Raw genomic sequence first — 56,083 nt, 5'->3', positions numbered from 1 at the left:
CAGGCCGGCCGCAAGGTCCAGGTCGTGGGGAAGGCGTCAACGACGCGCCCGCCCTGGCCGCCGCCCACACCGGCATCGCCATGGGCCGAGCCGGTTCGGACCTCGCCCTGGAGACCCCCGACGCGGTGATCGTGCGCGACGAACTGGCAACCGTGCCCGCCGTCATCGCCCTCTCCCGCCGGGCCCGCCGCCTGATCATGCAGAACCTGGCCATCGCCGCCGTGTTCATCTCCGGCCTGGTCGTCTGGGACCTCACCGCCACCCTCCCCCTGCCCCTCGGCGTCCTCGGCCACGAGGGCTCGACCGTCATCGTCGGCCTCAACGGCCTGCGGCTCCTGCGCGAGGCCGCCTGGACCCGGGCCCGCACGGAGGGCCAGCCCTGACTCGCCCCGCCCCATGGCCCGCCGTACCCGCGCAGGTGCGGCGGGCCATTGCCGTCTGATTGCTCCGGCAGCACTGCTGAACCCAGGCGATGCCGCCCAGTCACACATGACTGAGCGTTCATATGGACATGGATTTCATTTCCATCTACGGTGGAGCGTGCCGACCCGGCACGAGCCATAGGGGGTGATGCGCCATGGGCGGCCGGATGACCCGACAACGCAAGGCGGTCACGCGGATACTCGCGGCCTGCCAGGACTTCGTATCGGCCCAGGAGTTGTACGCCCTTCTGGTGGCCGGCGACCACTCGATCGGCCTGACCACCGTCTACCGCGCCCTGCGTGAGCTGGAGGTGGACGGCGGCGTGGACGTCGTACGCGACGAGACCGGCGGGCGGCTCTACCGGCTGCGTCCGGCCGACGGGCACCGCCACTACCTGATGTGCCGCGACTGCGGTCGCAGCCGGCCGGTGGACTCCGAGGTCGTCGAGGAGTGGGCGGGCCGGATCGCCGCCGCGACCGGCTTCACCGCGGTGGAGCACACCGTCGAACTCACCGGCGTCTGCGCCGACTGTCTGCCCCACACCGACGGAGGCCGGCCGTCCGGGGACGGAGATGAAGGAGAGGAACAGCCATGCCACTGGGAGCTCGCCGCTGGCCTCCGGAGCCCAGTCCGCAGCTGCGCGAGCTGAAAGAGGCCGTGCGTGCCCTGCTCGATCTCGACGACGACACCGCCGTCCTGATCCGCCAGCTCGCCTGCACCGAACCGGGCTGCCCGCCGTTGGAAACCGTCATCGTCGTGTTGCCGATGGAGGGCGACGCCCGCCGCTGGACCCTGCACCACCCCGCCGACCAGATCACCGAGGACGACCTGCGCGACGCTCTCCTCGCCACACCCGAACAGCACGACCAGGAGACTGAATTGACCTCCCCGGAACCCGCCGAACCCCGCGATGAGCGGGTCCCCGTCACCGTCCTGACCGGCTTCCTCGGCGCCGGCAAGACCACCCTCCTCAACCGCATCCTCACCGAGAACCACGGCATGAGGATCGCCGTGATCGAGAACGAGTTCGGCGAGGTCGGCATCGACGACGCCCTCGTCCTCGACGCCGAGGAAGAGATCTTCGAGATGAACAACGGCTGCATCTGCTGCACCGTGCGCGGGGATCTGATCCGCATCCTGGGTGCGCTGATGCGGCGCCGCGAGAAGTTCGACCACATCCTCATCGAGACCACCGGCCTCGCCGACCCCGCGCCCGTCGCGCAGACCTTCTTCATGGACGACGAGATCGCCTCCCAGCTGCGGCTGGACGCCATCGTCACGCTCGTCGACGCCGCACACGTGCTCCAGCACCTGGACGAGATCAAGCCGGAGGGCGTGGAGAACGAGGCCGTCGAACAGATCGCCTTCGCCGACCGCGTCGTCCTCAACAAGACCGACCTGGCCGACGAGGAGACCATCGGACAGGTCGTGCGCCGCATCCGGGCCATCAACTGCGGAGTGCGGATCATCCCCGCAGAGCGCGCGCACATCAATCTGCACGAAGTGCTGGACGTGGGCGCGTTCGACCTGGAGCGGGTGCTCGCCGACGACCCCGCCTTCCTCACCGAGACCGAGCACCAGCACGACACCACCGTCACCTCGGTCGGCATCGAGCTGACCGGGGAGCTGGACGAGGACCGGCTCAACGCCTGGCTCGGCCAGTTGCTGCGCACCAAGGGCGTCGACCTGTTCCGCTCCAAGGGCATCCTCGCGATCGCCGGAGCGCCCAAGCAGTACGTCTTCCAGGGCGTCCACATGCTGCTGGACGGCACCTTCGGACGCGACTGGCGCGAGGGCGAACCCCGCACGAACAAGCTGGTGTTCATCGGCCGCAACCTCGACCGCGAGGCCCTCGAACGCGGTTTCGCCGACTGCCTGGTCACGGCGGGAGCGGCCGCGTGAGTACGACGGTGCAGTCCCCGCTCGCCTGGGAGGCCGGCGTCGACGACGCACCCGTCGCCCTCAGCGCGCGGGGCGATCTGGTCGCCGTTGCCGGGGCCGAGGGGACGGTGAAGGTTCTCGACGCGCCGATGGGCGCCGAGATCGGGGCGTTCGAGGTTCCCGGGGGCGCACTCACGGTCGCGCTCTCCCCGGATGCCGGGTACGTGGTGGCGACCGGCCCGATGGGGTACGCACCAGTCGCCGGAGTTCCGCGACTGCTGAACCACTGCCGGTCGTAACCGCCGACTGCCGGAACCGGCGTTCGCCAGTCAGGCCGGCCACTTCGTCCCCTCGGCGGCCGTCGCCCACCAGGACGCCCGGTCCTCGTGAGCGACGGCCGCCGGCGCTTGTCCCGGCGGCATCCGCCACACCCCCTACTTGCGCAGCCCCCCCGAGCACTCGTACGCCCAGTCAAAAGATGGCAACGGTTTTCATCTGATATTGATCTGAAAATCATTTCCATCTAGCGTCGAAGGTGTCGCCACACGGCCGGCGCGTGTCCGGTGCGCGCCCGGTATCGCCCGAAGGAGCTCCCGCATGTCTACCGCCCCCGCCTCCCGTACCGCCCGGCCGACCGCGAGGATCGCACTGGTCACCGCGACGGCCGCCCTGACGGCCGTGACGGCGTCCGCCTGCTCGACCTCCTCCTCGCACACAAGCGACACCGCCGCGACCAGCAGTGGCAGCGGCTCGGGCAAGGCGATCCAGGTGGTGGCGGCGGAGAACTTCTGGGGCAGCATCGCCTCCCAGCTCGGCGGCAGCCACGTGAAGGTGACCAGCATCATCAACAACCCTGACGCCGACCCGCACGACTACGAGCCGACCGCCGCAGACGCCCGCACCGTGGCCGGCGCCCAGTACACGATCGTCAACGGCATCGGCTACGACGCCTGGGCGGACAAGCTGCTGGCCGCCAACCCCGGCAGCGGACGCACCCAACTCAAGGTCGGCGACCTGGTCGGCATCGAGCCGGGCGGCAACCCGCACCGCTGGTACTCCCCGGACAACGTCCACCAGGTCATCGAGAAGATCACCGCGGGCTACAAGAAGATCGACCCGGCCGACGCGGCTTACTTCGACCAGCAGAAGACGACCTTTGAGACGAAGACGCTCGCCGGCTACAACAAGCTCATCGCCGACATCAAAGCGAAGTACGCGGGCACGCCGATCGGTGCTTCCGAGTCCATCGTCACGCCGCTCGCCGAGGGCCTGGGGCTGAAGATGCTCACCCCGGAGACATTCCTGGACGCGATGAGCGAGGGCTCCGACCCCACGGCCAAGGACAAGGCCACCATCGACCAGCAGATCAAGAACAAGAAGATCAAGATCTACGTCTACAACTCCCAGAACTCCACGCCGGACGTGCAGGCGCAGGTCAAGGAGGCCAAGGCCCAGGGCATCCCGGTCGCCACGGTGACCGAGACCCTCACCCCCGCCGGGGCCACCTTCCAGCAGTGGCAGACCACCCAGCTGCAGGGCATCGAGCAGGCCCTGGCCAAGGCCACCGGGAAGTGAACCAGAGCCATGAACCCGATAGCGAAGGCCCGCGAAGCCGTCACACACACCAGCAGTCACACCGTCCCCGGCCGCCGAAGCGGGGGGCACGACACGGCCACAGGAGCGGGAAGCGATCCGGTGGTCGCCCTGCGCGGGGCCGCCGTGCGCGTCGGCGGCCGGACGCTGTGGTCGGGGGTGGACCTTCGCATCGGGGCCGGCGAGTTCACCGCCGTGCTCGGCCCCAACGGCGTCGGCAAGTCCACCATGATCAAGGTCCTGCTGGGCGCCCTGCCCGCGGCGGCCGGCGAGGTTCGGGTGCTCGGCGCCCGGCCCGGGCAGGCCAACGACCGCATCGGCTACCTGCCGCAGCGGCGCAGCTTCGACGCCGATCTGCGCATCCGCGGTGTCGATGTGGTGCGCATGGGCCTGGACGGTGACCGGTGGGGGGTGCCGCTGCCGTTCCCGAGCGCGCGTCGGCGGTCCGCCCGTGCACGGGTGGACGAGGTGATCGAGCTGGTCGGGGCGTCGGCGTACGCGCACCGGCCCATCGGGCAGTGTTCCGGCGGCGAGCAGCAGCGCCTACTGATCGCCCAGGCACTGGTCCGCAGGCCCGAACTGCTCCTGCTCGACGAACCGTTGGACAGCCTCGACCTGCCCAACCAGAGCGCCGTCGCGGCGCTGATCGGGCGCATCTGCCATCACGAGGGTGTCTCGGTGGTCATGGTCGCCCATGACGTGAACCCGATACTCCACCACCTGGACCGGGTGGTGTACCTGGCCGAGGGCGGCGCCGCCGCGGGCACACCGACCGAGGTCATCACCTCCGAGACGCTGACCCGGCTGTACGGCACACCGGTCGAGGTGCTGCAGACCTCGGACGGGCGACTGGTCGTGGTGGGCCAGCCGGAGGCACCGGCCGTGCACACCGACCGGCACGACACTCCGGGGAGCGGTCATGCTGCTGGCTGAGGCAGGGGCACCAACCTGGTCGTGGAACCTCCTGACCGACTTCCAGGACATGTGGTCCTACCCCTTCATGGTCAACGCGTTCCGCGCCGGCGCGGTCGTGGCCGTGGTCTCCGCGGTCGTGGGGTGGTTCGTGGTGCTGCGGCGGCAGACGTTCGCCGCGCACACCGTCTCCGCCGTCGCCTTCCCCGGCGCCGCCGGAGCGCTCCTGCTCGGGTTCAGCGCGGTCTACGGCTACTTCACGCTGTGCGTGGCCGCCGCGCTGGTGATCGCGGCCCTGCGGGGCGGCGGTGAGCACGAGGAGTCGGCGCTGACCGGGACCGTGCAGGCGTTCCTGCTCGCGTCCGGCTTCCTGTTCACCGCCCTGTACAGAGGGCTGCTGGAGGGGCCGCAGACCATTCTCTTCGGCACCTTCCTGGGAATCACCTCCTCCCAGGTGACCGTGCTGACGGTGGTCGGTGCGGTGGTGCTCGCGGTGCTGGCGCTGATCGGGCGGCCGTTGCTGTTCGCGTCCGTGGACCCGCAGGTGGCCGGCGGGCGCGGGTTGCCGGTCCGCGCCCTCTCGGTGGTCTTCCTCGTCCTGCTCGGTGCGGCCACCGCCGAGGCGAGCCAGATCACCGGGACCCTTCTGGTCTTCGCCCTCATGGTGATTCCGGCCGCCACCGCGCAAGTCCTCACCGCCCGCCCGGCGTTGAGTCTGACCCTGGCCGTCCTGCTGGCCTTCGCCGCGACCTGGCTGGGACTCACCGCAGCCTACTACTGGCCCTACCCTCTGGGCTTCTTCGTGACGACCATCGCCTTCGCCGGATACCTGCTCGCGCTGGGCCGGCGCTCGCTGCGCGAGGGACTCGCTCGCACCCGGGCCGGGGCCACGCCCGCCGCCAAGGAGGTGGTCGCATGACCGTCCTGCTCGCCGTCTCCCCGCTGTCCCACCCGTTCTTCCTGCACGCCTTCCTCGCCGGTACCGCCATCGCCGCCGCCTGCGGGCTGGTCGGCTACTTCCTGGTGCTGCGGGCCCAGGTCTTCACCGGCGACGCGCTCAGCCACGTCGCCTTCACCGGCGCGATGGCCGCCCTCGCCTTCGGCGCCGACCTTCGCCTCGGGCTGTTCGCCGCCACCATCGCCATGGCGCTGCTCTTCGGCACCCTCGGCCGCAAGGCGCGACCCGACGACGTGGTCATCGGGAGCGTCTTCTCCTGGATCCTGGGCCTTGGCGCCTTCTTCATCACGCTCTACACGACCTCGCGCAGCACCACCAACGGCACCGCAGGGGTGAGTGTGCTGTTCGGCTCCGTCTTCGGCATCTCCTCCAGCAGCGCGGCAGTCGCCGCCCCTGTGGCAGCCGGGGTCGGCCTGCTGGTGGTCCTCATCGCCCGACCGCTGCTGTTCGCCACGCTCGACGAGGCCGTGGCTGCGGCTCGTGGGGTACCGGTCCGGCTGCTCGGCTACGGCTTCCTCGCCCTGGCCGGGATCAGCGCCGCCGAGGCCACCCAGGCGGTCGGCTCCCTCCTCCTGCTCGGTCTGCTCGCCGCCCCGGCCGGCGCCGCGATCCGGGTCACCGATCGCCCCTACCGGGCGCTCGCCCTCTCCGCAGGGCTGGCGGTGCTGGAGATGTGGGCGGGGCTTTTCGCCTCGTACGCGGTGCCGAAGATGCCGCCGAGCTTCGCCATCATGGCCGCCGCCACGGCCGTCTACGCCGCGACCTTTCTGATACGACGCCCGGTCCCCCGTCCTCGTACGCGCACCGCCGTCCCCACCGGCACATGAGCGAAGGCACCCGATGGCACCCGACCGCCAGCGCACCCCCACCCCCTCGCACGACGTCACGCTGATCGGCCGCCTCACCCAGCAACGCACCATCGTGGTCGAGGCGCTCATCCGGGCCGACGGCTTCGTCGGCGCCCAAGCCCTCCACAACCAGCTCGCCGCCGCCGGCTCACCGGTCGGCCTCTCCACGGTCTACCGCACGCTGGCCGGCCTGGCCGGCGTCGGCCGGGCCGACATGGTGCGCGACACCAGCGGTGAACGCCTCTTCCGCTACCGCCCGGGACCCGAACACCGCCACTACCTCATCTGCACCGAATGCGGCCTGAGCCGCCCCGTCGACTCCGGCCCGGTGGAGGAATGGGCCGACACCATCGCTCAGACCTCCGGGTTCGCGAACGTCCGGCACACGGTGGAGCTGTCCGGAGTGTGCCCGGACTGCGGCCGAGGAAAAGCGGCGGACGAACGCCAGTGAACTCTGGCGCCACTTCCTTTCCGGAGTGGTCTCCGTCAAGGGCAGCAGTCGCACCCCGAAGCACAGCCGCAGGCATCCGCCTTCCGCCCGGGCGCGCCCGGTGCAACGGCCGCCGGCACCGCACAACACCCCTCCCCACGCCACGCGTCGCGCCCCTCCTTCACCGCGACCGCGGCAATGACCAGGGCCGCCAGCGGATCCGCCCACGACCAGCCGAACACGGCATTGACGACCAGGCCCACCAGCAGCACCGCCGACAAATAGGTGCACAGGAGGGTCTGCTTGGAGTCGGCCACGGCAGATGCGGAGCCGAGTTCCCGACCGGCGCGACGCTGGGCCGCCGACAGGACCGGCATGACCACGAGCGAGAGGGCAGCCAGCACAATCCCGGGCAGGGAGCGCGTGGCCTCGCCTGAGCCGGCCAGGGCCCGTGCGGCGTCGACGGTGACGTAGGCGGCGAGCGCGAAGAACGACAGCGCGATGATCCGCAACGCGGTCTTCTCCCGGGCCTCACGCACCGCGTGCTCGCGGGCGGAGAACTGCCAGGCGACGGTGGCGGCCGAGGAGACCTCGATGACGGAGTCGAGGCCGAAGCCGATCAGCGCGGCGGACGAAGCCAGGGTCCCGGCCGTGAGGGCGACGGCCGCCTCGACGGCGTTGTAGGTGATGGCCGCGGCAATCAGCAGCCGTATCCGCCTGGCAAGCGCGCCGCGCCTGGCCGGGTCGGGGCCGAGGGAGAGGGATATCTCTGCGCTCACGGTCAGCAGCACCCCTTGTCCTCGGCATCGACACACGTCCGGTCGCCCTCGACGGCGACCACGGCGGTGCGCAGGTCGTCGAGCGCGTGGCCGAGACGTTCGTCGGCGAGTTCGTAGCGCGTGCGACGGCCGTCGGGGACGGTGACGACCAGGCCGCAGTCACGCAGGCACGCCAGGTGGTTCGACAGCCTGGTGCGGGAGACATCCAGCGCGTCGGCGAGGTCGGCGGGATAGGCGGGTGCTTCCCGCAGGGCGAGCAGGATGCGGCAGCGGATCGGATCGGCGAGCGCCCGGCCGAACCGGACCAGGACCTCGATGTCGGAGGCAACAGTCAGCACACCGTCAACGATACACAGATTCCTGAATTCAGGTGAGCCTGAACTAATGAATCGCCCCCTAGCCGGTTCATAATGGTGTTCATTTTCATGTAGCCTCTACTCGCTACCCCAACCAGGAGGATTCCCATGGCCGTTCCCAAGCGGAAGATGTCCCGCAGCAACACCCGCCACCGCCGCGCACAGTGGAAGGCGACCACGCCGGCGCTCGTACCGGTCATCGTCGACGGAGTGTCATACCTGGTACCGCAGCGGCTGGTAAAGGCGTACGAGCGCGGTCTGCTGCGCCCCGAGGGCTGAGCGTCGATGCCGTCCAATCCCTCCGGCCGACTGCCCGTCACCGTCCTGTCCGGTTTCCTCGGCGCGGGCAAGACCAGCCTCCTCAATCATGTCCTCGGCAACCGCGAGGGCCTGCGCGTCGCGGTCATCGTCAACGACATGAGCGAGGTCAACATCGACGCCGCCCTGGTGCGGGGCGGCGAGGCGGCACTGTCGCGTACCGAGGAACGCCTGGTCGAGATGACCAACGGCTGTATCTGCTGCACCCTGCGCGACGACCTGCTTCAGGAGGTCGACCGGTTGGCCCGCGAGGGCCGCTTCGACTACCTGCTCATCGAGTCGTCCGGCATCTCCGAACCCATGCCGGTCGCCGCGACCTTCGCCTTCGCCCGCGACGACGGCGCCACCCTCGCCGACCTCACCCGCCTGGACACCATGGTCACGGTCGTGGACGCCGCGAACTTCCTGCCCGAGCTGGCAAGCGGTGACGAACTCGTCGAGCGCGGCCTGGACCAGTACGAGGACGACGAACGCACCGTCAGTGACCTGCTGATGGACCAGATCGAGTTCGCCGACGTCATCGTCCTCAACAAGCTCGACCTCGTGGACAAGGAGTCGTACGACCGGCTGCGGGCGACACTCACCCGCCTCAACCCGGCCGCACGCCTCGTCCGGGCCGTCCACGGCCGCGTGAAGGTGAGCGACGTACTGGGCACCCGGCTGTTCGACCTGGAACGCGCCCAACAGGCCCCCGGCTGGGTGAGGGAACTCAACGGCGACCACGTACCCGAGACGGAGGAGTACGGGATCTCCTCGACCGTCTTCCGCTCTGAACTGCCCTTCCATCCAGGCAGGTTGTGGACGTTCGTGACCGAGGAACTCGACAGCGGTGCGTACGGACAGATCCTGCGCTCCAAGGGCTTCTTCACCCTCGCCAGCCGCCCGCATGTGACGGGCCTGTGGTCACAGGCCGGCTCCGTCGCACGCTTCGAGCCGTCCGCTGCACGCGACAGCGAGAGCCCCGAGTGCCAGGAACTGGTCTTCATCGGCACGTACCTGCACGCGGACGCACTGCACGCGGCACTGACCGACTGCCTCATGGCGGACGAGGAGAGCCTGCCGCCCACGGACCCGTTCCCCACCTGGGACACCTATGGCATCGACGACACCTGCGAGCACGAGCATCCCCAACTCGTGGCGGGCCCCTGAGGACCCCGGGCCGGGCGGCGAACACAGCCACGGCGCCGCCCGGCCCGGTATGGACACCAAGAGCTCCGGATAAATGCGTTGGGCTGACCGGCCCCCGCTGATAGCGTCTGGGCGGCCGTGAGAGAACGCGAGGAGGTGAGACCCATGAAGGCTGTATCCATGTGGGTGCTCCCCCATGTCGTCACGGTGGGCGATTGACGTAGGTGTCGCCGGGAGCGCCTCGGACAAGGCACTCCTGAGAGGCAACCCTATGAACTTTGTGCATTCCACTCCGGGCACGGACAACCATCCGGTTGTGGTCACGCGGGTCTCGGACACGCAGTGGCACGCTGTGGAGGACGACCTGACGGTCGGCCGCGGCGTCGCTTCGCGTCGGCCCGACGGGCGGCTCTTCGTCAGCATCGACGCGTGGCACGGCGCGGTCTTCGATCGCATCGCCGACGCGATGCTGGCGGACCTCTCGACACCGCTGTACACCGTCGTCGACGAGGCCGACCACGACTCGAGGTCCGCCTGGGAGCGGACCGGCTTCACCACCGCACGCCGCGAGTGGGGCTGTCTCGTGCCCACCGACCCGCAGATCACCGGGCTCGGCTCGGTACGGCCCCCGTCCGGCGTGACGATCGTGCCCGCCGGTGAGGCGGAGGAGGGCCCGTTGCGCGCCCTGGACCGCATCGTCCGCGACGAGATCGAGGCCACCGTCGGATGGCAGACGATGCCGGCCGACGTGCTGCCCCGCCCGGCGGGGACCACCGTGCTCGACCCGTCGAAGTACGCGGTGGCAAGGCACGTGGACGAGTACGTGGGACTGGTCCGGGTGGGACCGCTGACCCGGCAGCCTCGGATCGGGCTGATCGCCGTCCGGGCCGATCGGCACCGCCGTGGCATCGCCCGGGCGCTGCTGGCCCACGCGCTCGGTTCCTTGCACCGCTCCGGGACCGCTTCGGCATGGGCCGAGGTGAACGAGTCCAACGCGGCGGCCGCCGCCCTGTTCGAGAGCATCGGTGCCCGGCGGGCGGCCAGCACCCTGGAGCTCGTCCGCCACTGACGCTCCGACGCATCGCACCGAGCGGCCGCTTCCTACTGAATTCGCCGTCACAGAACGGGAGAAGTGAGAGACCATGACAAAGGCAGCAGGGGGCGTAGAAGCCGAAGGCACCGTCATCGAGTGCCTGCGCAACGCCACCTTCAAGGTGGAACTCCAGAGTGGGCACACAGTGCTCGCCCACATCAGCGGGAAGATCCGGAAGAACCGCATCAAGATCCTCCCGTACGACCGAGTGCTCGTGGAACTCAGCCCCTACGACCTCACCCGCGGCCGGATCCGCTACCGGTACAGGGCGTAACGGAAGGTGCGGCGCCATCGCTCTATCGGGAGCCGTAGGGCAGGAGCGCCATCTCACGTGCGTTCTTGATGGCCTGTGCTACCTGCCGCTGCTGCTGACGCGTCACGTGGGTCACCCGACGGCTGCGGATCTTTCCGCGGTCGGAGATGAACTTCCGCAGCAAGTCGGTGTCCTTGTAGTCGATGTAGGTGATTCCGGCGGCGTCCAGCGGGTTGGTGCGCTGGCGCTTGGCAGTCTGACGCCGGATGCTTGTGCGTCGGGTCATGGTGAGGCCGGTCCTCTCTTTCAGGTCACGGGGTCGAGCAAGTCGTCGAAGGTGTACGGGAGTTGCTTCCAGCGGTCCCTGCCCGCCGCGTACTCGTCGTCGGTGAGCAGGCATGAGTCGAGCAGGGCCGACAGGCCGTCGCGGTCCAGGCCGGGCGAGGTGAAGGTGAGGTACTGGCAGCGGTCGCCGTGTTCCGGGTGCCAGTCCACCAAGGCGGCGAGGCGGCGCTCGGCGGGCACCATCTCCCAGGCGGCGTCGGGCAGAGCTGCCAGCCAGGGCCCGGCCGACTCCACGCACAGCGCGCCGCCGGCGGCGTCCCAGGACAGCAGTGTGTCGGGGCGGTCCGCCAGCCAGAACCGCCCCCGGCTGCGCGCGGCGGCGCAGGTGAGGTCCTCAAGCGCCGCGTACAGGCGCTGCGGATGGAAGGGCCGTTCGCGCCGCCAGACGAAGGTGCTCACGCCGTGCTCGTCGCACTCCTGCGGCAGCAGCGCGCACGCAGGATGCACACGGGCGGCGGCCGCTGCCACGTCGAAGCCCGCCAACAGCGCTGCCCCCAGGGCACCGTCGCTCTCCACCCGTACGCTTCGTGCGCCTGGTGTGAGCTGGGCGAGCAGCGCGTGGTCGGTGTCGTCGGCGACCTCGTCGCAAGAATCGTCGTCGCCGAGGGCGATCACCGTGGGGTACTCCAGCTGCCGGGCGAAGGTGTCGGCGACCGTGCGCTGGTCGGTCGGCGCGGCGGCGAGGCCGACGTCGGCCAGGTCGTCGCCGTTGGACAGGTACGGCAGGACGAGTGCGGGGTCGACCGCGGTGGCGACACCGGTCAGGGCCAGCGGTGCGCCCGCGGCGGCGATGACTGCGGCCATGGCCTGGGGCTCGACGGAGTCCCACAGTTCCACGACGGCCAGCCGGTACGTTCCCTCCGCTGCGAGCCGCAGCAGTTCGGGGACGAGATCCTCGCGAAGTGCGCAGCACGCGCAGTCATTCACCAGGGGTGCGTTGCCACTGCCCAGCAAACCGTCGGCGTCGCGCACCGTCCGGCGCACCGCGCTGTCCACGGCGGACGTCAGATCGTGGTGCAGCGCGACCGAGCCGGGGACCGTACGCAGGATCTCCTCGACGGCGGCCCGGCGGGCGTCCGCGTGCAACCCGCCGACGATCGCCACCGGCAGCCGCGCCTCGCCCCCGTTCACCGCTCGCTCCGTCCGCGTCCGTACCGCCGCTCGAAGCGTTCGACCCGCCCCGCGGTGTCCAGGACCCGTTGGGTGCCGGTGTAGAAGGGGTGGCTCGCCGAGGAGATCTCGACGTCGATGACCGGGTAGGTGTTGCCGTCCTCCCATTCGATGGTCTTGTCGCTCGTGGCCGTGGACCGGGTGAGGAAGGCGTAGTCGGCGGCGCGGTCACGGAAGACGACCGGGCGGTACTCGGGGTGGATTCCGGGTTTCACGGCTCTCAGCGCTCCTCACGGAAGTCGACGTGGCGGCCGGCGACCGGGTCGTACTTGCGCAAGGTGAGCCGGTCGGGGTTGTTACGACGGTTCTTGCGGGTCACGTAGGTGTAGCCGGTACCGGCGGTGGACCTCAGCTTGATGATCGGGCGCAGTTCGTTACGGGCCATGGACAGCATCATACAGAGATTGGTTTTCATTTTCATCTGGCGCTAGTGTGCTGCTGCATCCACCCCAAGGAGGAACAGCCATGTCCGCCCACTGCCAACTCACCGGCCGACAGCCCGGCTTCGGGCACCACATCTCCCACTCGCACCGGCGCAGCAAGCGCCGTTTCGATCCCAACGTCCAGAGCAAGCGCTACTGGTTGCCGAGCGAAGGCCGGCACGTCCGGCTCACGCTCTCGGCCAAGGGCATCAAGACGGTCGACACGATCGGCATCGAGGCCGCGGTGGCCCGCATCCGCGCCCGTGGAGGGAAGGTCTGATGGCGAAGGAGAGCAAGATCGCAAAGAACGAGCAGCGGCGGCTCGTCGTGGCCCGATACGCCGCGCGCCGCGCCGCGTTGAAGGCGATCATCGCGTTCCCCGGAAGCTCTGAGGAGGACCGTGCCGCCGCCCAGCGGGAACTACGCCGGCAGCCGCGCGACGCCAGTGCCACCCGCCTGCGCAATCGCGACTGCGTGGACGGCCGCCCCCGCGGCTACCTGCGCGCCTTCGGCCTGTCCCGTATCCGCGTACGCGAGATGGCCCACGCGGGCGAGCTCCCTGGCGTGACCAACAGCAGTTGGTGACCCGGCACACCAGGGGCTCACAACGGGCGCGCCAGCGACGCAGCCCGTATCTGTGACCGGTTTCGAACGCGCCTTCCGCCACTCTGAACGGCGGGCGGCGGCACCAGCTCGTGGCGTGCTGCAACGAGCAGGTGGGTACGGCGTGCCCCGCACGCGGACGGCTTCCGCGTGCGGGACCCGGGGTCGTGCGGAGGATCAGCTGGTCGTCAGGGCGGTGTCGTCCACGACGAAGCTGGTCTGCAGCGAGGAGTCCTCCACGCCGTTGAACTTCAGGGTGACGGTCTGGCCCGCCAGCGAGGACAGGTCGAAGGTCTTCTGCGCGTACCCGGAGTTGTGGTTGAGGTTCGAGTAGGTCGCCAGGGTGGTCGAACCGGCGGTCACCGTCAGCTTGTCGTACTGGGTGCTGGTGGTGGTCTCCGAGGTGTCGATGTGCAGGTAGAAGGTGAGCGTGGCCTTGCAGCCGGCCGGGATCGTCACCGACTGGGACAGCGTGTCGGTGTGCGAGGAGCCGTAGCCGTCGAGCCAGGCGTAGTACGAGCCGCTGTGGGCCGCCTCACCGGTGTCGTTGACGATCACACCGCTGGTGGCGGTCCAGCCGGTGTTGCCCGACTCGAAGCCCGGGTTGGCCAGCAGCTGGGAGGAGGTGCAGCCGCCTCCGCCGGAGCCGACGGTCCAGGTGAAGGAGGTCGAGCCGGAGGCTCCGGTGGAGTCCTTCGCGGTGACGGTGACCTGGTAGGTGCCCGCGGTGGACGCCGTGCCGGAGATCAGGCCGGTGGAGCTGTTGATGGACAGACCGGTCGGCAGGCCGCTCGCGCTGTAGGTGAGGGAGGCGCCGCCGCTGTCGGTGGCCTTGATCTGCAGGCTGACCGAGCTTCCGGTGGTGGTGGACTGGCTGCCGGGGTTGGTGACGGTCACCGTGTTGCCACCGGTGGAGCCGGCGGTGAAGGCGGCGGTGCCGTTCGGGGTGCCCCAGCCGGTCGGGCCGTCGTAGCCGGTGCCCGCGGTGCAGAAGTACGACGGGGAGCAGCTGCCGTTGTTGCCGCTGGTGACGTCGTACAGGTTGCCGGTGTGCTGGTAGGGGTACTTCGCCGGGTAGTCGCTGGAGCCCGGAGTGCCCGCGAGAGCGTAGACGGAGGCGATGATCGGCGAGCTGGCGCTGGTGCCGCCGTAGACCGCCCAGCCGGTGCCGCCGTAGGTGTCGTAGACCGCGACGCCGGTGGCCGGGTCGGCGACGGCGGAGACGTCGGCCTCCATGCGCTTGGTGCAGCCGGTGTCGGTCTGCCAGCTCGGCTTCGGGTCGTACGCCGAACAGCCGGAGCCGGTGCCCTCGGTGGAGTTGGTGTGCCACACCGACTCGCTCCAGCCGCGGGAGTTGGAGGCGGTGGTGAGCGCGGTGCCGCCGACGGCCGTCACGTACTGGGAGGTGGCCGGGTACTCGGCGCCGTAGGCGGAGTCACCCGAGGACACGGTGATCGCGACACCCGGGTGCTTGAAGTACGACGTGTCGTCGCTGGTCTGCGAGGAGGACTCGGAGCCGCCCCAGCTGTTGGAGATGAACTTGGCGCCGAGTGCCACGGCCTCGTTCTCGGCGGCGCCGAGGTCGGCCATGCTCGCGGAGTTGGCCTCGACCAGGATGATGCTGCAGTTCGGGCAGACCGCGCTGACCATGTCGATGTCGAGCATCTCTTCACCGGCCCAGCCGCTGTCGTTGGTCGGCAGCGAGGTGGTGGAGCCGGTCTGGCTGACCTGCTTGAAGCAGCCGTTGGCCTTGGTGCAGGACGACAGGCCGTACGTGGAGCGGTACGTGGCCAGGTCCGACTCGGCGTTGGGGTCGTTGTAGGCGTCCACGATGCCGACCGTCATGCCCGAACCGGCCGCCGTGGGCAGGTTGTAGGCGCTGTGCAGGTTGGCCGGGGAAAGGCCGGAAGGCGCGGCAGCGGCAACCGCCGAGGCGAGCCGCTGCTTGATGTCGGTACGGCGCTGGGCGAAACAGGACGCATGACCCGGCTCGGCGGTGGCGCACAGGTGCTGGGTCGGCACCTTCTGGCCGGCCTTGCCGGTCGAGTGGTAGGTCTGCCGCTCGGGGGCGGTCAGTGCCTTGTTGTTCTGCGTGACCTTGGAGGTCTGAGGGTGGGTCGCGGCAGGCTGGGCGCCGGCCGTCGGTGCGGCGGTGAATCCGGCGACGGTCAGTGCGAGGGCGGGGAAGGCGACGGCGACGAGTCTTCGCAGACTCCGTCTCCGCCCGCTCGGGTGTGACTCACGCATGGGGTACTGCCTCCGGTTGACGTGGGGTTTCGCACTGGATGGGCAGGCCCGTGATTGCGCGTAGCGGCGGAGGAACCGCGCAGTCAGGAGCATGACACTCACAGCCCCCTGCCACGCCGGGTGAGCGTGACATGACAGGGTGCGGGGGGAACGTAGACCGGAACAGGTCCTACCGGGCAGTACCAGGTCGAATTCTTTGCTTCTCCATAGAATGCGGTTGGCCCCCTCATGGGGCCGGCGCGTGCTGGCCAGGCATTGGACCCAGAGCTGGCCCTGGTGGGTGTCGACGGCATCTTCCGTGAACGGGGCTCATTCTGTTGATCAGCCTGAACTCCCTTCCGGGACCGCACAGCAACCGCAAGCGCTCCTTTCACCGTTGTCCAGCGTCTGCGGCACCCTCCACGAGCCCGATGACGTCAGCCGGCCGCGCACCGCCGCGCCGCCTCTGGCCACCGGCGTTGGGAACGCGCCGCAAGGGCTCTCCAGCCCCGAGACTGAACGGATCTACGACCCGACCACGCCCCTTCGCGTCCTGCCGCACACCCGCAGAGGAGCCGTGCTCCTCCCATGGCGACGGGAGTTTCGCGGCACGCAACCCCGGGGGCGGCGCGGAAAATGCGGCCGGTGAAGAGGTTCATGATCCAGGCATGGTGAGCAGAACGCTCGATCTTCTGGCGATGCTCGGGCTGAGTCCACGCCACAGCCGTTCCCGTACTCTTCCTCAGAGCCGCCGCGCAGGACCGGCTCCGGAGGGGGCACGGACAACCGCGAGGGAGACGGCATGGGAACCGCTGACCGGCAGAGCGCCGGAGACTGGAACCAGGTCGGCGACCTGCCCCGACCCAGAGGTGGTCGCACGAGCGAGTACGGCCACGACTACGGGTACGGAAATGTCCCTGAGTCGACACCTCACCCCGGCTACGGACCCGATGCGGGCGCGGGCCACCTCCCCCTCTCTCAGGCGATAGGCCATGGGCACGCACCAGCGACCGCCGCCGAACATGGCTCCGGTCACAGCCCCGAAGCGGGAGCCGGCGGTCACGGACACGGCCACAGCCACGGGCCCGCGGCGCCGGTCTCCCGGCACCTGCGCAAGGTCATCGCGGCCATCCTGATCCCCTTCACCGCCGCCGTGGTCGTGGGGCTCGTGGTGCTGTGGCCGGGCGGAGCCCCGCCGCACAAGCGCACCGGTGTCGGCTTCGACCAGCAAACCCAGCAGGCGACGGTCACCCGGGTCGTCGAGGTGAGCTGCAAGTCGGTGAACGCCTCCGGCGAGACCCTCACCGGCGACACCTCCACCGCCGAGGGCAACTCGGCACAGCAGGAGACGAGCGGCACCTGCCACAAGGCCACGATCCGGGTCGACACCGGCAAGGACAAGGGACGCACCTTCACCGAGATCGTGCAGCCCGACCAGGCACGGCAGCTCCACCAAGGCGAGCAGGTCGTCACCGCCTACGAACCCTCCGCGCCCAAGGATCTGCAGTACTCGGTCACCGACGTCAACCGTCGCTTCCCGATGGGCCTGCTCGCAGGCATCTTCGCCCTCGCCGTCGTGGTCGTGGGCCGGCTGCGCGGCGTGATGGCGCTGGTCGCGCTGGCCATCAGCTTCCTGGTGCTGAACTTCTTCATCCTGCCCGCGATCCTGCAGGGCTCGAACCCGCTCCTGGTGGCGGTGGTCGGCTCGAGTGCGATCATGCTGATCGCCCTGTACATGTGCCACGGCCTATCGGCCCGCACCTCGGTGGCCGTGCTCGGCACACTGGTCTCACTGGCACTGATCGGCATCCTCGGCTCCCAGTTCATCGACTGGGCCGCGCTCACCGGCAACACCGACGACCAAACCGGCCTGATCCACGGCCTCTTCCCGAAGCTCGACATGAGCGGCCTGCTGCTCGCCGGCGTCATCATCGGCTCCCTCGGCGTGCTCGACGACGTCACCGTGACCCAGACCTCGGCCGTCTGGGAACTGCACGACGCCAACCCCACGATGGGCTGGCGCGGACTGTACCGGGCAGGCATCCGCATCGGCCGCGACCACATCGCCTCCGTGGTCAACACCCTCGTCCTCGCCTACGCCGGCGCCGCACTCCCCCTCCTGCTCCTCTTCTCCATCGCCCAGAGCGGCGTGAGCACGGTCGCCAACAGCGAACTGGTCGCCGAAGAGATCGTGCGCACGCTGGTGGGCTCGATCGGCCTGGTCGCCTCGGTCCCGGTCACGACGCTATTGGCGGCCCTGGTGGTCGCAGCCGATCGCCCCGGGCCGGAGAGGGAAACGACAACCGCGGAAGCGGCAGCGGGCCGGGGCGGACGTCGACGGAAGCGTTGAGATCGATCTCTTCAAAGTGCGGGCGGACCGCGCAGGCCCTCACCTGGTCAGCAGTGCAACCTCGCGGTCTGTGGGAGAAATCTGGGAGGGGTTGAGTCGGCCGCGTGGCCTTCGTCATCGACCACCACAGCGCACCACCGGCCGTCGCTACGACCGCGCTCCCCCGGTCTCCACCCTCGAATCCACGACAGATCCAGGCATCACGACGCACTCCACACGTTGAACCGCCAGGACCCGGAAAACGGTCGAGCAGAATCTACCGGATTCATGAATATGCAGGTCGGCGATCCAGCGCCATAGCTGGACCCACGGTGACCGCACCACAGTTCATCAGGGCCGGCAGGACGGCCGGACGCTCAGCAGCTCGGTCCGCAGCACGGGCATGCCGTCGACAGGCGCCGGGTCCTGCGAAGTTGGCTCGATACCGCCAGCAGCGATCTTGTCGAGCGTCTTCAGGCCGGCGGCACCGACAGTGCCGAACACCGTGTAGTCCGGTCGCAGCGCGGAGTTGCCGTAGACGACGAAGAACTGCGAACCGTTCGTGTTCGGCCCGGCGTTGGCCATCGCCAGCAAACCGCGCCCGTAAAGGCGACGGACGCCGGTCGGATCGCTCGGTGCCGGCGGCAGGTCCACCGGCAGCTCGTCCTTGTACTCGTACCCCGGCCCACCCTCGCCAGTGCCTGTCGGGTCGCCACACTGCAGGACCTTCAGCGTCGGATACGCCGTCAGCCGATGGCACACCGTACGGTCGTAGAACCGGTGCCGCGCCAGGTGCACGAAGCTCTGGACCGTGCACGGCGCCTTCGCCCGGTCCAGACGCAGCGGGAGCGGGCCCTGGCTGGTCGGGACAGCCATATCGACCGTGCCGTGACTGGGGGTGTGCCGCGGGTCGGGCGGCAGGGGAACCGGCCGCGCCGCCGGCTCGTTCGGTGTCTGGGTGTACTGGCAAGGACCGTGCGTGGTTCGCGGGGGGGCATCGGAAGCGGAGGCGGTGGTGCTGCCCCCGGACACGACCAACGCTGCTGCCGCCAATGCGGTCATGAGAGCTCGGTCCATCCTGCACACCCTCCAAAAGATCGTCAGATTTCGGAGCGGTCGCAGTCTAAGGCGCGGCCCGGCGGGCGAGTACCCGTCCGCAAGCCACATCCGCCTCCCAGCCTTCGGCCCGCGGCCGCAGGCCACTACGTTCGGGTGCGGCACAGGTGGTGAAGGCGACAGCCCCGCGGGGCGGCACGTTCAGAAGCCAGCCCCCGCGTCGGACGCGTACTCCTGCACCGCCTGCACGAAGACGTCGTTCTCCTCCCGCACCCCTACGGTCACCCGTACTCCCTCGTTTCCGAAGCACCGGACCAGCACACCGCGGTCCGCGCAGAAACCGGCGAAGTCCGCCGAACGGTCGCCCAACGGAAGCCACAGGAAGTTCGTCTGGGAGGCAGGGACGGACAGGCCCGCCGCCAGCAGCCGGTCTCGTAGGTGCTCCCGCTCTGCCGCCACGGCCCGGCAGCGCTCGCTCACTTCAGCGGTGTGGGCCAGCGCGGCCTCCGCCGCAACCTGGGCCAAGCGACTGACCGCGAAGGGCACCGCCACCTTGTTGACCGCCGAGACGACGGCCGGTGAGCCGACGCAGTAGCCGACCCTGATGCCGGCGAGCCCGTAGGCCTTGGAGAAGGTGCGCAGGACCGCCACGTTCTCGCGTTCACGAGCGAGCAACAGGCCATCGGGTACGTCAGGGTCCGTCACGAACTCCCGGTACGCCTCGTCCAGCACCACGAGCACGTCGTCCGGGATTCGCTCCATGAAGTCCCGCAGTTCGCGGGCGTCGACCGCGGTGCCGGTCGGATTGTTGGGGTTGCAGACGAAGACCACGCGGGTCGCCGGGGAGACGGCATCCGCCATGGCGGCCAGGTCGTGCCGATGCCCGGAGTCCAGCGCCACGGTACGGGCGTGGACTCCGGCGACCCGTGCGAAGACGGGATACGCCTCGAACGACCGCCAGGCGCACAGTACTTCGTCGCCCGGAGCGCAGTAGGCCTGGATCAGCTGCTGGCACAGGCTCACCGAGCCGCAGCCGATCGCGACCCATGACTCGGGGACCTCCAGTTCGGCGGCCAGCCGCGCCACCAAGTCCTCGGAGAACCACTGCGGGTACCGGTGTCCCTCGGCGGCGGCCCGGGCGACCGCCTCGACGACCGCGGGCAGCGGAGGGAGGGAACTCTCGTTCGAGTTGAGCAGGACAGCGCCGGGCGGCCGGCCCGGGATGATGTAGTCGGGGATGCCGGCCAGATCGGCCCGGGTGGGCACACCCATGGGACAACCTTCCTTTCGGTACGGGTCGGGACGTGCGCAGGGAGAACGACGGCCGCGTCAGCGCGCGGTTGCGCCGGGCCCGGCGAGCCGGAAGACACCCCCCTGCAGGCCCTGGATCCGCCGGTGGTCGGCGAGCAGGTCCTCGTAGCGGTCCCCGACCAGGAAGACCCGCAGCGGGCTGGAGAGCAGATCGGTCGTCGGGCGCATCCGGTCGCCGGGGCCCAGCCGGGGCACGGCCAGCCGGACCGTGCGGAGGGCGGCGATCCGGGCCAGGACGTCCTCGTCGATCGCCTCGACGATCCCCTCCCGGGTGGTCTGCCCGTGCACGACGAGGGCTTCGCGGTGCTTGCGGTACATCGTGCGCCCCGCGTACCGGCGCCGGAACTCCAGCAGGGCCACCGCGTCCGCCGCCTGACGGACCATGACCTCGGGCGGGACCGTGGGCCGCACCAGGTGTCCGCGGCGGGCGGCGATCAGCAGCACCGCGACCGCCAGGGCCGAGGTGTCCGAGACGTCGGGCCGTTCGGCGGCGCGGCGCACCCGCGCCCTCGCCTCGCCGACCCGCTCGCCCAGCACGCCGAGCGCAGAAGCGCCGGCGCACTCCTCCTCGACGTGCCGCAGCGCATCGGGGCCGAGCCGCTCCACCCACGCCGAGGGCGCCCGCGCCCGGCCGGCCGTGCCGACGCGGCGGAGCACCTGGTCCTGGACCACGTCACCCGTCGCGCCGCCGCCACACGGCACGACACGGTCGTCGGACAGCTCCAGCCGCCGCTGGAGCGCGAGTTCGAACAGCGCCGCCCCGACCACCGCGCGTCCGGCTTCGCTCCGGGACGGCCAGGGCCAGCGCCCGCCTTCTCCCACACCGCACAGGGCCAGCAGGAGAGGGGCCCGCGTCACCCGGCTGCCCCCTGCTCCAGGGCCGCGGCGAGGGCACCGACGCCTGTGAACACATGGCCGCGCATGCCGACCTCACGGGCCGCGAGAACGTTGTCGGAGCGGTCGTCCACGAAGAGGATTTCTTCGGCGGGCAGCCCCAGTTCGCGGCTGCACCATTCGTAGGCCGCCGGTTCCGGTTTGGCGCTGCCGATGCGGCAGGACAGTCCGACCACGCTGAAGTACCCGAGCCACTCATGGGTGGCCTCGTAGTGGACGGCGAGCTCCTCCGGGATGTTGGACAGAAGCCCGAGCCGCAGCCCCCGGCCGGCCAGCTCGGCCAGGAAGTCCACGCTCTCCTGGTCGATCTCGCTCCAGCTTGCCAGGTCGGCGGCGATCAGGTCGTCGACCTGTCGGCCGGTGAACGGCGTGCCGAGCCGTTCGCCCACATTCTTCCAGTAGGCGGGGCCATGGACATCGCCGCGGTCGTACGGCGGGCGCAGGGACCAATAGGCGTCCCAGAACTGCTCTCCGCTCATACCGGCTGTTCGTTCGATCACGGCTTGGGACTCCGGGGACTGCACGCGTGCCAGGACTCCGAACATGTCGAAGAGGACGGCCTTCACGCCTGCACCTCCGAGGGGCTGGTGGCGCCGGCGGAGTTGGGGCCCGACGTGGGCAGTCCGTTCGGATCGGGGGCGTTCCCGCGCAGCCAGAAACTGAGCAGCAGGCAGACGCCGGCCAAAGCGAACAGGACGACCGGGAGCGCCTTGACGGCCAGGCTGTCGATGACCACGCCGAGCAGCGGCGGGAAGGCGACGCCGCCGATCATCGACGCGGCCATCACATAGGCACCGGCCGCGGCGACGCTCGGCACTGCCCGGTTCAGCCAGGGCAGACAGGTGGGGAAGATCGGGGCGATGGCGAGGCCTACTCCGAAGTAGGCGTAGGGCGCCGCGGAGGGAACGGTCGCGAGCAGCAGGAATCCCGCCATGCCCGCGCAGCACACGGTGAGGATCGCGGGCGCCGAGAAGCGCAGGCAGAGCGGGACCACGACGAATCGGCCGATGGTCATGGCCGCCCAGTACGCCGACGTGGCGGTGGCGGCGGTCGCGGCCGCGTAGCCCACGGTCTCCAGATGGGTTGGCTCCCATCCGCCGACCCCGGTCTCGATCGCCACGTGGAGCACGTAGATGCCGATGAACGCGGCGATGATCGGTGCGACTCTCGCACCCCCGCCGGACGTGGCCTCGGTGACGGGCTCGGGCTCCCGCGAGGCCACGCCGCCGAGGGTGAACAGGATAAGCACGCAGACGGCGGCGACGCCGACGAAGATGCCCGGGTAGTGCTCGGCGCCGAGCCACCCCACCAGGGCGGGCCCCGCGATCGCACCCACGCCGAAATGGCCGTTGAGCAGGTTGAGCATCGCGGTGCTGCGGCGGCCGAAGGCGGCGGCGAACAACTGGTTGAGGCCGTAGTCGACGCCGCCGAAGCCGAGGCCGATGACGAAGGTGCCGACGAGGGCCAGGGGCCAGTCGGGCGCGGTGGCGAAGACCACGGCTCCCAGCGCCATGAGCAGGTACGAGGCGCCGAGCAGCACCCGGTGGCCCAGTCGCGCACACAGCACGTGGTAGACGAGCACGCCGACCACCGCGGCGGCGAAGTGTGCACTCAGGCTGAGTCCGGCGACGGCGGGGCTGACACCGTAGTCCTTGCGCAACGCGGGGATCGCCGGACCGTACAGCGCCTGGAGGGCTCCGATGACTACGAACGCCACGCAGGACGCGGCGATCGCCAGTGTCGTGAGCCGCGGTTGCGGGACCCCGGACGGATCGGGTCTGCGTGCTGTGGACATCGGACTCCTCCAGGATGGTTGAACGAACATCGATCGTGGGCAGAAATAACCCTGCCACGTGCGTCGCCAGCCGATCCTCTCACGATTCACGGCTGTTCGAACAGTCCATATGTTCATAAATACGGGGCAGGTGTGCGGAGCCGATACCCTCGCTGGCATGAACGTGATGGAGAGACACAACTTCGTGATCGAGCTGCTCATGCGCGAGAACCGCGCGACCGTCGCGGACCTCGCCCGAGCGACGGGGGCCTCGGAGATGACCATTCGCCGGGACCTGGAGCTCCTGGAGTCGCGCGGCGCCCTGCGTAGAGTGCGCGGCGGCGCGGTGAGCAACGCGCCGGGCGGGGTCGAGCCGCCGTACGCGATCCGCGCCATGTCGGGAGCGGAGACGAAAGAGCGGCTCGCGCGCACGGTGCTGTCGCTGCTGACGGACGGCGAGACGATCGCCCTGGACACCGGCACGACCCTGGTGGCCGTCGCGAAGGCCATGGAGAACCGGCATTTCACGGTCACCCCGCTGTCGCTGCACGCGGCCTTCGCCCTGTCCACCTATCCAGGCATCCAGCTACTGCTGCCTGGTGGCCAGGTCCGTTCGGGAGAGCTCTCGTTCTACGGCCACACGCCCGCCGAAACCTTCAAGGACCTATGCTTCGACACCTTCGTGCTGGGCTGCTGCGGGGTGGACCCGGCACACGGAGCCACCGCCTACAACCTCGACGACGTGCGGGTGAAACGGGCGGCCCTCGATTCGGCCCAGCGGGTCATCCTGGTAGCCACGGCCGAGAAGCTCGGCCGCATCGCACTCGGGCGCATCTGCTCACTGGAGGAGATCACCCTCGTCGTCACAGACGCAGCACCGGACAACCCGGTGGTGGAGACAATGCGGGAGCGGGGCATTCAGGTGGTCCATCCGCAGCCCTGAACTGCCCGGGGTCGTACGTCATGGCCTGCCGCAATGTTTGTCTGCTCTCCCGGACGGGTGCGGGCGGAAACCTCGCCGGCCGAGCGTCACGGAGTTCCGCGGGGCACTGCGCGCGACGACCCCCAGTACCGGGTTCCGCAACCAGCCACTGCCCATACGGGGACCCCGCCCCTGCGCTCCCTGGTAGGCCCACAGACGACGGCCCGGCAAGCGGCACGCGGACGACGGCTACGGCTACGGCTACGAGCGCCCTGCGTCCATGAAGCATCCGCCACCGCATCACCCGCAAGGGCTTCGAGCGCTCAGCGCCTGGACGTCACCGCCGGCAGTCGAAGGGAGCGCGGCCTGGCCGGGCCTGCGAGACGGCGCACCCGCAGGGCCGCAGGGGTGTGACATCCCGCCCCGGGTGACCAGCGTGCGTTCTTGTCACACCTCCACGTCGACGACGACCCAGTCGCTGATCTCCCGCCATTGGCGGATCGCTTCCTGGTGGAACCCGGATTGAGGAAACACTGGCTGATCTCCACAAGGCCGGCCTTCGCGCCGAAAAGGATCGCGACCTCGGTCTCGGGGTCCAGCCGGACGTCGTAATGCGTCGCGTACCACTGGGCGACGGCGGCGGCCTTGAGCTCGGGCAGTCCGGAGAAGGCCGGGTACCGGTGCGTCGCGGGGTCGAGTACCTCCCTGCGCAAGGCCTCGACGACGTGCGGCGGTGTCGGAAGGTCGGGATTTCCCTGGCACAGGTTGACGACGTCCTCGCCGGCCCGGACGAGCTGGTCGATCCTGCTCACGGTCATCGCGAACGAACTTCTGGGCAGGTCCAGGAGCCGCCGCGCCAACTCAGTCCTCATGACCCGCCGCCTTCACCTCGAGCGCCTTGTCCGCAACACCCTCGCGGGCCGGGACCCGCTCGTCGTCCCGCCTGGAGGCCCATCCGCTCAGGCAGAAGGCGACCAGCGTGATTCCGGCGCAGGCCCAGCCCACGGCGGAGAATCCGTACGCGGTGAACAGGGGGCCGAGCAGGGCGATTTGGGCGACTGTTCCCGCAAGTGGGCAGGGCAGATCGCACGGATCGGACACGACATCCGCTCCCCCGGCCGCAAGAATCGGCCACCATCCGCTCCGGCCGCACATCATCCGCCTGATGGCCCGTCAACTTCAGGCACTCCGCCGCCCGCTGCGTGGGAGTGGGATAAGCGGTACGTAACCGTCCATGCAGCACCGGTCAGATGCCCGTCGAACCGCTGCCGCGCGACATCCGGCAGAGGGGCCCGGGCACGATCCACGTGCGCGAATGCCACCAGTACCGCACCTCCTCCGGCCACCGCATCCCGCGCCGCCGCAGCGGACCGCCGCCTCGTCCGCCTTCATGTCCACCAGCCAGGCCAAACCGGGCTGCCGGCCGCCTCCCCTGCGCAGCCGGGACGTGGCAGCGGGCGGGGCGCGCCGCTGGTAGTCCGGATACCCCACCGCTGCGCGCTGCCCGGTACGCCTGACGCGCTGAACCCCTGCGGCATCGCCAACGCCGATGGCATCTGCCGCGACTGCAGACAGCCACGGGAGGAGCACTGGGCAGCATCCGACAAGCCGTGTGACGGCGGCAGCCTGCGGGGAGCACCTCGCCCAGGGCGTCCTCGCACTCTTCCTTGCGGGACCATCCCCGCGGGCGCGGGGAGCACGAGCCGACCGAGACGTTCGGCCTGCCAGCCGAGGGACCATCCCCGGGAGCGCGGGGACAACCTACTGCCCCGGCCGCGAGCGCGGCCGAGGCGGAGAGCTAGGGTCCAGGCACTCATCAGCAGGACTTGGCGGTGGCAGCTGCTCCGAGCAAGTCGGGTAGTTCACGCATTGCGTGGAAAAGGGTGGTGCCTGGGCCAGCTAGTTGTTCGGCGGAGTTCACCCCGCCGGTATAGCCGAAGGTGCGCATACCGGCGGCGCGGGCGGCACGAAGCCCGAAGGGGCTGTCTTCAATGACCACGCAGCGCTCGGGGGCGGCGCCCATCTGGGCTGCTGCCCAGAGGTGGAGGTCGGGTGCGGGTTTGGGGCACGCCACGTCGTCCGCGCTGAAGAGTCGCCCGGTGAACAGGTGCAGGAGACCGGCGCGGCGCAGGGACCGGGTCATTTTGTGGTGGCTGCCGTTGGAGGCGACGCAGTAGGGGATAGTGAGCTGCTCGATGACGTCTTTGACGCCGTCGACAGCGGTGAGTTCCGCCTCCACCAGGGCCCAGTAGGCCTCCTCGAACGGGACCTGCCAGTCGTCCGGGAGTCGATGGCCGAGCTGCTGCTCGATCTGTTCGCGCATGTACTGCCTGGAGTGTCCGACGAAGCGCTGTGCGATGTCCTGTGGGGTCAGGGCCCAGCCGAGTTGTGTGATCAGTGCGGAGTCGACGCGTACCGCGAGGCGTTCGCTGTCGACCAGGACGCCGTCGCAGTCGAAGATGACGAGTTCTATTGAGGGACTCATGAAATGCCGCTCCATGGAGGGGAGTTGGCCAATATCGTTGCCTTCGGCGACACCGGAGGGCTCGCGGTGCGGAGTACGGAGGAACAATGGGCACCTGGTCGGTTGAGGTAGCGGTCTCCTCACTGGTGGTTTCGGATGAGTCGGTTCAGGCGGCCCGCGGGGCCTTGAAGGACATCCGGGGGGACCTGGCGGGCCTTCCGGCCGTGTCCGGCGGTGTGGATCGGGTGGCGGACGCGTCCGTGCCCGGCCGCCAGGGCGGTGACTTGCTCCGGTTCGCGCTGGAGATGGCCCCCGGGGCGCTGGACGCGGTCCTCATGGTCATCCGGGCGCGGCGGGAGGCGCGCTCCAGTGGCGCCTCGGTCCCCCTGGAGACGTCCGTGCGTGTCACCGGTCCCGACGGTGTGGTGCGCGAGACGGTACTGAGGGGCGACGCCGATGACGTGGTGCGCGCCCTGCGCGAACTGCAGGATGTGCAGGGCGACGACGATGCAGCGGCAGGAGAGGAGTGACGCGAGGGACTGCGGTTCACGCGCCTGCCTGCTGCTCCAGGGCGGCGATCTCCTCGGCGGTGCGCAGGGTGTTGGGGTGCTCGGGCCCGATGGCGTCTTGCTGGTCGCGCAGCAGGTGGCGCAGGTTGTCGAGGGCGCCTGCCGCGTCTCCTTGTGCGGCTTGCCATTTTGCCTGGTTGAAGCGGGTGCGCAGGGTGTCTTGGTGATGGGGACCGAGGACGGACTCCTGCAGCGGGAGCAGTTCGTCGGCGAGCTGGCGGGCACGGGTGAAGTCGCCGGCCGCCCCAGTGAAGTCGATGATGTTGTTGACGGTGCGCATCGTGTCGGGGTGGGAGGCGCCGAGGCTGCGGGTGCGGCGTTCGCGTGTTTCCTCGAGGATGCGGATGGCTTCGTCGTAGCGACCCATGACACCGGTCCACCGGCCGAGGTTGTTCAGCGTGCGCAGGGTATCGGGGTGGTCGGGGCCCAGGACGCGGATGCGGGCGGGCATGAGGTCAGTGAGGATACGGATGGCTTCGGCCGGGTCCCCGTTGACACCGCTCCACAGGCCGATGCCGTGCTGGGTGCGCAGGGTGTCCGGGTGGTCCTCGCCGAGTGCTTCGATCTGCTGGGGTACCAGGTCGCGTAGGAGGGCGAGGGTCTGTCCGGGCCGTCCGGCTTCCCCGTTCCAGTAGGCGATGCTGTAGCGGGTGCGCAGGGTCTCGCGGTGCAGAGGACCGAGCTGGCGGGTCTGCAGGGGCAGGAGCGCGCTGAACTCCTCTACCGCTTGGGCAGCGTAGCCGGATTCCCCGGTCCACCGGGCCAGGCTGTTGCGGCACGCGAGCGTCTCGGAGTGCTCTTCGCCCAGGTACTGGCGGCATTCCTGCAGAACTTCGCGGATCTGGTCCATCGCCGTCCGGGGGGACCCGGCAAGCCCGGTCCAACTTCCGAGCGCGTGCCGGGCCTCCAGCGTGAGTTCGCTGTGCGGGCCCTGGGCCGTGCGGATGCGCGGCACCAGATCTTGGAGGAGGTCGCGGGCTTCCGAGGCGTGGCCGGAGACGCCCCGGGTGAGTGCCGCGTCCAGCTCCACACGCAAGGACAAGGTGTCGTCGGTGCCCAGGATGTGCGTGACGTCGGGCAGGAGCTGGCTGTAGAGCTCGGTGGCGGATGCGAACAGGCCGCAGCGGCTGGTCCAGGAGGCGAGTTCGCGCCGGGCTCGCAGGCTGCGCAGGTCCGCGGGGCCCAAGGTGTGGGTGATGGTGCGGGTCCAGCGCTCCCAGCGGAGTCTGTTCTCGCCGGCGAGTGCTGCAGGACGGCCGATCAGCACGTCGAGGGCGCCGTCGGGGTCTCCTGCCTCCCACCGGTGGGTGGCTTCGCTGCGCTCCGCGTAGGCGCGCACCGGATCGTCGCCGCTGTTCCTGCCATCGGCCATGGGAGCGAGCTTAGCCAGGGCATCGGCGATTGCCGAGTGGGTGCGGACGGCGCTCGGAAGCGTCAGAGTCTGCGAGCGTTGCAGGTGGTCGATGAAGGTGGGGTGGATGGCGGTGAGCTGCTCGCGGTCGGTGCCGGGTTCGACGCGCTCCACCAGGTGGTGCAGGGCGACCAGAGCCGTGCGCACGCCAGCGACGGTCGAAGGGCCTTCCAGGCTTTCGGATGCGGCGCGCAGCACTGCCAGGGGCACCAGGACACTCTCGCCGCCGTAGGCCAGCACGGCCAGGATCGCGGCCAGGTTTCTGTCAGTGTTCTCGCGCTGCTCGCGGCCGTACTCGCCGAGGGCCCGGGTCAGGAGCCGGTCGTAGAGGTCCTCGCGTGTGGTGGGCAGGCCCGTGTCCCGGTCGGTGTCGCGCTCGGAGCGGCCGCTGAGCTCGTTGCACAGCAAAGTGACGATCAGCCAGTTGCCCTCCGCGATCTGCACGATGCCGGGGACGTGCTCGGCCGGGACGTTCCTGCGCTCCACATACCGGCGGACCTGTTGCACCGTGGACGGTGGCACCGCCACGCACTCGAAGCCGACCGGAACGATGGCCGGGTAGCCGTACTCGGGCCGGTGACGGACCGACACCACGGTGCTCACGTGGCCGTAGCGGTCCGCGTCGCCGAGTTCGGAGATACATTCCGTCACGGCTGTCTCGGCCTCGGCAGGAAGCTGGTCCAGCGCGTCGATGACCAGGAGGACCTCGACATCGCCCGGCAGATGCCGCAGCGGCCCGGTCAGCCAGCGCTCGGTCGCCGGAAGCGCTTCCACCTCCTCCTGCGGCATGGTCCGCAGGAAGGCTTCCTCCGCTTCGAGGAAGGCGTCCCGGGCCGACATGTACAGCTGATCGTTGATCTGCCTGGCGAACTCCTCCGGCGTGGTGTCCGCTGCGATGGGAAAGAACGCCACCGCCTGGCCGGGTAGCGACGGATCCCGGTTCGGGCCGGCCCGGCCCGGGTCGATGCGGTCGATCGCCGTCATCTGCAGCGTGGCGCTCTTCCCGGAGCCGCTTGGCCCCAGCACTGCAACCCTCCGGTGCTCTCGCACGGACTGCGCCACCGGGTCGTGGCCTTCGGGGCGCTGATAGCGACGGTGTATCTCGTGCAGTCCGCCTTGCCGGCGGGTGACCCGGGCGACCAGATCCTCCACCAGGCCCTTGCGGCTCGCGCGGTTCGCGCTGATCCACAGACCTGCGTCGTCGCTCTCGTCGTGGATGAAATGGTGCGGGAACTGGTCCTGCCACCGCGGGATGTGGCGCTGGAAGTCCGAGGCCCTCAGGTACCGGCCGGCGTCGTCGATGCCGGCCTCCAGGTGCTCGCCGACCACCCGGCTGAAGCGCGCCTGCCAGCCCGACTCGTAGCTCGTGGCGGTGGACACCGAGATCCGCTTCATCGGCATCGACCACCGTCGCTCGCCGGCCAGCCGCCCCGATTCGCACGTGTCGATGATCAGGATCACCCCGTCCGAGCCGGGGAACTCGCCGTGGAGGGTACGCAGACGCGCCCCCAGCGGGTATCCGCGGGACGGCAGCGCATCCAAGCTGACAGGGTGATCGGCCGGGATGAAGTGGTACAGGTCGTCGTCGAAGTCGGAGGAACCGTGACCGATCAGGTACAGCACCAGTGTGGACCCCGTGCTTGACGCGTTCTCAAAGGCTTCCTGGATCCGCTCCTCCAGGACCTTCTTCGGCGGATCCCGCAGCACCCGCAGCCCCGCAACCGCGGGTTCGCACGCCCCCAGGACCGGGTCGTACAGGGCAGCCGCGATAACCTCCGCGGCCTCGTGCATGTACGCCTGATCGTCTTTGTAGGCGAGCCAGCGCGCGCTGACCACCAGCCCCAAACGCCCCGACTGACCCACGGCGCCCCCTAGGCAGCGACGACCCGAACCGCAGCGACAGCAAACGACAGTAACGGACAGGGCAGATGGGTGTACTTCGTTCGATCGGACGGGTCGTGAACCCCGCCCCACCACGGATGCCGTGTGACAGCGTGACACTGCGGATGCCGACGCATCATCCGTGCAGGGGGCAGCCTTGAGGGCCGCTCTCTGGCCGGGTCGCTGCTCGTTGCGCCATCTTCAGGGGGCAGGGGCCGGCGGAATCTTGATCCCTCGTGCTGCTGCGTCTGGCCGCCTCGCCGTGACCAACACCTTCGCGCTCGCAGGGTTCGTCCCGGTCGGTTTCCAAAGGAACCAAGGCCGGGCGGAGCCCGGCCTCAACTGCCGTGCGTTCCGAGGTGCTGCCGCTACCGGGACTCCTCCTGGTGGGCCAGCTCGACGTCGAAGCCGGTGACTCCGTTGCCGTCCAGGCGCACCGACGCGGCGACCGGGGCGTAGCCGCCGGCGATGACGGTGTACTCGCCGCCGTCGAGGTCGGTGAATCCGTAGGCGCCGTCGGAGCCGGTGATCGTGGTGCCGACCACGTTCCCGGCCGAGTCCAGCAGGGTGACCTTGGCGTCGTGGAGCGGCCGCCCGGTCGCGGTGCTGACGACGCCGTGAAGCCGGGCGCCGGGTTCGAGGCGGATCTCGCAGACGTCCGCGCCGCCCGGGGTGACGTCGACCGGGAGGGCGGCCGGGCGGTGGCCGGGCGCGTTCACCACGAGCGTGTAGCCGCCGGGTACCAGATCGGCGAGCACGAAGGCGCCGTCGGCGGCCGAGGTGCCGGAGGCCACGACCTCGCCGCGCACGTCGGTGGCGACCAGCAGGGCTCCCGGCAGCGGGCGCCCCTCGACGGCCTCCCGGACCGTCCCGGTGAGCGCGACGGTGCCGCTGAGCGCGAGGTCGCACTCGACCGGCTCGTCGCCGACCAGCACCGTGACCGCCTGCGGCTGCCGGGCACCGGCGGCGCCGATCAGCACGTACGTGCCGGGGCCGGTGACGGACATCGCGTAGTCCCCGTCCGCGCCGCTGACGGCGCGGCCGAGCTGCCGTCCGTTCACGTCGATCAGGGTGATCACGGCCTGTGACACCGGCGCGCCCGCGCCGTCCAGCACCCGTCCGTGGACGCGGTGGGACGGGGCGCCGGGGACTGGTGCGAACCGATCGGCCGGCTCGGTGACGGGCTGCGTCCTTCCGGCCGGGGCGTCGGCGGCGGTCCCGGCGGTGGTGCGTTCCGTGGCGGCCGGCTCGGTGGCCGGGGTCGCGGCGGGCGCGGCGGCCGTGGTCTCGGCCGGCTCCGGGGCGGGGCCGGCGCTCTCCTCGGCGGCCCGTGCCTCCAGTCCGGAGACCTTGCGCAGCGGCACCTCCTTGGTCCACACCGCGACCAGGAAGGCCAGGACCATCACGGCCGCCGCGATGAGGAAGACGAGCTGCATCGAGTCGGTGAAGCCGACCTTGAACGGCTGAGCGAGACGCGGGTCGAGCTGCTGGATGAAGGAGGAGTCGTCGAGCACGCCCGAGCCGCTCCCGCCGCCCGCGCCGGGGTGCTTGAACATCTCCAGCACCGGCGCGTTCGCGGGGTTGTGCCGTACGGCCGGGTCATGGAGCGCGGCCTGGAACGCGGGCGTCTGCGCGGCGGACCGGAAGGCCGAGCTGATCTTGTCGCCGACCGTGCTGAACAGCACGGAGAGGAAGACCGCGGTGCCGGCGGTGCCGCCCATCTGGCGGAAGAAGGTGGCCGACGCGGTCGCCACGCCCATGTCCTTGGGCTCCACGGCGTTCTGCACGGCCAGCGTCAGGATCTGCATGCATCCGCTGAGGCCGATGCCGAACAGGGCCATGTAGGCCATGGTCTCCGGCAGTGCCGTGTTCCACTCCACCCGGTAGTGGAACAGCAGCATGGCGGCGATGATCAGCAGGGTGCCGATGACCGGGAAGACCTTGTACTTGCCGGTCTTCTGGATGATGCGTCCGACCACGATGGTGCCGGCGATCATGCCGACCATCAGCGGCAGCATCAGCAGGCCCGACCTGGTGGGGCTGACACCCTTCACGATCTGCAGGTACAGCGGGATCATCATCATCCCGCCGAACATGCCCATGCCGATCAGCACGGACATCAGGCTCATCTTGCTGAACACCGCGCCGCGGAACAGCCGCATCGGGATCAGGGCCTCCTCGCCCATGGCCCGTTCGACGAGGACCCACACCAGCAGGCCGACCGCGCCGACCGCGTAGCAGACGTACGCCTTCGTGGAGGTCCAGCCCCAGCTCTGGCCCTGCTCGGCCACGAGCAGCAGCGGCACCACGCCGACGGCGATGGTGAGCGCGCCCCACCAGTCGATGCGGTGCTCGCGCCGGGTGTGCGGGAGGTTCAGGACCTTGGCGACGACGAACAGTGCGATGATGCCGACCGGCACGTTGACCAGGAACACCCAGCGCCAGCCGGCGATGCTCAGAATGCTGCTGCGGCCCGCGAGGAAACCGCCGATCAGCGGGCCGAGCACGCTGGAGGAGCCGAACATGGCGAGCATGTAGCCCTGGTACCGGGCGCGCTCGCGGGGCGGCACGATGTCACCGATGATCGCGAGCGCCAGTGACATCAGACCGCCCGCGCCGATGCCCTGGAAGGCCCGGAAGGCGGACAGCTCCGTCATCGAGGTGGCGAACGAGCAGGCCGCCGAGCCGGCGATGAAGATCGTGATGGCCGCCAGGAAGAAGGGCTTGCGGCCGTAGAGGTCGGACAGCTTTCCGTACAGCGGCGTGCTGATGGTGGAGGTGATCAGGTACGCGGTGGTGACCCACGCCTGCGCGCTGAGCCCGTGCAGATCGTCGGCGATCGTGCGGATCGAGGTGCTGACGATGGTCTGGTCGAGCGCCGCGAGGAACATCCCCAGCATCAGGCCGCTGAGGATGGTCATGATCTGACGGTGCGTCAGCCTACCGGCCGGCACCGACGCGGATATCGCTTCGGTTCCCCCACGGGCCGGGGATGCGGACGTGGTCATGCGTGCGGATCTCCTTGCCTCGCCTCGCCGGCCGGGCCCGGCCCGGCTTCGAGACTCTGTGTAGGTGCGGTCGACCGGATCGTCGTCGAGGCGCGGCAGCGGACGGGTGAGACGGTCGACACGCACGTTCCGTTGCTTGCGGCTACCAACTGAGTGTAGATCCTGGCTGTGGCGGGCTGTGCCACACCCATGTCAGGTGGAGTGTCGCGCGCAGACGGCCCTTCCCCCGGCGTGATAGCGGGTGGCCGGCGAGCACCTCCTGCGCCGGACGGTGCCCCCGGTCACCCGCCCCCGCTCGCCCGGCGCGCACGAGTCCCTCACTGCGGCATCCGGACGAGCCGCCCGACGTCAGTAGCGCTGGGCCTTGGCGAGGACGGCTGTCAGCTTCGTCTCCGGTGGCTGGTGGCTGGAGGCGATGGGTTGGTCCTTCTTCCCGGGTTCCAGGTGCTCCGCCCCGACGTACCGCGTCTCGACCACCTTGCCGGCCGCGTCCTTGAAGTCGACCTGCACCGCGTACGAGGCCGCGCTGCCGGTCTTGTTGGTGATGGTGACCAGGACGGCGAGCACTCCGCCGGTCTGCGACCTGGGAATGCCCGTCATGGCGACCTCGGAGAGCGCGTTGCCCCGGCCTTTGACGTTCTTCAGCTCCTTTTCCGCCGCCGCACTCCTGCGCTGGGTCTCGGCGTCCACCGAGGCCTCGAACTCGGAGGCGCGAGCCGAGGCGGAGGACGCCGCGGCGGAGGCGGACGCCCGGGCCGAGCCGATCGCCGAGGAGGCCGAGGACGCCAGAGCCGACGGTGGCGCACCGGAGAACGACGAGACGTTCGGTGTACGGGGAGTGCCGGCCGGAGTCGCGGAGCCCGCGCTCTGGCCATTGCCGTTGCCGCAGCCGACGAGACCGCCGACGAGGAACAGGCCGCCGAGCGCGCTTCCCACGATGATCCGGCGCCGGGCCCTCGCGGAGCCTTCGGGGCGAGTCACGGACATGGTGCCGTCCAAGGGGTCGATGGTCTGGGTCTTCCATCGTGAGACCCCGATTTACCCCTCGCGAGTCGACTCCGAAGCCCCGCCGGAGGGGCCCCGCGTGTGATGCCACCCATAGGAGCCAGATCACATCCTAGCGAGGGCCGTAGACGCTCCACTCGGCCGACCTGCACAGAAGTCACCATTTAACAGTTCATTTCGGACATTACTACGGAGTTGGGTAGTACGTCACATCATTGCGTCGCGCTCAGCCGGCCCGTAAACATTGCTGTCGTCGCCGGGAGACACCGGCCGGACCGAGCGGGACACCGCCGGATCCGCCCGCTCCCGACGCAGCCCGGGGCATTCGCCCCACGCCACCGCGACCGACAGCGGCCGGCACCGACTACGTCCTTTCGTGGAGAGTTCCTTCCGTATGACCATGATCAACCGCACCCGCATCGCTCGCCTGCGCACCCTCGCCCTCACCGGCATCACCACGACCGGCGCGGCGGCCGTCGCCCTCACTCTGATGCCCGCGAACGCCCAGGCCGCCGAAGCGACGCAGGTGTCGGCCTCCTCCGTGGTCAAGACGTCCTCGCACGACAGCAGCGCCGGCTCCCAGTCCAAGGCCGGTACCGCCAACAACCTCGACGGCTGGATCAAGCAGTCTCTGCAGATCATGAAGGCCAAGGGCATCCCCGGCAGCTACGAGGGCCTCAAGCGCAACATCATGCGCGAGTCCGGTGGCAACCCCACCGCCCAGAACAACTGGGACGTCAACGCCAAGCAGGGCACCCCCTCCAAGGGCCTGCTCCAGGTCATCGACCCGACCTTCAACACCTACCACGTCGCCGGTACCGCCAAGAGCGTCACCGACCCGGTGGCCAACATCACCGCGGCCGCCAACTACGCGGCCCACCGCTACGGCTCCATCGACAACGTCAACTCCGCGTACTGAGCCGACGCACCCCAGCACCGGAAGGCCGGTGCCGACAGCGACAACCGCTGCCGGCACCGGCCTTCTCGCGTCGCAGCGGTCAGCCGTCGTCCGGTGTGCCGAGGCCGGTCAGGGCGCCCACCGGGTCCAGGTCGGGCGTGCCGCGGGGCCACCAGTCGTCCCGGCCCGGCTCCGACTCGTACGCGTACCACAGGCCGTCGCGGCCCAGCCGGAGCTGTACGTGGCCGCGGGGATGGGTGAGGCGGTTGCGCCAGGGCCGGAACGCCGGAAGGTCGGCGGCGAGCAGCAGCGGGCGGGCCCGGTCGAAGCGGCCAGCTGGGGGGTCCCACGGCTCCTCCAGCACCGCCAGCCCGGCGGCCCCGCCCTGTCGCCAGGCCGCGACGGCCCGCGAGAGGTCGGCCGGGGGGCGGCCGACGGCCGTGGCAAGCGTGGCGTAGAGGGTGCGGGTGGTGGCCGTGAGGCCGGAGCCGGGGCGGGCGGCGGCCAGGCGCACCGCGTCCTGCCACAGGGTCAGCTCGCCCACCGGATCGCGTCCGGTGCCGAGCAGCGCGTGGGCGCGGGCGGCGGCGTCGGTCGCGAGCTGGTCCAGGGCGAAGGGGTCGGGGCCGCCGGGCGCCGCCGGATAGACCGGGGGCTGCTCGGGGTGCGGGGGCGTCGGCAATGGTGGGGGCAGCGGCGGGAGTTCACGCGGGGCCAGGACGTCAGCGGCGCGTACGCCCGGCAGGGACTGCGGCTGTCGCTCCTGGGCGGCGCGGGCCGCACGGGCGGCACTGCGCCGGGACAGCGCGTCGAGCAGGCTTCTCTCGCCCCGGCCGCGCAGCAGGAGCAGCACGAAGGGATCGGCGTCGAGTAGCCGCGCCGTCTGGTAGCAGAGCGCGGCCGCGTGCTTGCAGGGGTGCCCGGAGTCGGGGCAGCTGCAGCGCGGCACGAGATCGCCGGGGCCGGGCAGCAGGGGCACGCCACAGTCGGCGAGGGACTGGGGCAGTTCCTTGTCGAGCAGCGCGGCGATGTGCCCCGGCCGGTCGGCGGCCGTGTCCAGGAAGCGCGCCCAGTCCGTGTCCTCCAGCGTGCGGACCCGCACCTGCACCCGGTACGGGCGGGGCCGGCTGCCACGGACGTACGCCAGCACGAGCCCCGGTGTCACGGTGATCGCGTCGACATGCCCCTGCTCGGCGTAACCACGGCCCCGGGCCAGCCGCTTGGGGTCCAGCGCGCCCTGCTCCAGTGCGGCCACCCAGGCATTGCCCCACCAGGTCCCGGCGAACGGCGCGCCCTCGGCGGTGGCCTCACGGGGCTCGAACTCCGGAAAGGTGCGTCGCAGTTCGGAGTCGCGGTGGGGGGTGGCCATGGTGGCGGGCAGGTAGGGGGACGCCTGCGCGGTGGCCGGGTGGTGCGGTTCGGTGGGAGTGGCGGCGGTGGCGGGAGGTGTGCGCGGGGACGCCGGCTCGTCCCACGTCGGCCCCGATCCTGCGGGAGTGGGGTTCGGCTCGGCGGGGGCGGTGCCGGGGTGTGGCTCGGCCGGGGTCGTGCTGTCGTCACTGCCGCTGGTGTCGGTGCCCGGGGGCTCGTCCTCCGGGGTGTCGGACCACGTCGGCATCCGGAAGGCGTTGGCCAGGTAGTGCCGGATCTCCTGGGCGGCCTTGATGCGGGCGGCCGAGGAGTCCGGTCCGGGGCCGGTCGCGGGGCGCGGCACCGTGGCGGCGGAGCCACCGGTCGCGGGTGTCCCGCGCCGGGTACGGGGGTCCTGCGACCGCTTGCCGCGCGCCTCGGCCTCGGCACGCAGCGCCTCCCGGCGGGCGGCCCGGAGCGCCTCCCTGGCCACGTCGGCGGGGCGCACCCCGGGCCGTCCCGCCCGGGCGCCCCCGGACACGTCTCCCTCTCCCGCATGGTCAACGCCCGAGACGTCACGGTCATCCGCAGGGACGGTGCCGGGCCGGTCCCGGTCACTCGCACGGGCGGTGCCGGGCACATCTCGCGCCTCAGCACGGGCGGCGCCGGGCGCGTCTCCCTCTCCCACACGGGCAGCCCCAGGCACGTCCCGGTCCCCCGCAGGGACGCCCTCGGACACACCCCCCTCTCCCGCACGGCCGGCGCCGGGCACGTCCCGGTCCCCCGCACGGCCGGCACCGGGCACAGCTCGCGCCCCAGCAGGGGCGCCCCCGGACACGTCTCCTCCCGCACGGCCAGTGCCGGACACGTCCCGGTCCCCCGCACGGCCGGCACCGGGCACAGCTCGCGCCCCAGCACGGGCAGTGCCGGACACGTCTCCCCCTCCCACACGGGCAGCCCCAGGCACGTCCGGGCCCCCCCGCAGGGACGCCCCCGGGCGCACCCCCGTCTCCCGCACGGCCGGCGCCGGACACGTCTCGCGTCCCAGCAAGGGCGCCCCCGGACACGTCTCCCCCTCCCACACGGGCAGCCCCAGGCACGTCCGGGCCCCCCGCACGGCCGGCACCGGCACTCGCACCCGCGGACCGCGCCGGGGCACCGAGCACTCCTTCGTCGGCGGGCCGCGCGGCGGTACCGGGCGCGCCTTCGTCGGCAGGCTGAGCCCGGGCCTGCGTCTGCCTGCGGTCTGCGGCGGCGGAGTCGCCGGGTCCGTCCGGCGTGCCGGCCGTGTCCGACCGGGCGGGCACGGGGGGCATGGCCGCCCGGAGGGCGGCGCGCGCGAGGTCCGCAGGCCTCGGTTGCGCGGTGCCCGTCCCGTCGACCACGCGCCCGGACACCGCCTGCTCCTCCGCGGTCTCCCGCCCTGCTTCCGCCCGCTCGGACTCCGCTCGCTGCCGCGCCTCCCGCAGGGCGCGGCGCGCGGCGTCTCCGGGGCGCTGTTCGCCGGTCGTCACGACGGCCTCCGCAGCGAGACGAGGTCGGACAGTTCACGGTCGGTCAGTTCGGTGAGGGCCGCCTCGCCGGAGCCCAGGATGGCGTCGGCCAGGGCGCGCTTGGCGATGAGCATCTCGGCGATGCGGTCCTCGACCGTGCCCTCGGTGACCAGGCGATGGACCTGGACCGGCTGGGTCTGGCCGATGCGGTACGCGCGGTCGGTGGCCTGTTCCTCGACCGCCGGGTTCCACCAGCGGTCGAAGTGGATGACATGGCCCGCGCGGGTGAGGTTCAGGCCGGTGCCGGCGGCCTTCAGGGAGAGCACCAGGACCGGGGTCTCGCCGCTCTGGAAGCGGTCGACCATGCGCTCGCGCTCCGGGACCGGGGTGCCGCCGTGCAGCAGGTCGACCGGGATCGCGCGGGCGGACAGGTGCGCGGTGATCAGGCGGGCCATGCCGACGTACTGGGTGAAGACGAGCGCCGAGCCGTCCTCGGCGAGCAGGGTGTCCAACAGCTCGTCCAGCAGGGCGAGTTTGCCGGAGCGGGCCAGGAGCCGGTCGGCGTGCGGGTCCTCCTTCAGGTACAGCGCCGGGTGGTCGCAGATCTGTTTCAGGGCGCCCAGCAGCTTCAGCACCAGGCCCCGCCGGGCGATGCCCTCGGCGGTCTCGATGGCCAGCATCGACTCGCGCACCACCGCCTCGTACAGCGCGGCCTGTTCGCGGGTGAGCGGCACCGGGTGGTCCGTCTCGGTCTTGGGCGGCAGCTCGGGGACGATGCCCGGGTCGGACTTCTTGCGGCGCAGCAGGAACGGCCGTACCAGACGGGCCAGGCGCTCGATCGCCTCCTGGTCCTCGCCGTTCTCCACCGCGCGGGCGTGCCGGGCGCGGAAGGACTTCAAGGGGCCGAGGAGTCCGGGGGTGGTCCAGTCGAGCAGGGCCCACAGTTCGGAGAGGTTGTTCTCCACGGGGGTGCCGGTCAGCGCGACGCGCGCGGGGGCCGGGATGGTGCGCAGCGCCTTGGCGGTGGCCGAGAAGGGGTTCTTCACATGCTGGGCCTCGTCGGCGACGACCATGCCCCAGGGCTGCTCGGCCAGGCGGGCCGCGGCGGAGCGCATGGTGCCGTACGTGGTGAGGACGAAGCCGCCGTCGAGGCCGTCCAGACTCCGGTCGGGGCCGTGGAAGCGGCGGACCGGGAGACCGGGCGCGAACCGGGCGATCTCCCGCTGCCAGTTGCCCAGGAGGGACGCGGGGCACACGACCAGGGTCGGCTCGGTGCGGGCGCGTTTCAGGTGCAGGGCGATCAGGGTGACGGTCTTGCCGAGGCCCATGTCGTCGGCGAGACAGCCGCCGAGGCCGAGGGAGGTCATCAGGTCCAGCCAGGCGAGACCGCGCAGTTGGTAGTCGCGGAGGGTGGCCGCCAGCCCCGCGGGCGGTTCGGCGGGGCGCAGGCCAGCGGTGAGCCGGTCGCGCAGGGCGGCCAGCGCGCCGACCGGGACGGCCTCGACGGTCTCCCCGTCGACCTCGGCGGTGCCGGTGAGCGCGACGGACAGGGCGTCCACCGGGTCGAGCAGGCCCAGTTCGCGCTTGCGGGCCTTGCGGACGAGGGCCGGGTCGACCAGCACCCAGCGGTCCCGGAGCCGGACGACCGGGCGGTGGGCCTCGGCCAGGGCGTCCATCTCGGCCTCGCTGAGCGGATCCCCGCCGAGGGCCAACTGCCAGCGGAACCGGAGCAGTTCCTCGCTCTCGAAGAAGCCGGTGCCGTCGGTCGCCGAACCGGGCGCCGGGCGGACCACCGCGGCGGCCGTCAGGTCGCGGGCGAGGTCCCGCGGCCAGTGCACGGCGACCCCGGCGGCGGCCAGCCGCGGGGCAGCGACGCCGAGCAGCTCGCCCAGCTCCTCCTCGGACAGGGCGAGCACATCGGGCACGTCCTGTTCGGCGAGCCGGTCCAGGGGCGGCCACACGCGGGCCGCGCGCCGCACCGCGAGGGCGGCGTCCACCCGCGAGCGGGGCCCGAACGCCGTGTCCGCCTCCCCCGCCCACAGGGCCGCCGCGTCGGCCACCAGGGTGGGGTCGGCAAGGCTGTGCACCTGCACGATGGCGGCCCCGGCGGCGCGCGCGCCGTCGTGCTCGCCGGCGTCGAAGACGTCGTACGCCGACAGGTCCAGGCGGAGCGAGATCCGCACGCCCGCGTCCATGCCGGCGGCGACCTCGGCCGCCCATTCATGGGCCTGGGGCAGCGCCACGGGCTCCCGGGCGGCGAAGGGCCGGCCGGAGGTGTAGGGGGCGGCCGGGGTGCGGGGCAGGGTGTCGGCGACCGCGTCCAGGAAGGAGCGGATCAGGGCCTCCGGCTCGGGCAGCCGGAGCGGGCCCGGGTCCGGGAGCGGCACGGCGTGGCCCTCCGGGGGCAGGGCCGCGGCGACCGCGCGCAGGTGGGCGATGTCGGCGGGCTCCAGCGGGCCGGCCCGCCAGGCGTCGTGGCCGGACGGGGTCAGGCCCGGCAGCAGGCGGCCGCGGGCCACCAGCCGCAGCGCGTGCAGCGCGGCGGCGCCCCAGCAGGCCGTGGCCGGATGGGCGGCCGGGTCGCGGCGGGCCCGCACCAGCAGCGGCAGGGCCTCGGCGAGCGGGAGGCTCAGCGCGGGCACCTGCCGGCGGCGCACGCCCGCACCGTGGCGTCGTACGACCGTGATCTCGGTGGTGTCGCCCTCGACGGACCCGCCGTCGGGGTCCCAGAAGGCGATGCGGCCCTCGCGCGGGAGGGGCGCCGGAAGGTACACGGACGCGAGGCGCACCGGGAGCCGGTCCCCGGCCTGCCCGGATCCTCCCGCGCGGTCGGCCACCGCTGCCGTGCCGCCGCTCATACGTCCTGCCACCTCCCGCCCGTGCATCGGATCAGACGTCTTCGACTCTACGGGCGGGGTCTGACAACCGGCCCCGGGATCGCCCAGGGCCTGCGACTACGGGACCGTGCGGGAGACGACGTAGACCATCGGGTTCTTCGGGTCGGACATGTTCACGACCACGTCCTGGGTCGGCGCCGGGTTCTTCTGCCGGTGGGTCAGTCCCCACCAGGGCCCGGTGCCGGTGAAGCGCCAGCCGCTGACCTTCTGGTCGCGGGCGCCGATGGCGATGTCGCTCTTCTTCAGTTCGTCCCGGCGTGCGCCCATGGTCTGCAGGAAGCTGTCCAGGCCGGCGGCGTTGGTGCGGAACTGCACGTAGAGGCGGCTGGTCTTCCAGTTGTTCGTCTCGTAGGAGGCGATGTAGTCGGCCGGGTGCGGGACCGTCACCTGGTAGAGGCGGCGCTGCACCTTCGACGGCCAGCCCGAGGTCAGGCCGGTCGCCGAGTACTTCGCCTCCTTGTCCTTGCCGCTGTTGCGGCTCTGGTTCGCGGAGATCACCAGATAGCCGGCCGGGACGCCGATCAGCAGGCCGATGATCAGGAGGGTGAGCGCGCGGCGCCTGGCCTTGTGCCCGGGGTTCTCGGCGAGGCGGCGCGGCTCGTCCGGCGGGGCGGCCTGGCGGGGCAGGGAGGCGGTCATGCGGAGTCCCGATCCCGGCGGGCCTGGGTGTACCGCTCGTAGCGTTCGTACCGCTCGACCCGGCGGCGCTTGGCCCGGCGGAACCGGCGGGCGACCAGCCGGGCCAGGTCGGCGGCGCCCACCATGCCGGCCTCGGGGCCGAGCTGGGCGCGGGTGATGCGGGCCTCGGGGCGGTAGCCGCGTCCGGTGAGGTGGCGCTTGAAGGCGTCCCGGGCCGGGCCGATGAGCAGGTCGTCGGCGGCCGAGACCCCGCCGCCGATGACGAAGCAGGAGGGGTCGAGGGCGGCGGCGAGGTTGGCGATGCCGACGCCGAGCCACTGGCCGATGTCCTGCAGCAGTTCGACGCACATCGCGTCGCCCTCGCGGGCCAGCTCGGTGATCATCGGGCCGGTGATGTCGCCGATCTGGCCCTTGACGTGCTCGATGATGCCGTAGGCCACCGGGGAGTCGGCGGCGGCCAGCTCCTTGGCCTCGCGGACCAGCGCGTTGCCGGAGCTGTACTGCTCCCAGCAGCCGCGGTTGCCGCACGGGCAGCGGTGGCCGCCGGGCACGACCTGCATATGGCCGAACTCGCCGGCGACGCCGTACTTGCCGCGCTTGACCTGGCCGTCCTCCAGGATGGCGCCGCCGATGCCGGTGCCGAGGGTGATCATGACGAGGTGGTCCTCGCCGCGTCCCGCGCCGAAGCGCCACTCCGCCCAGGCGGCGGTGTTGGCGTCGTTGTCCACGAGGACCGGCACGGAGAGGCGGCCGCTCAGGCGGTCGCGCAGCGGTTCGTTGCGCCAGGACAGATGGGGGGCGAACAGGACGCGGTTGCGGTCGGCGTCGACCCAGCCCGCCGCGCCGATGCCGACCGCGTGCACGTCGTGCCGGTCGGACAGGTCCAGGACCAGCTCGACGATGGTGTCCTCGACGACCTTGGGGCTCTTGGACTTGTCCGGGGTCTCCGCGCGGAGCTTCTCCAGGATGTTGCCGTCGGCGTCCACGACGCCCGCCATGACCTTGGTGCCGCCGATGTCGATGCCCACCGTCGGCACACGGGGTGCTGTCAGATGGGAGCGGCGTTCCCTGGTACCGACCGTACGGAGCACGGGGGCCCTGCGGGAGCCGATGGGGGCGGTGAGGTCGCGGTAGGTGCTCATCGTCTGTCGATTCTGCCTCACCGTGGGTGTGGGTCGCGTACGGGACAGGAGAGGGGGGTGCGCGAGCGTCGCCGACCGCGGGTGCGTTGTGGCTCGTCGCACAGTTCCCCGCGCCCCTCAACCACGCTGCAGTTCATGGCGCAGAGCGTCCAGGTCGGATCCTCCCGCCATCTGCTGGGTCAGCTCGTCCAGAGTGATCTCGTCCCGTGTGTAATTGCCCACCATTGTGCCGCGGCGCAGCAGGACGAATCTGTCCCCGACCAGGTACGCGTGATGCGGGTTGTGGGTGATCAAGACAACGCCCAGCCCTTCGTCGCGTGCCGCGGCCACATATTTGAGGACCACACCGGACTGCTTCACCCCCAGTGCCGCCGTCGGCTCGTCCAGGACCAGGACCTTCGCGCCGAAGTGGACCGCGCGGGCGATCGCCACGCACTGGCGCTCGCCGCCGGAGAGGGTGCCGATGGGCTGGTCGACGTCCCTGAGGTCGATGCCCATGCGGAGCAGCGCCTCGCGGGTGGTACGGCGCATGAGGTCGGTGTCCAGGCGCTTGAAGGGGCCCTTGCCCTTGCGGGGCTCGGAACCGAGGAAGAAATTGCGCCAGACCGGCATGAGGGGGACGACCGCCAGGTCCTGGTAAACCGTGGCGATACCGCGGTCCAGGGCCTCGCGCGGGGAGGAGAGGGTCGTCTCCTCCCCCTCGATGCTCAGGGTGCCGCCGTCGTGCCGGTGCAGACCCGCGACGATCTTGATCAGGGTGGACTTGCCGGCTCCGTTGTCGCCGAGGACGCAGGTGATCTCGCCGGGGTGGACCTCCAGCGAGACGCCTTCGAGGGCGCGGACGGTGCCGTAGTGCTTGCTGACGTCGGCCAGCTCGACCAGAGTCACTTGTTGACCTCCGCGCGCTTCTTGACCCAGGCGTTGAGCAGGGTCGCGAGGAGCAGCATCGCTCCGAGGAAGAACTTGAACCAGTCGGGGTTCCACTCGGCAAAGACGATGCCCTTGCTGGTCATGCCGAAGAGCAGGGCGCCCACGGCGGAGCCGATCGCGCTGCCGTAGCCGCCGGTGATCAGGCAGCCGCCGATCACGGCCGCGATGATGTAGATCAGCTCGTTGCCGACGCCCTCGCCGGACTGGACGGCGTCGAAGGAGAAGAGCAGGTGCTGGCCGGAGATCCAGGCGCCGAACGCCACGCCCATGTAGAGCCCGATCTTGGTCCTGGCGACCGGGACGCCGACCGCGCGGGCCGCGTCCTGGTTGCCGCCGACGGCGAAGATCCAGTTGCCGGCGCGGGTGCGCAGCAGGATCCAGGAGGCCGTCGCCACCAGCCCGAGCCACCACAGGATCGTGACCTTGAAGCCGACCCCGCCGATCGTGAGCGTCGAGGCGAAGGCCGCGTGGGCGGAGGGGAAGCCCTCCATGTCCCCGATGGTCTTCGTCGACACCGTGCCGTCGATCAGCTTGGTGAAGCCGAGGTTCATGCCGGTCAGCATCAGGAAGGTGCCCAGCGTGACGATGAAGCTGGGCAGCTTGGTGCGGGTGAGCATGAAGCCGTTGAAGGCGCCGATGGCCAGCGTCACGAGGAGGGACACTCCTACGCCGACCCAGCTGTTCGCCGTCATCTGGTAGCTGAACATCGAGGAGACCAGCGCCGAGGACGTCACCAGGACGCCGGCCGACAGGTCGAACTCGCCGCCGATCATCAGCAGGGACACGGGTACGGCCATGATGCCGATGGTCGAGGAGGCGTACAGGATCGTGCTGAGGCTGGAGGCGCGCAGGAAACCGTCGGCGGCGCAGGCGAAGAAGACGAAGACGGCCAGGGCGCCGACCACCGAGCCCAGTTCCGGCCGGGAGAGCAGCTTCTTCGGCGGCGAGCTCTGCAGAATCCTTTCATCAATGGCTGCGCTCATCGCGTGCCCCGCTCGGTGTACGCGGCCAGCGCGGCGGCCTGGTCCTTGGTGATGATCTGCGGCCCTGTCAGCACCGGCCGGCCACCGCCGAGGACGTCGCCGTTGTACTTGTAGGCCCACAGCAGGTCGATCGCCTCGTAACCCTGGAGGTACGGCTGCTGGTCCACGGCGAAGCCCAGGGTGCCGTTCTTCAGTTCGGCGGCGACCTGGGCGTTGAGGTCGAAGGTGTCGATCTCGGCCTTGCTGCCCGCGTCACCCTTGGCCTTCACGGCGGTGTCGGCGTACGGGGCGCCCAGGGTGACGACCGAGTCGATGGAGTCGTCGGCCTGGAGCTTGGCCTCGATGGCGGACTGCACGTCCGGCATGTCGGTGCCGTTGACGTACAGCTTCTGCAGCGTGCCGTGGAAGGTCCTGGCGACGCCGTCGCAGCGCTGCTCGTGGCCCACGTTGCCCTGCTCGTGCAGCACGCACAGGGCCTTCTTCCTCCCGCGCTTGTTCAGCTCGTCGCCGACGGCCTCGCCGGCGATCGTCTCGTCCTGGCCGATGTGGGTGAGGGCGCCGAAGGCCTTGGACTCCGCGGAGCCGGAGTTCACCGTGATCACCGGGATGCCGGCCTTCTCGGCGCGGGCCACGGCTGCCTTCATGGCGTCCGGCTTGGCGAGGGTGACGATGATGCCGTCGACCTTCTTGTCGACCGCCGCGTCCACCAGCTGCGCCTGCTGCTGGGCCTGGTCGTCGTGCGAGTACAGGAAGTTGATGTTGTCCTTGACGGCGGCCTGCTTGGCGCCGCTCTGCACGATGTCCCAGAAGGTGTCGCCGTCTCCCGAGTGGGTGATCATCGCGAAGGTCCAGCGGGGCGTGTTCACCGCCGCCCTCCCCTGGGCCGCGGCGGCCTTGCGGGCGTCCTCGGCCCGCTTGCCTCCCGTGCTGCTGCATGCCGCGAGGGACAGCGAAAGTGCCCCTGTCAGCGCGATGACCGCCCACGTCCTGAACCGTGCCACGAGGCAGTGCCCCTTCTTGCTGTGTTCGTACGTACGGAAGGGGCCGGTGATCAGCTCAGCGGCCCCAAACGCTCCAGTATCGAACACGGGGGACACTCATGACACAGCCGGGGAGCACGCACCCGTCCGAATGTCCGGACATTGCAACGAACGCGGTCGCCGGTCAGGGCCGGACGAGCAGTTGGAACTCGAAGGAGTAACGCGTCGGCCGGTAGGTGTGGTCGCCGAACTCGACCGCGCGGCCGGTGTCGTCGAAGGTGGTGCGCTGCATGGTGAGCAGCGGGGCGCCCTCGTCCTCGGCGAGCCGCTCGGCCTCGGCCGCCGTGGCACCGCGGGCGCCGATGGACTGGCGGGCGCTGTGCAGGGTGATCCCGGCCGAGCGCATCAGCCGGTACAGGCCGGTGGCCTCCAGCTGGGCGGTGTCCAGGTCGAGCAGGCCCGGCGGGATGTGGTTGATCAGGTACGCCATCGGCTCGCCGTGCGCGAGGCGCAGCCGCTCGATGCGGTGCACCTCGCCGCCCTCGGGGACGCCGAGCGCGGCGGCGACCTCCGCGGAGGCCGGCACGACCGTGTTGACCAGCACCTTGGTCGCGGGGCGCTGACCGGCCGCCTCCAGGTCGTCGTACAGACTGCTCAGCTCCAGCGGGCGCTTGACCTGGCTGTGCACCACCTGCGTGCCGACGCCGCGGCGGCGCACGAGGAGCCCCTTGTCGACGAGGGACTGGATGGCCTGGCGGACGGTCGGCCGGGACAGACCGAGCCGCGCGGCCAGCTCGATCTCGTTGCCCAGCAAGCTGCCCGGAGTGAGGCTGCCGTGCTCGATGGCGGCCTCCAGCTGCTGGGAGAGCTGGAAGTACAACGGCACCGGGGAGCTACGGTCCACATGGAGGTCGAGCGACACGGTGGGGTCCACATCTGGTTTCGGCACGGCCCGAGCGTAGCCCCGTGGCCGGTTGACGGGAAGTTGTGTAGTCCGGTTGTCCGGACATACGCATTGACAGCGCACGGGCTCCGCCCTCACTTTGTTTCCATGCGCATCGGGGTCATCGGTACGGGCCGCATCGGCAGCCTTCACGCGAGAACGCTCAGCCGCCACCGGGAGGTCGGGTCGCTGATCCTGACGGACGCGGATCCGGCGCGTGCGCAGGGACTGGCGCACCGGCTGGGTGAGACGGCGGCGCCGGGTGTGGACGAGATCTTCAAGTGGGGCGTGGACGCGGTGGTGATCACCACGGCGACGTCGGCACACGCCGAACTGATCGGTCGGGCAGCCCGCTCGGGCCTGCCGGTCTTCTGCGAGAAGCCGATCGCGCTCGACCTGCCGGGCACGCTGCAGGCGCTCGCCGAGGTGGAGACGGCGGGCACGATTCTGCAGATGGGGTTCCAGCGGCGCTTCGACGCGGGATACGCCGGCGCCCGCGAGGCCGTGCACTCGGGACGCCTCGGCCGGCTGCACACCGTGCGCGCGATGACCTGCGACCAGTCCCCTCCCCCGGCCGACTGGCTGCCGCTGTCCGGCGGGCTGTTCCGGGACACGCTGATCCATGACTTCGACGTCCTGCGGTGGGTGACGGGCCGTGAGGTGGCCGACGTCTACGCCACCGGGTCCGACGCCGGGCCCGCGATGTTCCGCGAGGCCGGGGACGTCGACACGGGCGCGGCGCTGCTCACGCTGGACGACGGCACGCTGGCCACGGCCACGGCGACCCGGCTGAACGGCGCCGGGTACGACGTGCGCATGGAGCTGGCCGGGGAAGCGGACACGGTCGTGGTGGGCCTGGACGACCGTACGCCGCTCGCGTCCACCGAGCCGACCGGGCCGCCGCCCGCGGACAAGCCGTGGCCGGGCTTCCTGGAGCGGTTCGGCCCCGCGTACGAGGCCGAGCTGAACGCCTTCCTGGAGGTGGTGCACGGCGAGCGCCCCAACCCGTGCGACGGCCACGAGGCCCTGCAGGCTCTGCGGGTGGCCGAGGCCTGCGAGCTCTCCCGCCGGGAGCGGCGCCCGGTGTCCCTGGCCGAGATCCCGGACCGGGCACGGGCCGCCTAGCCGAGGCCCGGCACGGGTGCCGTCCGACGGTCGTTCGGAACCGTCGGGCGGGGGGGGCGAGCCCCGCACCGGCCGCCGGACGGGTGCCCGGCGGCCGAAGAGCTACCAGCGCACCGGCAGGGTGCGGACGCCTCTCATCAGGAGGCCCGGAAGCCACTCGCCGGGTGCGCCGTCGAGAGTGAGGGCGGGGGCGCGGCGCAGGAGGGTGCCGATGGCAGTGCGGCCCTCCAGGCGGGCCAGGGGTGCGCCCAGGCAGTAGTGGACGCCATGACCGAAGGCGAGATGGCCGCGGGGGTCGCGGCGGATGTCGAAGCGGTCCGCCTCGGCATAGCGGGCGCCGTCACGCTGGGCCGCGGTGAGGCCGATCATCACATGCTCGCCCCGCTCGATCCGGATGCCGCCGATGTCCAGGGGCTCGGCGGCATACCGGAAGGTGGCGGTCTCCACCGGGCCCTCGTAGCGGAGCATCTCCTCGATCGCGCCGTCCAGCAGGCCCATGTCGGTGCGCAGGGCGGCGAGTTGCTCGGGATGGGTGAGCAGCGCCAGGACGCCGTTGCCGATGAGGTTGACCGTGGTCTCGTGGCCGGCGATCAGCAGCACGTAGGCCATGCCGCGCAGTTCTTCCGCCGAGAGCCGGTCGCCGTCCTCGGCGGTGGTGCGGATCAGGTCGCTGAGCAGGTCGTCGGCCGGACCGGCGCACCGCTTGTCCTCGATCAGCTCCGTCAGGTACTCGGCGAGGCGGACCACCGCGTCGTACTCGCGCTGCGCGCTGGTCGGGGCGACCACCTCCGTCGACAGTTTGCGGAACTCGTCGCGGTCCAGCTCCGGGACGCCGAGGAGTTCGCAGATGACGGTGATGGGCAGCGGGTAGGCGAGGCAGCCGATGAGGTCGGCGCGGCCGGCCGGGAGCATCTCGTCCAGCAGGTCGTCGGTGATCTGCTGGACGCGCGGGCGCAGCCGCTCGACCCGGCGCATGGTGAAGGCCCGGGCGACGAGGCCGCGCAGGCGGGTGTGCTGCGGCGGGTCGGTGGCCAGCAGGTGCCGGCCGATCAGGTCCTCGTCGAGGAAGGTCACGCCGATCCTGCTGCCGTCCTTGGCCAGACGCGGGTCGGCGAGCGCGGCGCGGGCCTCCTCGTACCCGACGACGAGCCAGCTCTCGTAGCTCTTGTCGGAGCCCGGCGGCCGGACGCGGTGGACCGGGCCGCGCTCGCGCAGGCGCGCGTACACCGCGTGCGGGTTCCGGCGCAGTTCGTCGCCGTACTCCCCCAGGTCGATCAGCTCCATGTCCTTCCCGTCCTCCCCTTGCGGCCCCCGAGGCCAGGACAGCAGCACTCCATTTTCCGGACAACGCCCCGGACGCCCGGTTAGTGCCCGTCGTCCTCGAGGAGTCCGGCGTCGTAGGCGAGCAGGGCGATCTGGACGCGGTTGTCGAGGCCGAGTTTGGCGAGGATGCGGGAGACGTGGGTCTTGACGGTGGCCACGCTCATGAACAGCCCGGTGGCGATCGCCGCGTTGGGGAGGCCGCGGCCCACGGCGACGGCGACCTCGCGTTCGCGGTCGTTGAGGACGGCGAGCCGTTCACGCGCGCGTGCCTGGCGCGCGTCGGCGGCGCCGCCGGCCGCGTGCCGCATCACCTGCCGGGTGACGGCGGGCGACAGCACGGGGTCGCCGGCCGCGACCCGGCGCACGGCGTCGACGATCTCGGTGGGCGGGGTGTCCTTCAGCACGAAGCCGGCGGCGCCCGTGCGCAGGGCGTGCAGCACCTGCTCGTCGGCGTGGAAGGTGGTGAGCACCACGACCTGCGGGGCGTCGGCCCGCGCACGCAGCCGCTCGGTCGCGGTGAGCCCGTCCACCGATGGCATCCGGATGTCCATGAGGACGACGTCCGGCCGGGTGCGCGAGACGGGTTCCTCGGCCTGGGCGCCGTCCGCGGCCTCCCGACGATCTCGATGTCCCCACGCCCGGTTCGAAACGACGTGTGGGAGCGACGTGGTGACGCCAGGTCACAAGTTAACTCCGCGAAAACTCATCGGACGGGACGGGAAACTCTTGGAGTTGTCATTGACATGCCACCATCTACGCGCGTCATCATGACGGCATGAGATTCCCCCCACGAATCACCCGCATCGGCGCCGCAGCCGCCGTCCTGTCCGCCCTCCTCATCGGCGGCACCGTCACCGCCACCCCGGCGGCCGCCGCAGTCGGCAGCATCTGCTACAGCGACCTGCCCTCCCAGGCGCACGACACACTCGACCTGATCGCGTCGGACGGCCCGTTCCCGTACTCGCAGGACGGCACCGTCTTCTCCAACCGCGAAGGCGTCCTGCCCAGCGAGCCGTCGGGCTACTATCACGAGTACACCGTGATCACGCCGGGCTCCTCCACGCGCGGCGCACGTCGGATCGTCACGGGTGAGGAGTCCCAGGAGGACTACTACACCTCCGACCACTACGCCACGTTCGATCTCATCGACTTCGGTTGCTGAGGTCTGGCCGTCCGTCACCACCTCACCATCGGCACCGGCCGGGAAGCACGGTTCGTGTGATCCCTGGCCAGGAGCGCATGTCGGCGCTCGCCGAACGTCCAGCCGGGCGGATCGCCGTGTCCGCAAGGCGGTTGACCGTCGACGATGTGCGTTGAACACCGAGCGCCTCGCCCCGCGTACCCACTTCCCCTTACGCCCTGGGCTGCGGGACGAGGCAGTTCGGCTGCCGGTGAGCGAAGACCGTGCAGTCGCCCCGTCGCGCCTCCTCGGCCCGCCTGGCGCTCATCGCCGTGAGGACGAGACCCCGCTGCCGTGGGGTCAGGTCAGCTCGACAGTTCCATGAGACGGCTCATCAGGTGGTGTTCCTCCTCGGCGGCCTCATGCACCAGCTTCGACGCGCTGTGGAGGGATTCCCGCGACGACGCGACTCCCGCCTCGTGCACAAGCCTGGCCACGCCGGTCCACTTCTCCGACACCTCGCGGTACGCGTCCGAGATCTCCCGGAAGCCGGCGACACCGGTGAGTTCGGCGGTCTCCGCCAGGAACTCCGCCCACATCATGCGGAACAGGCCCCCGCCCGTTCCCGCGTCTTCCATGATCGTGGAGATCTCGGGAAGGCTGTCCGCGGGCGATTCCAGGTCGTCGAGCCACTGCGGCATGAGGTCGGCGACTTTGTGCATCCCCTTGAACCCGAAGTTGGAAATCGGCGGATTCAAAAAGTCTTCCGCCGCCATTTTGATGCCTTTGCGGGCGGCTTCCCCCAGGTCAGGAAGGCCGCCCTTCCGACGATCGAGGGTGAAGGCTCGGTTACGTGAACTCATCGGGCCGCGCGCGTTTCGCGCCGTCGCGAGGGATTCGCCGGAGGCCCATTTCAGGCCGAGCGGCTGAGTTTCGACCAGGGCGAAACGGTCGTCGTCGTGCCCGACGCAGGCGACATAGTGTGCCGCGAAACGGAAGTCGTCGGTGGAGTAGTCGAGGAAGTACCGGTCGAGCTTGAGGCCGACAACGGTTCCGGAATCAAGCTCTTCCAGCAACTGTTCCCTCGCCCGTTTCACCGAAGAGGTCTCGTGAACGGACAGCCGCAAGTTCAGCGCATTCGCGAGATTGACGGAGAGCGTGTCGGGCTTGATGCGGCCACCGACGAACGGCGTCGGCATCTGCTTCGTCCGCCAGTAGATGAACGACAGGCCACCGGCGAGGCCGAAGACGAGTGACTCCGACAAGTTGATCTCTTGCTGCCGCAACAGATTCACGAGGGTGGTCGACTCACAGTGTTTGCCGACGAACGGTTCTGCCTCTAAAAGCGACACTTGTTCACCTGTCCCTTCCTTCGCGTGGATCGTAGCGCAGCCTCCTTGAGTGCGGTTGCGGGTGGCCGGTACCAGAAGGGAGTTCACTCGTTCACATCGCGCGCGACACCAGGAAGTTGCCGAGGAACAGATGGTCCATCTCCGTCTTGAGGAAGCAGGCCAGAGCATCCGCGGGTGAGCAGACGATGGGTTCGCCGGCGACGTTGAACGATGTGTTGATCAGACAGGGAATCCCGGTGAGCTCGGTGAACTGACGCAGCAGTTCGGCGAGCAGCGGATTGCTCTGCTCGGTGACCGTCTGGATCCGCGAGGTGCCGTCGACGTGGCAGGCACCCTGGATCATCTCCTGGTACTCGGGTCGCACCGGAACCACGAAGGTCATGTACGGCGAGGACTTCTTCTTGCCGAGTTCGAAGACGTCGGGCGCCAGATGCTCGAGGACCACAGGGGCGAAGGGCCGGAACTGCTCGCGGTGCTTGATGCGTTCGTTGATGATGTCCTTGATGTCGGGGAACCTCGGATTGGCCAGGATGCTGCGGTTGCCCAGGGCGCGCGGTCCGTACTCAAGACGCCCCTGGAACCACCCGATGACGCATCGCTCCTGCATCAGGGTCGCGGCCTCCCGCGGCACGTCCTCGGCGTCCAGTTCCCGCCAGGTGACTTGGCCGGCGTACTGCTGGAGGGCCGCCTGGATCTCCTGGCCGCCGTAGCTGGGGCCCAGGTACGGCGACGTGCTGACCCGGGGCGGTGTGCCGGCCTGCCGGCTGGCGAACAGAGCCGCCCCGATGGCCACGCCGACGTCGCTGGCGCCGAAGCTGACGTCCATCTCGGTGAAGCGTGAACGCTCGAGCAGCTTGCTGTTGTTGACGCAGTTCAGGGCGAGTCCGCCCTCGAAAATCACGCGTGGTAGGTCGCTCCGGGCTTCGAGCGTCCGGATCTGGCCGGCGGTCACCGTCTCGAGCATGTGCTGTGCCGCACTGGCCACGCGCACCCGGTAGTCGAAGTCCTCCCGGCATTCCGCGTCTCCGCCGAAAATACGATCGAAGAGTTCGTAGTAGGCGGGGACGGCGTTCGCCGGATAGGGAATCCTGTAGGTGCCGTCGGGGCACACCTCGACCACGTCGGTGAGGAACGGGTTCGGCTCGGGAGGCGCGCCATAGCCGGCCAGCCCCATCACCTTGTACTCGTCGTTGTTCGGGACGAATCCGAGGTATCGCGTCACCACGGAGAAGAGCATCGCCAGCGAGTGTCGCGAGTCGATGGTGACGTCGTCGAATATCTTCGCCTCGCCTTCGCGCACCTCGCCCATGATCGACGACAGCCATTCAGCGCGACCGTCGCTGACCAGGAACGCCGCGTCCCCGCCGCCCGACAGGTGGTAGCCGGTCATCAGGTGCGCGATGTGGTGCGGGACCCGGACCAGCTTCTCCGGGTTCAGGCTGTGGCCCGTGTGCTCGAGGAAGTCGGCCTGAGTCGCGTCCTCGCTGAACATCGCCGCATGGGTCTCCGCCAGGCGCTGCAAGCGCGCGAACTTCTGTTCCACGGTCGCCGCGCCGTCCTCGGTGATCTCGGCGATCATCTTGTTCACCACGTCCTGGGAGAACTGCCAGGAGAAGGCGAAGGTGTCGACGTCGTCGAAGGAGAGCCCGGCCGATTCCAGGCACCAGCGCATCGCCTTGACCGGGAATTTCGACGTCTTCTTCTCCCGGTTGAGCCGTTCTTCCTCGACGGCGGCGACCAACTTTCCGTCAATGACGAGGGCGGCGGACGAGTCGTGGCCGTACAACAGGTGACGGTCGATGCCGGTGGCGCGAAAGAGGCGCCCGAAGATTTCCGCAGACTTGCCAAATCCGTTGTAGCCCAGAATGATCACGAGGGGCTCCTTTCGCTATGGCCAGATCGTGAGGTAGTCCGATATCACAGCCGACCGCCGGAAACTCGCGTCCAGCACCGCGCCGGTCAGATCAGCACCGCTGAGATCCGCGCCCTCCAGGTTCGCGCCGACGAGCCGGCAGTCGTTCAGCTCGGCCAGGATGAGGTACGCCTCGCACAGATTGGCGCCTTCGAGATTCGCGCCCCGCAGGTCGGCGGACATCAGGTACGACTCCGTCAGCACGGCGTCGGTGAGGTCCGCGTCGGCGAGTTCGGCGCCTCGCAGGTCGGCGCCGTGCAGCGCCGCCTTGCGCAGGTCGGGCCGGAAGGGGCCCTGCGCCCGGCGCCGACGGGCGTGTTCGTTCCAGCGTTCGGGGCCCTGGAGCAGTACGGACTCGTCCTCGGTGGGCATGTCTCGACCTCGCGGCTACAGGGTGGTGAGCGCGGTGAGCGCCCGCTTCTCGATGTCCATCGCGGACCGCGCCGTGTCCGCCACGGCGTCCACGAGCGTCTTGAGATCGTCGCGCGCGGTGGCGGTTGCCCCAGCTGTCAGCAGGGCGGATCCCAGGTTCGACCACAACCGGCCGCTCTCGAGGAACTGCCCGGCCGCATGGGCGTAGCGTGCTTCGCCGGTGCTGTCGGCCATCCTCGTCAGGTAGCGGCCGATCATCGGGCGGAACAGCCCGCCGCCGGTGCCGAACGACTCGATCTGCCGTCCCAGATGCAGTAGTTGACGCGCCAGTGCGTCGGTCCGCACCACACGGCCGGTCAGGTCCACGTCCTCGACCTCGCCGTGCTTGGACTGCGGCCATGACGCCGCCGTCGTGGCCAGCAGCCTCATCCCGGGAATGCCCAGGTGCCGGCTGCCCGGTCTGAGGACCTCGCGGCACAGGTTCCGGACGGCCACCGGCCCGACGAGGTTCAGCTGCGGTGTCCTCCGCGGTGCGCCGAAGACGTACACCTTCCAGTCCGGGTTCAGCGGCGGCGAGTTGCGGCTGGACCGGGCCGCCTGCAACTCGGCCGTACTCACGGACACGGGCTCGTCGAACGCCGGGTCCGACACCTCGAACGCGTCGGCCCCGAGGGGGCGGACCACGTTGACGAAGTACCCGCCGAAGGAGGAGCGCCCGTCCAGACCCCAGTACGGGAGCAGACCGAGGTCCACCCGGGTCATGACGGCCGGCGCCGACTCGAGCAGCTTGGCCAGGCCCGCGCCGGACTTCGGCGTATGCACGGCGACCTCGACGCCCATCAGCCGCGCCGCCCGAAGTGGCATGATCGCCTGCTTGCCGACGGCGATGTCCGGCGCGTTGCCGTTCGCCGGGAAGAACGAGAAGCCGAAGCCTCCGTCCAGCCCGAACACGACCTCCTCGTCGACCGTGAATCCGCCGGCGGCGAGAAGGGCGCATTGGCAGGCCGTCTCGCAGTGGATGCCCCGACGGTGGACGTAGCGGCCGGTCGCGTTCATCGCGTCACCCCTGTCCCAGTGCCATCAAGGACCGCCGCATCCGCGGGTCCATCTTCTCCACCGCGTACCGGAAGGTGTCGCGGGGCATTTCGGTGTGCCAGGTACGCAGGAACTCGGCCACCTCTGCGGGATGGACCTCTGCTGTGACCTTGAGCAGCCAGCCGCAGCCCTTTTGCACATAGACGTGGTCGTCATGCATCAGCCGGGCGCAGTTGTCGAAGACGTGCGACGGCGGCAGCTCGAAGACCGTCCGGCCCACCTTGCGCCGGACGAACTTCACGACCGCCACGTTCGCGGCACGCCTGGCCCACGGCGAGGTGGACTCGACCCAGCGCCGCGTCCGCGGGATCAGTTCCAGATGCCCGAGGAAGAACGGATACAGCAGCTTCAGGCACATGTCGTCGCACTGCGCCCAGTTGGACACGTAGGTCTGCAGCCAGTGCTCGCAGCGGTCCAGCAACTCGTCGCCGAATCCGGTCCTGGCGACCTTGTGCAGGACGGCGAAGCCCAGCAGCACCTCCTCGTGGTACTCGGCGCGCGCCAACAGCGCCTCCGCCAGGAGCAGTCGCGTCGCCGCGGAGACGTCGCGCCGGTCACGGAAGTAGTCGGTGGCGATCTCGGCGACCGCGGCGTTGCCGACCCCGAGCGCCCGGATCTCGTGCGGGAAGTACCGCTGCATTCCCCCCGCGAAGTCCGGATCCGCTCGGTCCGTGAGCGTCTTCAACAACTCTTCGGCGACCGCTGGAACATCCGTCATGAGGTGCCGATCGTGAGTTTGAGCGGCTGGGTGGTGGGTCGCGGTGCGCGTTCCAGCCGCGGCTTGCTCTGCATGACGTACTCGTACTCCTGTTGCATCTCGACCACGGCCCGGATCGTGTCCTTCGAGCGGTCCGCCAGGTTCTGCCCGCCCAGGCCCCACCACAGGTACCAGTTCTTGTGGCTCAGGTAGGCGTTGCGGACGAAGTCGAGCGTGTCCCGATCGGCGAGGATGGCCGGCTCCACATAGAAGGCGGGGACGAAAGTGCCCTGCCCCTCCCGCAGGATCCCGGCCTTGACGGCCTGGCGCTGCAGCTTGGTGCCGCTGAGTATCCGGATGCCGAGGTTGGCGTAGATCTGGGCCGGATTCAGATACCGCTCGGTGAACCGGATCGATTCCCTCAGCGCTTGGGGGGTCTCGCCCGGCCCGCCGAGGAAGATGCAGTGGGT

Annotated in this window: 53 protein-coding genes and 2 pseudogenes (2 of these 55 cut by a window edge); 21 read left to right on the top strand and 34 right to left on the bottom strand. The window is 70.4% G+C overall.

Translation table 11 applies throughout. The features are described 5' to 3' along the window. From ACWCQS_RS37820 to ACWCQS_RS37780, 9 genes and pseudogenes are all read left to right on the top strand, one after another. A pseudogene (locus ACWCQS_RS37820) lies at window positions 1–383 on the top strand (heavy metal translocating P-type ATPase) (its annotated part extends 12 nt beyond the left edge of the window); the annotation flags it as partial. A 206-nt stretch (window positions 384–589) separates the two neighbouring features. Continuing rightward, window positions 590–1,072 (top strand): Fur family transcriptional regulator, encoded by a 483-nt coding sequence (locus ACWCQS_RS37815; protein ID WP_451008686.1) that lies wholly within the window; start codon window positions 590–592, stop codon window positions 1,070–1,072. Then, window positions 1,015–2,325, top strand: a complete 1,311-nt coding sequence (locus tag ACWCQS_RS37810) for a CobW family GTP-binding protein (protein WP_451008685.1) — start codon at window positions 1,015–1,017, stop codon at window positions 2,323–2,325. The genes ACWCQS_RS37815 and ACWCQS_RS37810 overlap by 58 nt, the downstream gene beginning before the upstream one ends. Then, a complete protein-coding gene (locus ACWCQS_RS37805) occupies window positions 2,322–2,603 on the top strand; it encodes a hypothetical protein (RefSeq protein WP_451008684.1) in 282 nt (93 codons plus the stop codon). Before ACWCQS_RS37810 ends, ACWCQS_RS37805 begins: the two co-directional genes overlap by 4 nt. Before the next feature lie 298 nt (window positions 2,604–2,901). Continuing rightward, complete coding sequence (locus ACWCQS_RS37800; RefSeq protein ID WP_451008683.1) at window positions 2,902–3,879, top strand: metal ABC transporter solute-binding protein, Zn/Mn family; 978 nt, start codon at window positions 2,902–2,904, stop codon at window positions 3,877–3,879. Window positions 3,880–3,888: 9 nt separating this feature from the next. Continuing rightward, window positions 3,889–4,830 (top strand): metal ABC transporter ATP-binding protein, encoded by a 942-nt coding sequence (locus ACWCQS_RS37795; protein WP_451008682.1) that lies wholly within the window; start codon window positions 3,889–3,891, stop codon window positions 4,828–4,830. Beyond that, window positions 4,817–5,728, top strand: coding sequence for a metal ABC transporter permease (locus ACWCQS_RS37790; protein WP_451008681.1), 912 nt, complete (start codon window positions 4,817–4,819; stop codon window positions 5,726–5,728). Before ACWCQS_RS37795 ends, ACWCQS_RS37790 begins: the two co-directional genes overlap by 14 nt. Then, window positions 5,725–6,594 carry a metal ABC transporter permease gene (locus tag ACWCQS_RS37785; protein ID WP_451008680.1) on the top strand — a complete coding sequence of 290 codons (870 nt, stop codon included), beginning with the start codon at window positions 5,725–5,727 and terminating at the stop codon, window positions 6,592–6,594. Before ACWCQS_RS37790 ends, ACWCQS_RS37785 begins: the two co-directional genes overlap by 4 nt. A gap of 13 nt (window positions 6,595–6,607) precedes the next feature. Beyond that, window positions 6,608–7,066, top strand: coding sequence for a Fur family transcriptional regulator (locus ACWCQS_RS37780; protein WP_451008679.1), 459 nt, complete (start codon window positions 6,608–6,610; stop codon window positions 7,064–7,066). A gap of 35 nt (window positions 7,067–7,101) precedes the next feature. Here the strand turns inward: ACWCQS_RS37780 and ACWCQS_RS37775 are convergent, their stop codons facing one another. Next, window positions 7,102–7,824 carry a cation transporter gene (locus ACWCQS_RS37775; RefSeq protein ID WP_451008678.1) on the bottom strand — a complete coding sequence of 241 codons (723 nt, stop codon included), beginning with the start codon at window positions 7,822–7,824 and terminating at the stop codon, window positions 7,102–7,104. 2 nt (window positions 7,825–7,826) lie between these two features. Continuing rightward, the gene (locus ACWCQS_RS37770) at window positions 7,827–8,162 is read right to left on the bottom strand and encodes an ArsR/SmtB family transcription factor (RefSeq protein WP_451008677.1); all 336 of its coding nucleotides are present in this window, start codon (window positions 8,160–8,162) and stop codon (window positions 7,827–7,829) included. Between the two features lie 126 nt (window positions 8,163–8,288). On the opposite strand from ACWCQS_RS37770, the gene rpmF reads away from it, so the two are divergent. From rpmF to infA, 4 genes are all read left to right on the top strand, one after another. Then, window positions 8,289–8,459 (top strand): 50S ribosomal protein L32, encoded by a 171-nt coding sequence (rpmF, locus tag ACWCQS_RS37765; RefSeq protein ID WP_055709034.1) that lies wholly within the window; start codon window positions 8,289–8,291, stop codon window positions 8,457–8,459. A gap of 6 nt (window positions 8,460–8,465) precedes the next feature. Continuing rightward, window positions 8,466–9,647 (top strand): GTP-binding protein, encoded by a 1,182-nt coding sequence (locus ACWCQS_RS37760; RefSeq protein WP_451008676.1) that lies wholly within the window; start codon window positions 8,466–8,468, stop codon window positions 9,645–9,647. Window positions 9,648–9,897: 250 nt separating this feature from the next. Next, window positions 9,898–10,695 carry a GNAT family N-acetyltransferase gene (locus ACWCQS_RS37755; protein WP_451008675.1) on the top strand — a complete coding sequence of 266 codons (798 nt, stop codon included), beginning with the start codon at window positions 9,898–9,900 and terminating at the stop codon, window positions 10,693–10,695. A gap of 73 nt (window positions 10,696–10,768) precedes the next feature. Continuing rightward, entirely contained in the window at window positions 10,769–10,993 is a 225-nt protein-coding gene (gene infA, locus ACWCQS_RS37750) for a translation initiation factor IF-1 (RefSeq protein ID WP_451008674.1), read from the top strand. Between the two features lie 22 nt (window positions 10,994–11,015). Here infA and rpsR read toward each other — a convergent pair whose 3' ends face one another. From rpsR to rpmG, 4 genes are read right to left on the bottom strand one after another with little or no spacing between them, the layout of a single operon-like run. Continuing rightward, the gene (gene rpsR, locus ACWCQS_RS37745) at window positions 11,016–11,258 is read right to left on the bottom strand and encodes a 30S ribosomal protein S18 (RefSeq protein WP_451008673.1); all 243 of its coding nucleotides are present in this window, start codon (window positions 11,256–11,258) and stop codon (window positions 11,016–11,018) included. Between the two features lie 20 nt (window positions 11,259–11,278). Further along, window positions 11,279–12,448, bottom strand: a complete 1,170-nt coding sequence (locus ACWCQS_RS37740) for a GTP-binding protein (protein WP_451008672.1) — start codon at window positions 12,446–12,448, stop codon at window positions 11,279–11,281. After that, window positions 12,445–12,702: a type B 50S ribosomal protein L31 gene (locus ACWCQS_RS37735; protein WP_330337050.1), complete on the bottom strand. Its 258-nt coding sequence runs from the start codon at window positions 12,700–12,702 to the stop codon at window positions 12,445–12,447. Before ACWCQS_RS37735 ends, ACWCQS_RS37740 begins: the two co-directional genes overlap by 4 nt. A 5-nt stretch (window positions 12,703–12,707) precedes the next feature. Next, window positions 12,708–12,872: a 50S ribosomal protein L33 gene (rpmG, locus tag ACWCQS_RS37730; protein ID WP_014150502.1), complete on the bottom strand. Its 165-nt coding sequence runs from the start codon at window positions 12,870–12,872 to the stop codon at window positions 12,708–12,710. An 80-nt stretch (window positions 12,873–12,952) separates the two neighbouring features. Here rpmG and rpmB point away from each other — a divergent pair, with 80 nt between their 5' ends. Together rpmB and rpsN are read left to right on the top strand one after the other, a co-directional pair. Then, the gene (gene rpmB, locus ACWCQS_RS37725) at window positions 12,953–13,189 is read left to right on the top strand and encodes a 50S ribosomal protein L28 (RefSeq protein ID WP_053667034.1); all 237 of its coding nucleotides are present in this window, start codon (window positions 12,953–12,955) and stop codon (window positions 13,187–13,189) included. Further along, entirely contained in the window at window positions 13,189–13,494 is a 306-nt protein-coding gene (rpsN, locus tag ACWCQS_RS37720) for a 30S ribosomal protein S14 (protein WP_451008671.1), read from the top strand. The genes rpmB and rpsN overlap by 1 nt, the downstream gene beginning before the upstream one ends. Window positions 13,495–13,689: 195 nt before the next feature. Here rpsN and ACWCQS_RS37715 read toward each other — a convergent pair whose 3' ends face one another. Beyond that, the gene (locus tag ACWCQS_RS37715) at window positions 13,690–15,759 is read right to left on the bottom strand and encodes a putative Ig domain-containing protein (RefSeq protein ID WP_451008670.1); all 2,070 of its coding nucleotides are present in this window, start codon (window positions 15,757–15,759) and stop codon (window positions 13,690–13,692) included. Between the two features lie 781 nt (window positions 15,760–16,540). Here ACWCQS_RS37715 and ACWCQS_RS37710 point away from each other — a divergent pair. Continuing rightward, window positions 16,541–18,088, top strand: coding sequence for a YibE/F family protein (locus ACWCQS_RS37710; protein WP_451008669.1), 1,548 nt, complete (start codon window positions 16,541–16,543; stop codon window positions 18,086–18,088). A gap of 330 nt (window positions 18,089–18,418) precedes the next feature. Here ACWCQS_RS37710 and ACWCQS_RS37705 read toward each other — a convergent pair whose 3' ends face one another. The 5 genes from ACWCQS_RS37705 to ACWCQS_RS37685 all read right to left on the bottom strand — a co-directional run bounded on the left by ACWCQS_RS37705 (window position 18,419) and on the right by ACWCQS_RS37685 (window position 23,123). Then, the gene (locus ACWCQS_RS37705; protein WP_451008668.1) at window positions 18,419–19,129 is read right to left on the bottom strand and encodes a peptidylprolyl isomerase; all 711 of its coding nucleotides are present in this window, start codon (window positions 19,127–19,129) and stop codon (window positions 18,419–18,421) included. 195 nt (window positions 19,130–19,324) lie between these two features. Continuing rightward, a complete protein-coding gene (hisC, locus tag ACWCQS_RS37700; protein WP_451008667.1) occupies window positions 19,325–20,395 on the bottom strand; it encodes a histidinol-phosphate transaminase in 1,071 nt (356 codons plus the stop codon). A 57-nt stretch (window positions 20,396–20,452) separates the two neighbouring features. After that, entirely contained in the window at window positions 20,453–21,292 is an 840-nt protein-coding gene (locus tag ACWCQS_RS37695) for a GPP34 family phosphoprotein (protein WP_451008666.1), read from the bottom strand. Beyond that, window positions 21,289–21,894, bottom strand: coding sequence for an HAD family hydrolase (locus tag ACWCQS_RS37690; protein WP_451008665.1), 606 nt, complete (start codon window positions 21,892–21,894; stop codon window positions 21,289–21,291). The genes ACWCQS_RS37695 and ACWCQS_RS37690 overlap by 4 nt, the downstream gene beginning before the upstream one ends. Continuing rightward, window positions 21,891–23,123 carry an MFS transporter gene (locus tag ACWCQS_RS37685; RefSeq protein ID WP_451008664.1) on the bottom strand — a complete coding sequence of 411 codons (1,233 nt, stop codon included), beginning with the start codon at window positions 23,121–23,123 and terminating at the stop codon, window positions 21,891–21,893. Before ACWCQS_RS37685 ends, ACWCQS_RS37690 begins: the two co-directional genes overlap by 4 nt. A 157-nt stretch (window positions 23,124–23,280) precedes the next feature. On the opposite strand from ACWCQS_RS37685, the gene ACWCQS_RS37680 reads away from it, so the two are divergent. Beyond that, window positions 23,281–24,045, top strand: a complete 765-nt coding sequence (locus ACWCQS_RS37680; RefSeq protein ID WP_451008663.1) for a DeoR/GlpR family DNA-binding transcription regulator — start codon at window positions 23,281–23,283, stop codon at window positions 24,043–24,045. A gap of 302 nt (window positions 24,046–24,347) precedes the next feature. Here the strand turns inward: ACWCQS_RS37680 and ACWCQS_RS37675 are convergent, their stop codons facing one another. From ACWCQS_RS37675 to ACWCQS_RS37665, 3 genes are all read right to left on the bottom strand, one after another. Next, the gene (locus ACWCQS_RS37675) at window positions 24,348–24,896 is read right to left on the bottom strand and encodes an aminotransferase class I/II-fold pyridoxal phosphate-dependent enzyme (RefSeq protein ID WP_451008662.1); all 549 of its coding nucleotides are present in this window, start codon (window positions 24,894–24,896) and stop codon (window positions 24,348–24,350) included. Beyond that, window positions 24,886–25,125 carry a hypothetical protein gene (locus ACWCQS_RS37670; RefSeq protein WP_451008661.1) on the bottom strand — a complete coding sequence of 80 codons (240 nt, stop codon included), beginning with the start codon at window positions 25,123–25,125 and terminating at the stop codon, window positions 24,886–24,888. The genes ACWCQS_RS37675 and ACWCQS_RS37670 overlap by 11 nt, the downstream gene beginning before the upstream one ends. 715 nt (window positions 25,126–25,840) lie before the next feature. Beyond that, window positions 25,841–26,509, bottom strand: a complete 669-nt coding sequence (locus ACWCQS_RS37665) for an HAD family hydrolase (protein WP_451008660.1) — start codon at window positions 26,507–26,509, stop codon at window positions 25,841–25,843. 164 nt (window positions 26,510–26,673) lie between these two features. Between ACWCQS_RS37665 and ACWCQS_RS37660 the strand changes: the two genes are divergently transcribed. Beyond that, on the top strand, window positions 26,674–27,018 hold the full coding sequence (locus ACWCQS_RS37660; RefSeq protein WP_451008659.1) for a hypothetical protein: 345 nt from the start codon (window positions 26,674–26,676) through the stop codon (window positions 27,016–27,018). 16 nt (window positions 27,019–27,034) lie between these two features. Here the strand turns inward: ACWCQS_RS37660 and ACWCQS_RS37655 are convergent, their stop codons facing one another. The 3 genes from ACWCQS_RS37655 to ACWCQS_RS37645 form a co-directional block, all read right to left on the bottom strand. Further along, window positions 27,035–30,331 carry a tetratricopeptide repeat protein gene (locus tag ACWCQS_RS37655; RefSeq protein WP_451008658.1) on the bottom strand — a complete coding sequence of 1,099 codons (3,297 nt, stop codon included), beginning with the start codon at window positions 30,329–30,331 and terminating at the stop codon, window positions 27,035–27,037. 386 nt (window positions 30,332–30,717) lie between these two features. Next, on the bottom strand, window positions 30,718–33,357 hold the full coding sequence (locus tag ACWCQS_RS37650; RefSeq protein ID WP_451008657.1) for an MFS transporter: 2,640 nt from the start codon (window positions 33,355–33,357) through the stop codon (window positions 30,718–30,720). A gap of 348 nt (window positions 33,358–33,705) precedes the next feature. Next, the gene (locus tag ACWCQS_RS37645) at window positions 33,706–34,344 is read right to left on the bottom strand and encodes a hypothetical protein (RefSeq protein ID WP_451008656.1); all 639 of its coding nucleotides are present in this window, start codon (window positions 34,342–34,344) and stop codon (window positions 33,706–33,708) included. Between the two features lie 412 nt (window positions 34,345–34,756). Here ACWCQS_RS37645 and ACWCQS_RS37640 point away from each other — a divergent pair, with 412 nt between their 5' ends. Continuing rightward, a complete protein-coding gene (locus ACWCQS_RS37640; protein ID WP_451008655.1) occupies window positions 34,757–35,281 on the top strand; it encodes a transglycosylase SLT domain-containing protein in 525 nt (174 codons plus the stop codon). Window positions 35,282–35,360: 79 nt separating this feature from the next. Here the strand turns inward: ACWCQS_RS37640 and ACWCQS_RS37635 are convergent, their stop codons facing one another. From ACWCQS_RS37635 to ACWCQS_RS37600, 8 genes are all read right to left on the bottom strand, one after another. Next, window positions 35,361–37,151, bottom strand: coding sequence for an SWIM zinc finger family protein (locus ACWCQS_RS37635; RefSeq protein WP_451008654.1), 1,791 nt, complete (start codon window positions 37,149–37,151; stop codon window positions 35,361–35,363). 969 nt (window positions 37,152–38,120) lie between these two features. Continuing rightward, window positions 38,121–40,961 carry an SNF2-related protein gene (locus tag ACWCQS_RS37630; protein WP_451008653.1) on the bottom strand — a complete coding sequence of 947 codons (2,841 nt, stop codon included), beginning with the start codon at window positions 40,959–40,961 and terminating at the stop codon, window positions 38,121–38,123. A gap of 96 nt (window positions 40,962–41,057) precedes the next feature. Next, window positions 41,058–41,639 (bottom strand): sugar kinase, encoded by a 582-nt coding sequence (locus ACWCQS_RS37625; protein ID WP_451008652.1) that lies wholly within the window; start codon window positions 41,637–41,639, stop codon window positions 41,058–41,060. Next, a complete protein-coding gene (locus ACWCQS_RS37620; protein ID WP_451008651.1) occupies window positions 41,636–42,781 on the bottom strand; it encodes an ROK family glucokinase in 1,146 nt (381 codons plus the stop codon). Before ACWCQS_RS37620 ends, ACWCQS_RS37625 begins: the two co-directional genes overlap by 4 nt. Window positions 42,782–42,898: 117 nt before the next feature. After that, window positions 42,899–43,669, bottom strand: coding sequence for an ATP-binding cassette domain-containing protein (locus ACWCQS_RS37615; RefSeq protein ID WP_450801775.1), 771 nt, complete (start codon window positions 43,667–43,669; stop codon window positions 42,899–42,901). Continuing rightward, the gene (locus tag ACWCQS_RS37610; RefSeq protein ID WP_451008650.1) at window positions 43,666–44,694 is read right to left on the bottom strand and encodes an ABC transporter permease; all 1,029 of its coding nucleotides are present in this window, start codon (window positions 44,692–44,694) and stop codon (window positions 43,666–43,668) included. The genes ACWCQS_RS37615 and ACWCQS_RS37610 overlap by 4 nt, the downstream gene beginning before the upstream one ends. Next, complete coding sequence (locus ACWCQS_RS37605; RefSeq protein ID WP_451008649.1) at window positions 44,691–45,695, bottom strand: sugar ABC transporter substrate-binding protein; 1,005 nt, start codon at window positions 45,693–45,695, stop codon at window positions 44,691–44,693. Before ACWCQS_RS37605 ends, ACWCQS_RS37610 begins: the two co-directional genes overlap by 4 nt. A 163-nt stretch (window positions 45,696–45,858) precedes the next feature. After that, window positions 45,859–46,596 (bottom strand): GntR family transcriptional regulator, encoded by a 738-nt coding sequence (locus ACWCQS_RS37600; protein ID WP_451008700.1) that lies wholly within the window; start codon window positions 46,594–46,596, stop codon window positions 45,859–45,861. A gap of 129 nt (window positions 46,597–46,725) precedes the next feature. Here ACWCQS_RS37600 and ACWCQS_RS37595 point away from each other — a divergent pair, with 129 nt between their 5' ends. After that, a complete protein-coding gene (locus tag ACWCQS_RS37595) occupies window positions 46,726–47,742 on the top strand; it encodes a Gfo/Idh/MocA family protein (protein WP_451008648.1) in 1,017 nt (338 codons plus the stop codon). Between the two features lie 102 nt (window positions 47,743–47,844). Here the strand turns inward: ACWCQS_RS37595 and ACWCQS_RS37590 are convergent, their stop codons facing one another. Further along, window positions 47,845–49,026: a cytochrome P450 family protein gene (locus tag ACWCQS_RS37590; RefSeq protein WP_451008647.1), complete on the bottom strand. Its 1,182-nt coding sequence runs from the start codon at window positions 49,024–49,026 to the stop codon at window positions 47,845–47,847. 80 nt (window positions 49,027–49,106) lie between these two features. Continuing rightward, window positions 49,107–49,705, bottom strand: a pseudogene (locus tag ACWCQS_RS37585) (response regulator); the annotation flags it as partial. A gap of 135 nt (window positions 49,706–49,840) precedes the next feature. Here ACWCQS_RS37585 and ACWCQS_RS37580 point away from each other — a divergent pair. Then, window positions 49,841–50,227, top strand: a complete 387-nt coding sequence (locus ACWCQS_RS37580) for a ribonuclease domain-containing protein (RefSeq protein WP_451008646.1) — start codon at window positions 49,841–49,843, stop codon at window positions 50,225–50,227. 323 nt (window positions 50,228–50,550) lie between these two features. Here ACWCQS_RS37580 and ACWCQS_RS37575 read toward each other — a convergent pair whose 3' ends face one another. The 6 genes in view from ACWCQS_RS37575 to ACWCQS_RS37550 are tightly spaced (at most 15 nt apart) and all read right to left on the bottom strand, a layout consistent with a single transcriptional unit that may run on beyond the window. Next, window positions 50,551–51,624, bottom strand: a complete 1,074-nt coding sequence (locus ACWCQS_RS37575; protein ID WP_451008645.1) for a BtrH N-terminal domain-containing protein — start codon at window positions 51,622–51,624, stop codon at window positions 50,551–50,553. A gap of 4 nt (window positions 51,625–51,628) precedes the next feature. Further along, window positions 51,629–53,410 carry a carbamoyltransferase family protein gene (locus tag ACWCQS_RS37570; RefSeq protein WP_451008644.1) on the bottom strand — a complete coding sequence of 594 codons (1,782 nt, stop codon included), beginning with the start codon at window positions 53,408–53,410 and terminating at the stop codon, window positions 51,629–51,631. Between the two features lie 15 nt (window positions 53,411–53,425). Then, window positions 53,426–53,821: a pentapeptide repeat-containing protein gene (locus tag ACWCQS_RS37565; RefSeq protein WP_451008643.1), complete on the bottom strand. Its 396-nt coding sequence runs from the start codon at window positions 53,819–53,821 to the stop codon at window positions 53,426–53,428. 15 nt (window positions 53,822–53,836) lie between these two features. After that, window positions 53,837–54,877, bottom strand: a complete 1,041-nt coding sequence (locus ACWCQS_RS37560) for a DUF4872 domain-containing protein (RefSeq protein WP_451008642.1) — start codon at window positions 54,875–54,877, stop codon at window positions 53,837–53,839. A gap of 4 nt (window positions 54,878–54,881) precedes the next feature. Then, entirely contained in the window at window positions 54,882–55,634 is a 753-nt protein-coding gene (locus ACWCQS_RS37555) for a DNA alkylation repair protein (protein ID WP_451008641.1), read from the bottom strand. Further along, window positions 55,631–56,083 carry the final stretch of a B12-binding domain-containing radical SAM protein gene (locus ACWCQS_RS37550; RefSeq protein WP_451008640.1) on the bottom strand. The gene runs 1,044 nt beyond the window's last position, so only the last 453 of its 1,497 coding nucleotides appear in the window; the start codon falls outside the window, past its right edge; its stop codon occupies window positions 55,631–55,633. Before ACWCQS_RS37550 ends, ACWCQS_RS37555 begins: the two co-directional genes overlap by 4 nt.

It is taken from the genome of Streptomyces sp. NPDC002076, from assembly GCF_053593835.1.
This window is presented reverse-complemented; position numbering and strand designations above follow the sequence as displayed.

Coding starts and splice junctions, on each gene's coding strand:
- ACWCQS_RS37815 (WP_451008686.1), top strand. CDS start 590: ATGACCCGACAACGCAAGGCGGTCACGCGGATACTCGCGGCCTGCCAG.
- ACWCQS_RS37810 (WP_451008685.1), top strand. CDS start 1,015: ATGCCACTGGGAGCTCGCCGCTGGCCTCCGGAGCCCAGTCCGCAGCTG.
- ACWCQS_RS37800 (WP_451008683.1), top strand. CDS start 2,902: ATGTCTACCGCCCCCGCCTCCCGTACCGCCCGGCCGACCGCGAGGATC.
- ACWCQS_RS37795 (WP_451008682.1), top strand. CDS start 3,889: ATGAACCCGATAGCGAAGGCCCGCGAAGCCGTCACACACACCAGCAGT.
- ACWCQS_RS37790 (WP_451008681.1), top strand. CDS start 4,817: ATGCTGCTGGCTGAGGCAGGGGCACCAACCTGGTCGTGGAACCTCCTG.
- ACWCQS_RS37785 (WP_451008680.1), top strand. CDS start 5,725: ATGACCGTCCTGCTCGCCGTCTCCCCGCTGTCCCACCCGTTCTTCCTG.
- ACWCQS_RS37780 (WP_451008679.1), top strand. CDS start 6,608: ATGGCACCCGACCGCCAGCGCACCCCCACCCCCTCGCACGACGTCACG.
- rpmF (WP_055709034.1), top strand. CDS start 8,289: ATGGCCGTTCCCAAGCGGAAGATGTCCCGCAGCAACACCCGCCACCGC.
- ACWCQS_RS37760 (WP_451008676.1), top strand. CDS start 8,466: ATGCCGTCCAATCCCTCCGGCCGACTGCCCGTCACCGTCCTGTCCGGT.
- ACWCQS_RS37755 (WP_451008675.1), top strand. CDS start 9,898: ATGAACTTTGTGCATTCCACTCCGGGCACGGACAACCATCCGGTTGTG.
- infA (WP_451008674.1), top strand. CDS start 10,769: ATGACAAAGGCAGCAGGGGGCGTAGAAGCCGAAGGCACCGTCATCGAG.
- rpsR (WP_451008673.1), bottom strand. CDS start 11,258: ATGACCCGACGCACAAGCATCCGGCGTCAGACTGCCAAGCGCCAGCGC.
- rpmG (WP_014150502.1), bottom strand. CDS start 12,872: ATGGCCCGTAACGAACTGCGCCCGATCATCAAGCTGAGGTCCACCGCC.
- rpmB (WP_053667034.1), top strand. CDS start 12,953: ATGTCCGCCCACTGCCAACTCACCGGCCGACAGCCCGGCTTCGGGCAC.
- rpsN (WP_451008671.1), top strand. CDS start 13,189: ATGGCGAAGGAGAGCAAGATCGCAAAGAACGAGCAGCGGCGGCTCGTC.
- ACWCQS_RS37715 (WP_451008670.1), bottom strand. CDS start 15,759: ATGCGTGAGTCACACCCGAGCGGGCGGAGACGGAGTCTGCGAAGACTC.
- ACWCQS_RS37710 (WP_451008669.1), top strand. CDS start 16,541: ATGGGAACCGCTGACCGGCAGAGCGCCGGAGACTGGAACCAGGTCGGC.
- ACWCQS_RS37705 (WP_451008668.1), bottom strand. CDS start 19,129: ATGACCGCATTGGCGGCAGCAGCGTTGGTCGTGTCCGGGGGCAGCACC.
- hisC (WP_451008667.1), bottom strand. CDS start 20,395: ATGGGTGTGCCCACCCGGGCCGATCTGGCCGGCATCCCCGACTACATC.
- ACWCQS_RS37685 (WP_451008664.1), bottom strand. CDS start 23,123: ATGTCCACAGCACGCAGACCCGATCCGTCCGGGGTCCCGCAACCGCGG.
- ACWCQS_RS37680 (WP_451008663.1), top strand. CDS start 23,281: ATGAACGTGATGGAGAGACACAACTTCGTGATCGAGCTGCTCATGCGC.
- ACWCQS_RS37675 (WP_451008662.1), bottom strand. CDS start 24,896: ATGAGGACTGAGTTGGCGCGGCGGCTCCTGGACCTGCCCAGAAGTTCG.
- ACWCQS_RS37665 (WP_451008660.1), bottom strand. CDS start 26,509: ATGAGTCCCTCAATAGAACTCGTCATCTTCGACTGCGACGGCGTCCTG.
- ACWCQS_RS37650 (WP_451008657.1), bottom strand. CDS start 33,357: ATGACCACGTCCGCATCCCCGGCCCGTGGGGGAACCGAAGCGATATCC.
- ACWCQS_RS37645 (WP_451008656.1), bottom strand. CDS start 34,344: ATGTCCGTGACTCGCCCCGAAGGCTCCGCGAGGGCCCGGCGCCGGATC.
- ACWCQS_RS37640 (WP_451008655.1), top strand. CDS start 34,757: ATGACCATGATCAACCGCACCCGCATCGCTCGCCTGCGCACCCTCGCC.
- ACWCQS_RS37630 (WP_451008653.1), bottom strand. CDS start 40,961: ATGAGCGGCGGCACGGCAGCGGTGGCCGACCGCGCGGGAGGATCCGGG.
- ACWCQS_RS37625 (WP_451008652.1), bottom strand. CDS start 41,639: ATGACCGCCTCCCTGCCCCGCCAGGCCGCCCCGCCGGACGAGCCGCGC.
- ACWCQS_RS37620 (WP_451008651.1), bottom strand. CDS start 42,781: ATGAGCACCTACCGCGACCTCACCGCCCCCATCGGCTCCCGCAGGGCC.
- ACWCQS_RS37610 (WP_451008650.1), bottom strand. CDS start 44,694: ATGAGCGCAGCCATTGATGAAAGGATTCTGCAGAGCTCGCCGCCGAAG.
- ACWCQS_RS37595 (WP_451008648.1), top strand. CDS start 46,726: ATGCGCATCGGGGTCATCGGTACGGGCCGCATCGGCAGCCTTCACGCG.
- ACWCQS_RS37590 (WP_451008647.1), bottom strand. CDS start 49,026: ATGGAGCTGATCGACCTGGGGGAGTACGGCGACGAACTGCGCCGGAAC.
- ACWCQS_RS37580 (WP_451008646.1), top strand. CDS start 49,841: ATGAGATTCCCCCCACGAATCACCCGCATCGGCGCCGCAGCCGCCGTC.
- ACWCQS_RS37565 (WP_451008643.1), bottom strand. CDS start 53,821: ATGCCCACCGAGGACGAGTCCGTACTGCTCCAGGGCCCCGAACGCTGG.
- ACWCQS_RS37560 (WP_451008642.1), bottom strand. CDS start 54,877: ATGAACGCGACCGGCCGCTACGTCCACCGTCGGGGCATCCACTGCGAG.
- ACWCQS_RS37555 (WP_451008641.1), bottom strand. CDS start 55,634: ATGACGGATGTTCCAGCGGTCGCCGAAGAGTTGTTGAAGACGCTCACG.